Annotated in this window: 51 protein-coding genes; 23 read left to right on the top strand and 28 right to left on the bottom strand. The window is 73.5% G+C overall.

Annotated elements, in window-relative coordinates:
* Both WHI96_RS24875 and WHI96_RS24870 read right to left on the bottom strand, forming a co-directional pair.
* On the bottom strand, positions 1-183 hold a 183-nt coding region (locus WHI96_RS24875), incomplete at its 3' end, for a heavy-metal-associated domain-containing protein (protein WP_349302453.1).
* A gap of 22 nt (positions 184-205) precedes the next feature.
* A complete protein-coding gene (locus tag WHI96_RS24870; protein WP_073577472.1) occupies positions 206-487 on the bottom strand; it encodes a metal-sensitive transcriptional regulator in 282 nt (93 codons plus the stop codon).
* A 76-nt stretch (positions 488-563) separates the two neighbouring features.
* Between WHI96_RS24870 and WHI96_RS24865 the strand changes: the two genes are divergently transcribed.
* The 4 genes from WHI96_RS24865 to WHI96_RS24850 all read left to right on the top strand — a co-directional run bounded on the left by WHI96_RS24865 (position 564) and on the right by WHI96_RS24850 (position 3,727).
* Positions 564-950: a DUF6153 family protein gene (locus WHI96_RS24865; RefSeq protein WP_345643215.1), complete on the top strand. Its 387-nt coding sequence runs from the start codon at positions 564-566 to the stop codon at positions 948-950.
* A 63-nt stretch (positions 951-1,013) separates the two neighbouring features.
* Positions 1,014-1,571, top strand: coding sequence for a DUF305 domain-containing protein (locus WHI96_RS24860; RefSeq protein WP_345643212.1), 558 nt, complete (start codon positions 1,014-1,016; stop codon positions 1,569-1,571).
* A 213-nt stretch (positions 1,572-1,784) separates the two neighbouring features.
* Positions 1,785-3,053 carry an HNH endonuclease gene (locus WHI96_RS24855; protein ID WP_345643210.1) on the top strand — a complete coding sequence of 423 codons (1,269 nt, stop codon included), beginning with the start codon at positions 1,785-1,787 and terminating at the stop codon, positions 3,051-3,053.
* Positions 3,054-3,094: 41 nt separating this feature from the next.
* Positions 3,095-3,727 (top strand): MerR family transcriptional regulator, encoded by a 633-nt coding sequence (locus WHI96_RS24850; protein WP_345643207.1) that lies wholly within the window; start codon positions 3,095-3,097, stop codon positions 3,725-3,727.
* Between the two features lies 1 nt (position 3,728).
* On the opposite strand, the gene WHI96_RS24845 is transcribed toward WHI96_RS24850, so the two are convergent.
* The 14 genes from WHI96_RS24845 to WHI96_RS24780 form a co-directional block, all read right to left on the bottom strand.
* Positions 3,729-4,616: a VldE C-terminal domain-containing protein gene (locus WHI96_RS24845; protein ID WP_345643204.1), complete on the bottom strand. Its 888-nt coding sequence runs from the start codon at positions 4,614-4,616 to the stop codon at positions 3,729-3,731.
* Positions 4,617-4,837: 221 nt separating this feature from the next.
* Positions 4,838-6,028: an alpha-amylase family glycosyl hydrolase gene (locus WHI96_RS24840; protein ID WP_345643201.1), complete on the bottom strand. Its 1,191-nt coding sequence runs from the start codon at positions 6,026-6,028 to the stop codon at positions 4,838-4,840.
* Between the two features lie 10 nt (positions 6,029-6,038).
* Positions 6,039-6,680, bottom strand: coding sequence for a GntR family transcriptional regulator (locus WHI96_RS24835; RefSeq protein WP_345643198.1), 642 nt, complete (start codon positions 6,678-6,680; stop codon positions 6,039-6,041).
* Entirely contained in the window at positions 6,677-7,819 is a 1,143-nt protein-coding gene (locus tag WHI96_RS24830) for a CaiB/BaiF CoA transferase family protein (protein WP_345643196.1), read from the bottom strand. Before WHI96_RS24830 ends, WHI96_RS24835 begins: the two co-directional genes overlap by 4 nt.
* Positions 7,819-8,142 (bottom strand): SDR family oxidoreductase, encoded by a 324-nt coding sequence (locus WHI96_RS24825; protein WP_345643193.1) that lies wholly within the window; start codon positions 8,140-8,142, stop codon positions 7,819-7,821. The genes WHI96_RS24830 and WHI96_RS24825 overlap by 1 nt, the downstream gene beginning before the upstream one ends.
* 113 nt (positions 8,143-8,255) lie before the next feature.
* The gene (locus WHI96_RS24820; protein WP_345643190.1) at positions 8,256-8,855 is read right to left on the bottom strand and encodes a phosphoribosylanthranilate isomerase; all 600 of its coding nucleotides are present in this window, start codon (positions 8,853-8,855) and stop codon (positions 8,256-8,258) included.
* A 477-nt stretch (positions 8,856-9,332) separates the two neighbouring features.
* A complete protein-coding gene (gene paaE, locus WHI96_RS24815; RefSeq protein ID WP_345643227.1) occupies positions 9,333-10,442 on the bottom strand; it encodes a 1,2-phenylacetyl-CoA epoxidase subunit PaaE in 1,110 nt (369 codons plus the stop codon).
* A gap of 140 nt (positions 10,443-10,582) precedes the next feature.
* Complete coding sequence (paaD, locus tag WHI96_RS24810) at positions 10,583-11,071, bottom strand: 1,2-phenylacetyl-CoA epoxidase subunit PaaD (protein ID WP_345643187.1); 489 nt, start codon at positions 11,069-11,071, stop codon at positions 10,583-10,585.
* Entirely contained in the window at positions 11,068-11,946 is an 879-nt protein-coding gene (paaC, locus tag WHI96_RS24805) for a 1,2-phenylacetyl-CoA epoxidase subunit PaaC (protein ID WP_345643185.1), read from the bottom strand. The genes paaD and paaC overlap by 4 nt, the downstream gene beginning before the upstream one ends.
* Entirely contained in the window at positions 11,943-12,326 is a 384-nt protein-coding gene (gene paaB, locus WHI96_RS24800; protein WP_345643182.1) for a 1,2-phenylacetyl-CoA epoxidase subunit PaaB, read from the bottom strand. The genes paaC and paaB overlap by 4 nt, the downstream gene beginning before the upstream one ends.
* The gene (gene paaA, locus WHI96_RS24795; protein ID WP_345643180.1) at positions 12,323-13,270 is read right to left on the bottom strand and encodes a 1,2-phenylacetyl-CoA epoxidase subunit PaaA; all 948 of its coding nucleotides are present in this window, start codon (positions 13,268-13,270) and stop codon (positions 12,323-12,325) included. The genes paaB and paaA overlap by 4 nt, the downstream gene beginning before the upstream one ends.
* A 232-nt stretch (positions 13,271-13,502) precedes the next feature.
* Positions 13,503-13,817 carry a GNAT family N-acetyltransferase gene (locus WHI96_RS24790; protein ID WP_345643177.1) on the bottom strand — a complete coding sequence of 105 codons (315 nt, stop codon included), beginning with the start codon at positions 13,815-13,817 and terminating at the stop codon, positions 13,503-13,505.
* The gene (locus WHI96_RS24785; RefSeq protein WP_345643174.1) at positions 13,814-14,410 is read right to left on the bottom strand and encodes a TetR/AcrR family transcriptional regulator; all 597 of its coding nucleotides are present in this window, start codon (positions 14,408-14,410) and stop codon (positions 13,814-13,816) included. The genes WHI96_RS24790 and WHI96_RS24785 overlap by 4 nt, the downstream gene beginning before the upstream one ends.
* Positions 14,407-15,225, bottom strand: a complete 819-nt coding sequence (locus tag WHI96_RS24780; RefSeq protein ID WP_345643172.1) for an enoyl-CoA hydratase/isomerase family protein — start codon at positions 15,223-15,225, stop codon at positions 14,407-14,409. The genes WHI96_RS24785 and WHI96_RS24780 overlap by 4 nt, the downstream gene beginning before the upstream one ends.
* A gap of 158 nt (positions 15,226-15,383) precedes the next feature.
* On the opposite strand from WHI96_RS24780, the gene paaZ reads away from it, so the two are divergent.
* Both paaZ and paaK read left to right on the top strand, forming a co-directional pair.
* On the top strand, positions 15,384-17,417 hold the full coding sequence (gene paaZ, locus WHI96_RS24775) for a phenylacetic acid degradation bifunctional protein PaaZ (protein WP_345643169.1): 2,034 nt from the start codon (positions 15,384-15,386) through the stop codon (positions 17,415-17,417).
* Entirely contained in the window at positions 17,414-18,745 is a 1,332-nt protein-coding gene (gene paaK, locus WHI96_RS24770) for a phenylacetate--CoA ligase PaaK (protein WP_345643166.1), read from the top strand. The genes paaZ and paaK overlap by 4 nt, the downstream gene beginning before the upstream one ends.
* A 4-nt stretch (positions 18,746-18,749) precedes the next feature.
* Here paaK and WHI96_RS24765 read toward each other — a convergent pair whose 3' ends face one another.
* Positions 18,750-19,178, bottom strand: coding sequence for an Lrp/AsnC family transcriptional regulator (locus WHI96_RS24765; RefSeq protein ID WP_345643163.1), 429 nt, complete (start codon positions 19,176-19,178; stop codon positions 18,750-18,752).
* A 171-nt stretch (positions 19,179-19,349) separates the two neighbouring features.
* On the opposite strand from WHI96_RS24765, the gene pdhA reads away from it, so the two are divergent.
* From pdhA to WHI96_RS24750, 3 genes are read left to right on the top strand one after another with little or no spacing between them, the layout of a single operon-like run.
* Complete coding sequence (pdhA, locus tag WHI96_RS24760; RefSeq protein ID WP_425571563.1) at positions 19,350-20,408, top strand: pyruvate dehydrogenase (acetyl-transferring) E1 component subunit alpha; 1,059 nt, start codon at positions 19,350-19,352, stop codon at positions 20,406-20,408.
* 23 nt (positions 20,409-20,431) lie between these two features.
* Entirely contained in the window at positions 20,432-21,400 is a 969-nt protein-coding gene (locus WHI96_RS24755; RefSeq protein ID WP_345643221.1) for an alpha-ketoacid dehydrogenase subunit beta, read from the top strand.
* Positions 21,397-22,824 (top strand): dihydrolipoamide acetyltransferase family protein, encoded by a 1,428-nt coding sequence (locus WHI96_RS24750; RefSeq protein ID WP_349302452.1) that lies wholly within the window; start codon positions 21,397-21,399, stop codon positions 22,822-22,824. The genes WHI96_RS24755 and WHI96_RS24750 overlap by 4 nt, the downstream gene beginning before the upstream one ends.
* Before the next feature lie 152 nt (positions 22,825-22,976).
* Here the strand turns inward: WHI96_RS24750 and WHI96_RS24745 are convergent, their stop codons facing one another.
* The gene (locus tag WHI96_RS24745; protein ID WP_226366482.1) at positions 22,977-23,729 is read right to left on the bottom strand and encodes an SGNH/GDSL hydrolase family protein; all 753 of its coding nucleotides are present in this window, start codon (positions 23,727-23,729) and stop codon (positions 22,977-22,979) included.
* Positions 23,730-23,916: 187 nt separating this feature from the next.
* On the opposite strand from WHI96_RS24745, the gene WHI96_RS24740 reads away from it, so the two are divergent.
* Positions 23,917-24,192, top strand: a complete 276-nt coding sequence (locus WHI96_RS24740) for an ACT domain-containing protein (RefSeq protein ID WP_226350651.1) — start codon at positions 23,917-23,919, stop codon at positions 24,190-24,192.
* A 137-nt stretch (positions 24,193-24,329) separates the two neighbouring features.
* Here WHI96_RS24740 and WHI96_RS24735 read toward each other — a convergent pair whose 3' ends face one another.
* The 5 genes from WHI96_RS24735 to WHI96_RS24715 form a co-directional block, all read right to left on the bottom strand.
* Positions 24,330-25,592, bottom strand: a complete 1,263-nt coding sequence (locus tag WHI96_RS24735; RefSeq protein ID WP_349302451.1) for an HNH endonuclease — start codon at positions 25,590-25,592, stop codon at positions 24,330-24,332.
* Between the two features lie 108 nt (positions 25,593-25,700).
* The gene (locus WHI96_RS24730) at positions 25,701-26,669 is read right to left on the bottom strand and encodes a pirin family protein (RefSeq protein WP_345651552.1); all 969 of its coding nucleotides are present in this window, start codon (positions 26,667-26,669) and stop codon (positions 25,701-25,703) included.
* Positions 26,666-27,004, bottom strand: a complete 339-nt coding sequence (locus WHI96_RS24725; RefSeq protein ID WP_179762151.1) for a GNAT family N-acetyltransferase — start codon at positions 27,002-27,004, stop codon at positions 26,666-26,668. Before WHI96_RS24725 ends, WHI96_RS24730 begins: the two co-directional genes overlap by 4 nt.
* A gap of 12 nt (positions 27,005-27,016) precedes the next feature.
* Positions 27,017-27,505 carry a carboxymuconolactone decarboxylase family protein gene (locus WHI96_RS24720; protein WP_100878385.1) on the bottom strand — a complete coding sequence of 163 codons (489 nt, stop codon included), beginning with the start codon at positions 27,503-27,505 and terminating at the stop codon, positions 27,017-27,019.
* Between the two features lie 16 nt (positions 27,506-27,521).
* Positions 27,522-28,676 carry a low temperature requirement protein A gene (locus WHI96_RS24715; RefSeq protein ID WP_345651548.1) on the bottom strand — a complete coding sequence of 385 codons (1,155 nt, stop codon included), beginning with the start codon at positions 28,674-28,676 and terminating at the stop codon, positions 27,522-27,524.
* Between the two features lie 53 nt (positions 28,677-28,729).
* Here WHI96_RS24715 and WHI96_RS24710 point away from each other — a divergent pair, with 53 nt between their 5' ends.
* A complete protein-coding gene (locus tag WHI96_RS24710) occupies positions 28,730-29,863 on the top strand; it encodes a low temperature requirement protein A (protein WP_345651545.1) in 1,134 nt (377 codons plus the stop codon).
* Here WHI96_RS24710 and WHI96_RS24705 read toward each other — a convergent pair.
* Positions 29,860-31,227 carry a mycothione reductase gene (locus WHI96_RS24705; protein WP_345651542.1) on the bottom strand — a complete coding sequence of 456 codons (1,368 nt, stop codon included), beginning with the start codon at positions 31,225-31,227 and terminating at the stop codon, positions 29,860-29,862. The two genes, WHI96_RS24710 and WHI96_RS24705, sit on opposite strands and share 4 nt — an antisense overlap.
* Before the next feature lie 136 nt (positions 31,228-31,363).
* Between WHI96_RS24705 and WHI96_RS24700 the strand changes: the two genes are divergently transcribed.
* On the top strand, positions 31,364-31,798 hold the full coding sequence (locus tag WHI96_RS24700; protein ID WP_345651539.1) for an STAS domain-containing protein: 435 nt from the start codon (positions 31,364-31,366) through the stop codon (positions 31,796-31,798).
* A gap of 9 nt (positions 31,799-31,807) precedes the next feature.
* Here WHI96_RS24700 and WHI96_RS24695 read toward each other — a convergent pair whose 3' ends face one another.
* Positions 31,808-32,767, bottom strand: a complete 960-nt coding sequence (locus WHI96_RS24695; RefSeq protein WP_345651536.1) for a LysR family transcriptional regulator — start codon at positions 32,765-32,767, stop codon at positions 31,808-31,810.
* 87 nt (positions 32,768-32,854) lie between these two features.
* Here WHI96_RS24695 and WHI96_RS24690 point away from each other — a divergent pair, with 87 nt between their 5' ends.
* From WHI96_RS24690 to WHI96_RS24665, 6 genes are all read left to right on the top strand, one after another.
* Positions 32,855-33,574, top strand: a complete 720-nt coding sequence (locus WHI96_RS24690) for a succinate dehydrogenase cytochrome b subunit (RefSeq protein WP_345651533.1) — start codon at positions 32,855-32,857, stop codon at positions 33,572-33,574.
* 4 nt (positions 33,575-33,578) lie between these two features.
* Positions 33,579-35,555, top strand: a complete 1,977-nt coding sequence (locus WHI96_RS24685; protein WP_345651530.1) for a fumarate reductase/succinate dehydrogenase flavoprotein subunit — start codon at positions 33,579-33,581, stop codon at positions 35,553-35,555.
* Between the two features lie 12 nt (positions 35,556-35,567).
* On the top strand, positions 35,568-36,317 hold the full coding sequence (locus WHI96_RS24680) for a succinate dehydrogenase/fumarate reductase iron-sulfur subunit (RefSeq protein WP_345651527.1): 750 nt from the start codon (positions 35,568-35,570) through the stop codon (positions 36,315-36,317).
* A 338-nt stretch (positions 36,318-36,655) separates the two neighbouring features.
* On the top strand, positions 36,656-37,456 hold the full coding sequence (sdhC, locus tag WHI96_RS24675) for a succinate dehydrogenase subunit SdhC (RefSeq protein WP_345651526.1): 801 nt from the start codon (positions 36,656-36,658) through the stop codon (positions 37,454-37,456).
* An 8-nt stretch (positions 37,457-37,464) separates the two neighbouring features.
* Positions 37,465-39,372, top strand: coding sequence for a fumarate reductase/succinate dehydrogenase flavoprotein subunit (locus WHI96_RS24670; protein ID WP_345651570.1), 1,908 nt, complete (start codon positions 37,465-37,467; stop codon positions 39,370-39,372).
* Positions 39,369-40,130 carry a succinate dehydrogenase/fumarate reductase iron-sulfur subunit gene (locus WHI96_RS24665; RefSeq protein ID WP_224401794.1) on the top strand — a complete coding sequence of 254 codons (762 nt, stop codon included), beginning with the start codon at positions 39,369-39,371 and terminating at the stop codon, positions 40,128-40,130. Before WHI96_RS24670 ends, WHI96_RS24665 begins: the two co-directional genes overlap by 4 nt.
* Before the next feature lie 80 nt (positions 40,131-40,210).
* On the opposite strand, the gene WHI96_RS24660 is transcribed toward WHI96_RS24665, so the two are convergent.
* Positions 40,211-40,495: a hypothetical protein gene (locus tag WHI96_RS24660; protein ID WP_224401795.1), complete on the bottom strand. Its 285-nt coding sequence runs from the start codon at positions 40,493-40,495 to the stop codon at positions 40,211-40,213.
* A gap of 68 nt (positions 40,496-40,563) precedes the next feature.
* Between WHI96_RS24660 and WHI96_RS24655 the strand changes: the two genes are divergently transcribed.
* From WHI96_RS24655 to WHI96_RS24635, 5 genes are all read left to right on the top strand, one after another.
* Complete coding sequence (locus tag WHI96_RS24655) at positions 40,564-41,232, top strand: alpha/beta fold hydrolase (RefSeq protein WP_208820956.1); 669 nt, start codon at positions 40,564-40,566, stop codon at positions 41,230-41,232.
* A gap of 20 nt (positions 41,233-41,252) precedes the next feature.
* Positions 41,253-41,582 (top strand): hypothetical protein, encoded by a 330-nt coding sequence (locus tag WHI96_RS24650; protein ID WP_345651515.1) that lies wholly within the window; start codon positions 41,253-41,255, stop codon positions 41,580-41,582.
* An 83-nt stretch (positions 41,583-41,665) separates the two neighbouring features.
* Positions 41,666-42,493, top strand: a complete 828-nt coding sequence (locus tag WHI96_RS24645; RefSeq protein ID WP_345651512.1) for an HpcH/HpaI aldolase/citrate lyase family protein — start codon at positions 41,666-41,668, stop codon at positions 42,491-42,493.
* Positions 42,494-42,584: 91 nt separating this feature from the next.
* The gene (locus WHI96_RS24640; RefSeq protein ID WP_345651509.1) at positions 42,585-44,597 is read left to right on the top strand and encodes a S9 family peptidase; all 2,013 of its coding nucleotides are present in this window, start codon (positions 42,585-42,587) and stop codon (positions 44,595-44,597) included.
* A 23-nt stretch (positions 44,598-44,620) separates the two neighbouring features.
* Positions 44,621-44,899, top strand: a complete 279-nt coding sequence (locus tag WHI96_RS24635) for a hypothetical protein (RefSeq protein WP_345651506.1) — start codon at positions 44,621-44,623, stop codon at positions 44,897-44,899.
* Positions 44,900-44,973: 74 nt separating this feature from the next.
* Here the strand turns inward: WHI96_RS24635 and WHI96_RS24630 are convergent, their stop codons facing one another.
* Together WHI96_RS24630 and WHI96_RS24625 are read right to left on the bottom strand one after the other, a co-directional pair.
* Positions 44,974-45,843: an amino acid ABC transporter permease gene (locus tag WHI96_RS24630; protein ID WP_345651503.1), complete on the bottom strand. Its 870-nt coding sequence runs from the start codon at positions 45,841-45,843 to the stop codon at positions 44,974-44,976.
* Entirely contained in the window at positions 45,840-46,487 is a 648-nt protein-coding gene (locus WHI96_RS24625; RefSeq protein WP_345651500.1) for an amino acid ABC transporter permease, read from the bottom strand. Before WHI96_RS24625 ends, WHI96_RS24630 begins: the two co-directional genes overlap by 4 nt.
* Between the last annotated feature and the right edge of the window lie 164 nt (positions 46,488-46,651).

Genomic DNA, 46,651 nt, shown 5'->3' with positions numbered 1-46,651 from the left:
CTCGTGCACGGCGTCACGGACGGCGTCGGGGGAGATCTCGTCGTCGCTGGTGACGGTGACGGCGCCGGTCGGCAGGTCGACGGCCACGTCGGTGACGCCGGCGATCTCGCTGATCTCCTCGGTGACCGAGGCGACGCAGTGCTGGCAGGTCATGCCGGTGACGGTGTAGCTGGCGGTGCTCATCGTGCTCTCTCCCGTTCGGATGTCAGGATCGGACCAGCCGGGCGATCGCCGCGCTGGCCTCCCGGATCTTCTCCTCGGCGACGGGGCCACCCTCGGTGGCGGCGTCGGCGACGCAGTGCTTCAGGTGCTCGTCGAGCAGGCCCAGCGCGACGGCCTCGAGGGCCTTGTTGACCGCGGCGACCTGGGTCAGCACGTCGATGCAGTACTTGTCGGACTCGATCATCTTGGTGATGCCGCGGACCTGGCCCTCGATCCGGCGCATCCGCTTGACGTGCGCGTCCTTGGTGTCGGCGTAGCCGGGCATCGCGTCCTCCTCGGGGTCCACCGTCACCATACCCCTAGGGGGTAACAGTATCCACCCGGGCTGTAGCGTCCGGGGTGTGACGGACCGGACCCGGCTGCTCGTGCTCGTGCTGCCGGTGCTGCTCGGACTGCTGGGGATGCACGCGCTCGCGGCGCCACCCGCGCCTTCCGGTGTACACCACGCTCCCGCGGTCGCCGCAGCCTCGGTCCCGCACGGGGTGGAGGGGTCGTCGCCTCCCGACTCGCACGGCATGCCCCACGACGGGGCGGCGCACCTGCTGCACCTGTGCCTGGCCGTGCTCGCGGCCGGGGTCGTCCTGGCCGCGGCGGTGCTGCTGTCGGGGTTCGCGCCGCTGCCGTCGTCGCGGCGGCCGGCCGGTCCGGGACGCCCGCGGACCGCACCGACGGCCCGCCCGCCCCCGGTCCCACGGCGGCTCGCGCTGCTCTGCGTGTCGCGGACGTGACCGGCCTCCGGCGCGGGAGAGCGCCGGAGCCGCCGAGCACCCACGACACGGGAGAACAGACACATGACACGCACGAACGTGGCGCTCGCCGCCACGGCACTGGCCGCTGCCCTCGTCCTGACCGGCTGTGCCGGCGGGGGCGCGTCCGCCCCGCCCACGGCCTCGTCGAGCAGCGCCGACGTCGCCTTCGCCCAGGGCATGATCCCGCACCACGAGCAGGCGGTCGCGATGGCGCGGCTCGCCGACGGCCGCGCCGGAGCCCGGGTACGCGACCTCGCCGCCCGGATCGAGGCGGCCCAGGGCCCGGAGATCGGCCGGCTCCAGGGGTTCCTGGCCGACTGGGGCGCCGCGCCCGCCGCGGACCACCACGGCGGTCACGGCGACATGGCCGGGATGACCGGGATGATGTCCGACGAGCAGATGGCAGGTCTGGGACGCGCGTCCGGCGCCGCGTTCGACCGGTCGTTCCTCGAGATGATGATCGCCCACCACGAGGGGGCGGTGACCATGGCCCGCGCGGAGCTCGACGCGGGGGTGGACCCGCGGGCCCGGGAGCTGGCGCAGCGGATCGTCGACGCGCAGCAGGCGGAGATCGCGGAGATGCGGGCGCTGCTGGGCTGAGGTGGGCCCGGTCGCCGCACGGCTCGGGCCGTGGGCGGCGCCGGCGGGGCGGGGTCGGTTCGGTCGACCGCGCCCCGCCGTCGCCCGGGCGGCGCGGCGCCGCGCCGCGCTCGCCGCGCCTCGTCCATGCGGCCCGCCGTTGTCGCAGCTCAGCAATTCGCGATAGCGAACGGAAACTAGCAATCGAACACACGTTCGAGTATCGTCGATGGTGTGACCGCCACCCAGGAACCACCCGCCCACGCCACCGGCGTGCACGTAGGTGGGTTCCCGTGCGGTGACCTCACCCTGCTCCGGTTCCATGTCGAACAGGCACTCGCCACTGACACCGAAGGGCTGTCCGAGGCCGAGCTGGTCGACCAGATCCAGGAGATCGAATCCCTCCAGGCCTCGCTCGCCGCCCTCCAGGCGAGCCGGATCCGCGCCTTCGCCCAGGCGCATGTCGACAGTCACCGCGTCGACGACCGGAGCGACTTCGACAAGATCCACCGCAGCGTCGTAGCCCAGATCCAGCTCGCCTGCCGGGTCTCCACCGCCGAGGCCCGCACCCGCGTCGCCAACGCCCGCGACCTGCACGCCGGGCTCGACGACGTCCGGCGTCTCCATGAGGCCGGGCAGCTCAGCGCCGCCAAGGTCACGGCGATCGCCGTCGAGTGCCGCGACCTGAACACCATCCAGCGCGCGCGGGTCGACGCCCGCCTCGCCGCCGTGCGCGACCTGACCCGGTACGGGATCGGGCGGCTGCGTGCGATGACGCGGCGTCTGGTCGCCGAGATCGCCCCCGACCGGTTCCGGGCACGGGTCCACGCCGCGAAAGCCGAGCGCCGGGTCACCCTGCGCCCGGCACCGGATGCGATGAGCTATCTGACCGCGTATGTGCCGGTCGAGCAGGGCGCCGCCTGTCTGGCCGCGCTGCAGAAGGCGTTCGTCGAGGTCCAGGTGAGTCCGGAGCCGCTGACCCGTACCCGCGGGCAGGTCCTCGCCGACACCCTGGTGGAGCGGGTGACCGGACAGGCCACCGCGACCGCGGTGAACCTGGAAGTCCAGGTCACCGTCCCGATCCAGGCGCTGCTCGACCCCACCTCCCCGCTGCCCGCCGAGATCCCCGGCTTCGGACCGGTCCCGGCCGACCTGCTCGCCACCCCCGAGGGGACGAAGTCCCTACGCAGACTGCTGACCGACCAGGGCATCGTCATCGGCGGCGACTCCCGCAGACGCACCTTCACCGGACTGCTCGCCACCCTCGTCAAAGCCCGCGCGCAGAACCGGTGCACCGAGCCCTACTGCGACGCACCCGTCCGCCACCTCGACCACATCCACCGCGACGCCGACGGCGGACGCACCGAACTCGACAACGGACGCGGAGTCTGCGAGTTCCACAACCACGTCCGCGAACAACCCGGATGGCACATCGCCCGGGCCCCCGACGGGACCGTGGTCACCAGGACCCCGACCGGGCACACCTACCGCGGACCGGACTGACACTTGCAGCTGACGCTACGTCAACTCCTACCGTCGCTCCCATGACGGACGAGGCCTGCTGGAGCACCGACGACGTGGTCCGCCTGGCCGGGGTGAGCTCACGCACCCTGCGCCACTACGACCACATCGGACTCGTGTCCCCGGCCGGGACCGGCCCGGGTGGACGGCGTCTCTACGGCCGGACGCAGCTGCGTCGGCTGCAGCACGTGCTGTTGCTACGGGAGCTCGGACTCGGCCTGCCGCAGATCGCCGCGGTGCTCGACACCGGGTCGGACGCCGCGGAGGTGGACGCCTTGCGTGTCCACCACGGGCGGCTCCTCGAGGAGATCGCGCGCCTGCGCCGGCTCGCCGACACCGTCGCACGATCCATCGGAGAACGAGAGGGGACAGGCGAGATGACCGCCGAGGAGATGTTCGAGGCGTTCCGGGACGACCCGCACGGGGCCGAGGCCCGGGACCGCTGGGGCGCCGACGCCGTCGCCGTCCAGGAACGCGTCGCCGACTGGACACGCGCCGACGCAACGGAGCTGACCGCGGACTGGGAGTCGGTCCTGCGCCGGCTCGCCACGGCACGCTCCGCCGGGGACCCGGTCGACGCGCACGGCGCCGGGCTGAGCGGCTACCTGCGCGACGCGATCGCCGTGTACGCGGCGGAGCGCCTGGAGCAGCCGTGACTCAGGTGAACGAGATGTGCACGTGGTCCATGTGGTTCGCCGTCGCCCCGCCCCGGTCCTCCTGGGCCTTCCAGCCGCTGCCGGTGTCGATGCGCTGCTGCCAGATGATGTAGGAGATCCCGAGGTCGTCCCAGTTCTGCTTGGCGTAGGCGGCGAGCCGGTCGCCGGTCGCCTTGTCGACCATGAAGTCCAGAGCCTTGCCGCTGGGGTGGTCGGAGGCGTTGCCGCGGCTGCCGATGCCCAGCACGGAGTCGACACCGAACAGGCAGCGCAGCTTCTCCCCGGCCGTCGCCACGTCCGCGGCGACGCCCTCCATGCCCGCGGTGCCCAGGGCGCACGTGGTGGACCCGGTCGGGCCGCCACCCGAGGGGGCGCCGGAGGTCCCGGCCGAGGACCGCGCGGAGTCGGCGGCGCGGGCGGCCGCCTCCCGTGCCTCGCGGGCGGCGGCACGGGCGCGCTCGCGCGCCTCGTCGCGGGCCTTCACCGCGGAGCCGACCGCACCGTCCGCAGCGCCGACGATCGCATCGACGTCGACCGGGGGCGGCGGCTCGGCCAGCGACCGGGCCGCGCCGGCGTGCGCCGACGGCGTGGCCGAGGCCGCCTCGGTGAGCGAGGCGTCCGCGGCGGGGGTGCTGAACGCCTGCAACGCGAGGTCGTCGACCCGGGGGAGCCCGCCGCCGGTCGCGGCGTGCGCGGCGACGAGGCCGCCACCGGCGAGCGCGGAGGTGAGTGTCTGCAGGGTGCGGGCCCGGCCCGCGCGGCGGTGCCTCCCGCCCCGCTCCGGGCCGACGTCACGGGTGACGACGGTCGTCGACGGCAGGGGTCGGCTCGGGTCGGTCCGGCTCGGGGAGCGCCGGGCCGCCACGGAGCCGGGGATGTTCCTCGGCACGCAGGGCGTCCTTCCTCGTCGGAGACGGCTGCGCCCGTGTGCCTGGGGAGCGGGGCGCGCGGTCCTGCTGGGGATCAGGGCCGTAACCGTTCCGTGATCGACGGTACGGATCGGGTTGTCCGCGTGGGACCGGTCCGCGACCACCGGCCGTCGCGGTGCTGCGAGTGGCGGGCCGCTCGGCCGGAAGGATCAACCGTGATCCACCTGTTGCCGAGGTGGGGTCAGGCGTCCTGGACGTCCCAGGTGCCCGCGGCGTAGTCGAGGGTGACCCGCAGCGCGCCTCCGTCGCCGTGGCTGACGTAGACGAGCCGGTCGTCGGTGGCCTCCTGCACCTCGGTCCGCGCGTCGTACAGCCACGGGTGACGGCGGCGCAGCCCGATCAGCTCCTGGTGCACGGCCAGGACGTGCGGGTCGGAGCCGGAGGGGAGGGACCCGTCGGCGGGGAACTCGGGGCGGACCGCGTCGTCGCCGCCGGCCCGCTCCTCCTTGACCCCCGTGAGGCCGAGCTCGTCGCCTGCGTACACCGAGGGGGTGCCGCCGACGGTGCAGAGCACGGCGACGGCCAGCTCGATGTGGCGGCGGTCGTGCAGCTGCGACGCGAGGCGGGTGACGTCGTGGTTGCCGACGAAGGTGTTCGGCACCGCGGCGGCGACGAACCGGTCGTGGCGCTGCAGCGCCCACGCCAGCTCGTGCGGGTTGCCGTCGTCGAGGCTCGACCAGATCGCCTTCCACAGCTCGTACTGGGTGAGCGAGTCGATCGTGGTGGCGGCGGTGACCGCGTCGTGCTCGCCGTGGATGACCTCGCCGAGGAACCAGGCATCCGGGTGGCGCTCGCGGACGCGGGGGAGCACGTCGGCCCAGAAGTCGTCGGGGACGGTGTAGGCGGCGTCGAGCCGCCACCCGTCGGCGCCGCGGTCGAGCCAGTGGCAGAGGATCTCGACGACGTGGTCGCGGACCGCGGGGTTGTCGTGGTCGAGGGTGTGCAGGCCGGGGTGGCCCTCGAAGACGGCGATGTCCCCGTCGTCGGTGTGCCGGAACCAGGCGTCGTCCGGCCCGCCGGGGTCGGCGCGGGCGGCGAGCAGCCGCGGGTGCTCGGGGCCGACGTGGTTGAACACGCCGTCGAGCAGGATCCGCAGGCCGCGCCCCTTCCCCTCGGCGACGAGCGCGTCGAAGTCGGCGTCCGAGCCCAGGCGCGGGTCGATCCGCAGGTGGTCGGTGGTGTCGTAGCCGTGGGTGGCCGAGGCGAACACCGGGCCGAGCAGCAGCCCGTTCGCCCCCAGCGCGACGGCGTGGTCGAGCCATCCGATGATCCGCCGCAGCGAGTGGTCCGCGCCGTCGCCGCGGTCGGGGTGGGCCCCGGTGAACCCCAGCGGGTACACGTGCCACCAGATCGCGTGCCGTACCCAGTCCATCCGCGCGACCCTAGTCGTCGAACGGGTCCCCGGCCCGCGCCCCGCCGAGCGCGCGGAGCAGCGAGGCGAACCCGCCCGCCACGTGCTCCTCGGTCGCGGCGGCGGCCCGGTCGGCGTCGCCGTCGGTCACCGCGTCGAGGATCGCCCGGTGCTCGGCGGCCGAGGCGGCGGCGCGGTCGTCGTCCTGCAGGGTCAGGTCCCACGGGAACGCCTGCCACAGCGCGGCGATCCGCTCCGGCAGCGCGGCCACGCCGCACCGGTCGTAGAGCAGGAAGTGGAACTCGCGGTTCCGCTCGCGGGCGGCGGCCGGGTCGTCGGCGGGGCGGTCGAGGACGGCGCGGGCCCGGGCGAGGTCGTGCCGCGAGACCCGCGGCGTCGCGCGGCGGACCGCGTAGGCCTCGGTGAGCCGGCGCACCACGTAGGTCGCGGTCACCCGGTCCACGTCGACGCCGGCGACCCGCACCCCGCGGTGGTGCTCGGCGACGACCAGCCCCTCCGCGGACAGCAGGCTCAGCGCCTCGCGGACCGGGGTGATGGAGGCGCCGAACCGGCGGGCCAGCTCGTCCTGGCGCAGCGGCGTCCCGCGGGCGAGGCCGCCGCCGAGGATGTCGCGGCGCAGCTCGGCGACGATCCGGTCCCGCTTGGTGCTCACCGCTCGTCGAGCCAGGCGAGGACGGCCCCGGTGTGCTCGCCGACGGCCGGGACCGGGTCCATCCGCGCGGTCCGCCCGGCGACGGTGATCGGCGGCTGCAGTGCGCGCAGCGGCCCGACCGGGCTGCCGACCTCGGTCCACCGGTCGCGCGCGGCGAGCTGCGGGTGCTCCAGCACCTCCCCGACCTCGCGCCGCCGGGCGTGCGCGATCCGCGCCTCCACCAGCCGCGCGACGAGCTCGTCGCCGGTCAGGCCCGTGAGCACGGTGTCGATCTCGGCGTGCAGGTCGGGACGGTTCTCCACCCGGGCCCGGCCGCTCGCGAACCGCGGGTCGGTCTCGACCTCCGGGCGGCGGAGCACGACCTCGCAGAACGTCGCCCACTCGCGTTCGTTCTGGATCGACAGGACGACGTCGGTGCCGTCGCCGGCGGAGAACGTGCCGTACGGGGCGATGGCGGCGTGGCTGGTGCCGGTCCGCTTCGGGGCGGTGCCGCCGTAGCCGGCGTAGTAGAGCGGGTAGCCCATCCACTCCACCAGCGAGTCGAACAGGCTGACCTCGAGGTCGGTGCCCCGTCCGGTGCGTTCCCGCTCGTAGAGCGCGGACAGGATGCCGGAGAAGGCGTACATGCCGGCACCGATGTCGGCGGCCGGGATCCCGCTCTTCGCGGGCGCGTCCTCGGTGCCGGTGATCGAGACGAGCCCGGCCTCGGACTGGATGAGCAGGTCGTAGGCCTTGGCGTCGCGGTACGGGCCGGACGAGCCGTAGCCGGAGATCGAGCAGGTCACCAGCCGCGGGTACCGCTCGCGCAGCGCCGCGGCACCGAGCCCGAGCCGTTCGGCGGCGCCCGGGGCGAAGTTCTGCACGAACACGTCGGCCCGTTCCAGCAGCCGCAGCATCGTGGCGCGGCCGTCGTCGGACTTGAGGTCGAGGGTGACCGACTCCTTGGACCGGTTCAGCCACACGAAGTGGCTGGACATGCCGCGGACGGTCTCGTCGTAGTCGCGGGCGAAGTCGCCCGAGCCCTCGCGTTCGATCTTGACGACGCGGGCGCCGAGGTCGGCGAGGTGCCGGGTCGCCAGCGGTGCGGCGACGGCCTGCTCGCAGGACACGACGAGCAGTCCCTCCAGGGGGAGTGCCATCAGATGCTCCGTCCGCCGTCGACGGGCAGGACGACGCCGGTCAGGAACGACGCGGCGTCGGAGGCGAGGAACACCGCGGCGTCGGCGACGTCGCCCGTCTCCGCGAGCCGGGTCTGCGGGATGCCGGCGACGAAGCGCTCGCGAGCGGCCTCGGGGTCGTCGTCGAGCGCGGTGGCGGGGAAGCCGGTGAGCCCGGCGTCGCACGACGGCAGGTCCAGGCGCCCGAACGCCTCCTCGACGAACCGACCGGCCCCCGCCCGGCCGATGCCGGACGCGCCCCCGGTGACGATCGCGACCTTGCCCTGCAGTGCGCCCGCGGCCATGACGGCTCCTCGACGTCGAGACGATGCCTGATCCCACAGATCATGCATCAGTCGCCCGGATCATGCATCGCCGGACGCGATCGTCCCGCCGTCCCGCTCCCGTCGACTCCGGGTCAGGGGTGCCGGGCTGCGGCGACGAAGTCGCGGATGCGGGCGTGGTCCTTCACGCCGCGGGACGACTCGACGCCGCTGGAGACGTCGACGCCCCAGGGACGGACGCGGCGCACCGCGGTGGCGACGGTGTCCGGGTCCAGCCCGCCCGCGAGCAGCCACCTCCCGGCCGGTCGCGGGTCGAGCGCCTCGGCGTCCCAGCGCTCACCGGACCCGGCGACGGGGGAGTCGAGCAGCAGCACGTCCTCGCCGTACAGACCCACGGTGAGGTCGGGGTCGTGGGCCAGTGAGGTCGCCCGCCACAGGGTGATCGGCGCGCGGGCGGCCGCGGTGAAGTCGTCCCGGGTGTAGCGGCCGTGCAGCTGCAGCACGTCGGCGCCTGCGTCGCCGGTCACCGCCGCGGCCCGGTCGGCGGGCAGGTCGGCGACGACGACCACCGACCGCACCCCGTCCGGCACCCGGTCGACGAGCGCGCCCAGGTCGGCCGGGTCGACGTGGCGGGGGCTCGGCGGGTACACGACGAACCCGACCGCGTCGGCGCCGGCGGCCACCGCCGCGTCGACGTCACCGGGGGTCCGCAGCCCGCACACCTTGACGAACACTCGTCCGACCCTACGGGGCGCCCGGCCTCGGAGTTCGAGCACGCCTGCTCCTCCTCGGTGAGCAGCGAGTCCCGGTGGTCCGGCTCCCGGCGAGGACCCGGTCTCGCGGTGGCAGGCAGGTACCCGGCCGGCACGTGCTGCGGCGGGAACCGAGCGGCGGGCACGTCGAGCGAGCCGGACGGGCCCGCCACGACCGGCACGTCGAGTCCGTGGAGGACGTCGAGCAGGACGCGCCCCACCGGCGGCGGGTCGTCGGTGCGTCGTCGAGCAGGCGGCGGACGGTGTCCGCCGCGGAGGTGGGCGTTTCCAGCGCGCCCCGGGCCGCCAGGTCGGCGACGAGCCGGTGCGCGGTCGGCAGGGGGACGTCGGCGGGCCGGTCGGGGCCGAACGCGTCGAGCAGGCCGAGCGCGCGCACCACGACCGACCCGGTCGGTCCCACCGGGTGGCCGCGGCGCGACGTGGTCATGCCCGCCGGCATCAGGTGTCGTAGTCGACCGTGACGGTGTCGGTCACCGGGCGGGACTGGCAGGTGAGGACGAACCCGGCGGCGACCTCGTCGTCCTCCAGTGCGTAGTTGCGCCGCATCGTCACCTCGCCGTCGGTCACCTTCGCCCGGCACGTCCCGCACACCCCGCCCTTGCAGGCGAACGGCAGGTCGCCACGGACCTTCTGGGCGGCGTCGAGGACGTACCCGCCGGCCGGGACGGCCAGCGTCGTCGACCGTCCGTTGAGGACGACCGTGACCTGCGCGCCGTCGCCGTCCGGCCCGGGCTCGTGGCGGTCGACCTCGGGTGGCGGCTCGTCGACGTAGAACAGCTCGCGGTGTACCCGGCGCCGCTCGACGCCCAGCTCGCCGAGCACCGCGACCGCGGCCTCGGTCATGCCCAGCGGGCCGCACAGCCACCAGTCGTCGACGTCGCCGGTGTCGACCAGCGCGGTGAACAGCAGTCGCAGCCGGTCGGCGTCCAGCCGGCCGTTGACGATCTCGGACTCGGTGGGTTCGCGCGAGAGCACGTGCAGCAGGTGCAGCCGCGGGCCGTAGCGGTTCTTCAGGTCGGCGATCTCCTCGGTGAACATCACCGTGTCGGTCCGCCGGTTGCCGTAGACGAGGGTGACGCGGGTGTCGTCGTGCGCGGCCAGCAGCGACGCCGCGATCGACAGCACCGGGGTGATCCCGGACCCGGCGGCGACGAGGCCGTGGTGCGTTCCCGCGGTCAGCTCCGGGGTGAACGACCCGGCGGGCGGGCCGACCTCGACGACGTCGCCCGGGGCCACCTCGTCGACCAGCCAGGCGGAGAACAGGCCGCCGTCGACCCGGCGTACCCCCACCCGCGGCGCGGTCCCGGCGGCGGAGCAGATCGAGTACGACCGGCGCTCCTCGCCGTCGGCGGTGTCCTTCCGCAGGGTCAGGTACTGGCCGGGCCGGAAGTCGTAGTGCCCGCGCAGGTCCTCGGGGACGTCGAAGGTGACGGCGACGGCGTCGTCGCACAGCCGGTCGACCTCGGTCACCACGAGCCGGTGGAAGCCGGCGGGCAGCGCGTCGTCCCCGGCCAGCAGGGCCTCGATCTCGTCGTCCAGGGCGAGCATCGTCCGGCCGTACGCCCGGTTGGCCCGGGCCTGCCACGCCGCCGCGCGCCGCTCGCTCATCAGATCTCCTCGCCGGTCTGGTCGATCACCGGGCGCGCTCCGCTCCTCGCTCGCCAGGGCTCGCTGCGATGGTCACACACTCAGATCTCCTTCATGTGCTCGAACGGCTCACGGCAGGTGGTGCACCGTCGCAGCGCGGTGCACGCGGTCGGGCCGAAGCGTGACAGCTCCTCGGTCGCCCGGGACCCGCACTGCGGGCAGGGCACGACCGTCGACGGCGCGTCCAGCGTCAGCGGGATCGGTCCGCCCGTCCGCGGGGCGCTCCCGGGCGGCGCGACGCCGGCCTCGGCGAGCTTGCGCCGCCCGGCCTCGCTGATCCAGTCCGTGCTCCAGGCGGGGGAGAGCACCGTCCGCACCTCGACGCGCGCGTACCCGGCCGCGGTGAGCGCGCCGCGGATGTCCGCGCGCATCTCCTCGATCGCCGGGCAGCCGGAGTAGGTGGGGGTGATCGTGACCGTCACGCGATCGTCCTGTTCGGACACCGAGCGGATCACGCCGAGGTCGTCGAGGGTGAGCATCGGCATCTCGGGGTCGACGACCTGCGCGACGACCCCGCCCGCCCCGCTCACCAGGACGCCCCGGGGTGACGGCGCGCGAGGCTCTGCAGCACGACCAGTGCGGGCTCCAGCTTCTCGGTGTGCACGCCCTGGCGGCCGCCGCGGCCCCCGATCGTGCCGGTCGGCCGGACCTGCGGCACGGTCAGCGTGGCGCGCCCGATCACCTGCGCCAGGACGGCGTCGACCTCCTCGCGGGTGTCCGCCGGATCGACGGCGACACCGGCGGTGACCAGGCGTCGCTCGGTGTCGGTGGTGCGGAACAGCTCGCCGAGGTGCGGCCACACCCACTCCAGCGCGTCCTGCATGCGCCGGTGCGACTCCGGCGTGCCGTCGCCGAGGCGCAGCGTCCAGCGCGCGGCGTGGTCACGGTGGTAGGTGACCTCCTTGACCCCCTTCGCGGCGACGGCGGCGACCACCGGGTCGGCGGAGTCCGTGAGCCGGTGCAGCAGCGCGAGCCGCCAGGTGGCGAACACCAGCAGCCGGGCGACGGCGCGCGCGAAGTCCAGGTCGTCGGACGGCTCGACAAGCCCGACGCAGCGGAACTCCGACACCTCGCGCCAGTAGGCCAGCGCGTCCTCGTCGCGGCCGGTCAGGTGCCCGGCGCGCGACAGCAGCACCCGGGCCTGGCCGAGCAGGTCGAGCGCGGTGTTGGCGATCGCGACCTCCTCCTCCAGCTCCGGGGCGTTCGAGACCCATTCTGTCAGCCGGTGGGACAGCACCAGTGCGTCGTCGCCGAGCATCAGGCAGTACTCCGCGAGGTCCGCCGGTTCGGTGCCCGCGGGAACCGGCGCGACGATGTCCGCCGCGCGGTCCTCGAACCCCGACCCGAACGCCCAGCGCGGGTCGTCGCCCCCCTCGCTGAGGCCGTCGTAGACGGAGCCGCTCACAGGTGCGGCACCTCCTCCGGGATCGCGTAGAACGTCGGGTGCCGGTAGACCTTGTCCCCGCTCGGGGCGAAGAACGGGTCCTTCTCGTCCGGGCTGGACGCGGTGATCGCGTCGGCGCGGACCACCCAGATGCTCACGCCCTCGTTGCGACGGGTGTAGACGTCGCGGGCGTTGTGCAGGGCCATCTCGTCGTCCGCGGCGTGCAGCGACCCGACGTGGACGTGGTTGAGCCCGCGCTTGCCGCGGACGAACACCTCGTAGAGCGGCCAGGCGCGGCGGCTCGGCCGCTCGCCCTGCCCGGTCTCGACACCCGTCGTCGGGACGGCGCCGTGGCCGCCCTCGGCGGTGACCTCGGTCGGGTCCACCTGCTCCCCGCTCACGCCCGGGCCTCCTGCTTCTCCGCGTACGCCCGTGCCGCCTCGCGTACCCATGCCCCGTTCTCGTGCGCGCGACGCCGGTGGTCCAGGCGCTGCCGGTTCGCCGGCCCCGCCCCGGAGACGACGGCGGAGAACTCCGACCAGTCCGGCTCGCCGAAGTCGTGCGCCTGCCGCTCGTCGTTCCAGCGCAGGTCCGGGTCGGGCAGCGTGACGCCCAGCACCGCCGCCTGCGGGACGGTCATGTCGACGAAGCGCTGGCGCAGCTCGTCGTTGGTGTGGCGCTTGATGCCCCAGGCCATCGACCGGTGGGTGTTGGGGGAGTCGCCGTCGGCCGGGCCGAACATCATCAGCGACGGCCACCACCAGCGGTCCACCGACTCCTGGACCATGCGCTTCTGCGCCTCGGTCCCCGCGGTCAGGGCGAGCAGCGACTCGTAGCCCTGGCGCTGGTGGAACGACTCCTCCTTGCAGATGCGGATCATCGCCCGGGCGTAGGGCCCGTAGGAGCAGCGGCACAGTGGGACCTGGTTCGCGATCGCCGCGCCGTCGACCAGCCACCCGATGACCCCGATGTCCGCCCAGGACAGCGTCGGGTAGTTGAAGATCGAGCTGTACTTCTGCTTGGAGTCGATCAGCTTCTCGGTGAGCTCCTCGCGGTCGACCCCAAGGGTCTCGGCGGCCGCGTAGAGGTACATGCCGTGGCCGGCCTCGTCCTGCACCTTGGCCAGCAGGATCGCCCGGCGCCGCAGCGAGGGCGCGCGCAGCAGCCAGTTGCCCTCCGGCTGCATCCCGATGATCTCCGAGTGCGCGTGCTGGGCGATCTGCCGGATCAGGGTCCTGCGGTAGGCCTCGGGCATCCAGTCCCGCGGCTCGATCCGCTGGTCCGCCGCGATCGTCGCGTCGAACCGCTCCGCCAGCTCCGCCGGGGATGGCGCGGTGCTCGTCACTGGACACCTCCGTACCGAATGTTCGTTCGGCGCCGAGTGTGGCGGACGAGCGGAGGATCCCGCAACCCCGGCTCCCGCGCGGTGGTCGGTGCCGCCCATCCCGACCTGCGCTTCGGTATCGAGTACGACGGGGAGCGCCGTCTGGACCGCGGTCGTGCCCGGCGGACCTGCGGCGGCAGGCGTTCCGGACCGCGCAGGGCTGGGAGGTCCTGCGTCCCGAGACGGTCACTCCTCAGCGGTGCAGGCGCAGGAGTCCGGCGTCGGTGGGGGTGAGCCCGCAGGAGCGGTGGAAGGGGGTCAGGTGGGGGGCGAAGTCGGCGTGCAGCCAGGTGCAGCCCGCCGCGGTGGCCTGCTCCACTGCTCCGGCGAGGTTGACGAACCCGGCGAGCGCGTCGCCGTCGCGGGCGTCGAGCCAGCTCAGGCTGTGTGCGGCGAGCTGGGCGGACCAGCGTCGCAGGCGTGGGGTCTCGTCGAACCCGGCGGCGTGCAGCGCGGAGAGCGCGACGTCGTCGACGTCCGGGCGGACCCGGACCCGGATGTCGGTCACGGCGCCGGGACGATGCCGGCGAACGCGGCGCGGACGACGTCCTCGGGCAGGGTGGCGGTCCCGGGGCGGCCGGGGCGGTACCACTCGACGATCGAGTTGATCGTGCCGGACAGCAGCCGTGCGGCCAGGGCGGGGTCGACGTCGGAGCGGACCTCGCCGGCGTCGACGGCGTCGCGGACCAGGGCGCGCACGGCGGCGTCGAACGCACGGCGGCGTTCCAGCGCCCAGCGCTCGGTCTCGGTGTTGCCGCGCACCCGGAGCAACAGGGTGACGTAGGGCAGCTCGGACATCAGCACCCTGACCTGCGCGGCGACGATCACCCGCAGCCGGTCGGCGGGGGAGCCGGCGCGGGCCTCGGGCAGGTCGAGCACGCCGAACAGCCCGTCGACGGCGCGTTCCAGCGCCGCGCGCAGCAGCGCCTCCTTGCCCGCGAAGTGGTGGTAGAACGACGACTTCGTGATCCCGGCGGCCCGCGAGAGGTCCTCCATCGACGTCGCGTCGTAGCCGCGGTCGATGAACTCCCCGACCGCGGTCTCGAGCAGCGCGTCGCGGCCGCCGCTGGGTCGCCGGGCCCGCTTGACCGGCGAGCTCATCGGCCCTCGAAGACGGGCTTCTTCTTCGCGAGGAAGTCGCTCACGGCCTGCTGGTGGTCGCGCGTGGTCGACAGCCGGACCTGGGCGTCGGCCTCGTACTCCAGGACGGCGGGGAGCTCGTTGACCGCGCCGAAGCGCAGCGCGCCCTTCACCTCGGCGTAGGCGCGGGTGGGTCCGGCGGCCAGCCGGCGCGCGAGCTCCAGCGCGGTGCCGAGGACCTGGTCGGCCGGGACGACGTCGCGCACCAGGCCCCAGTTGCGGGCGTCCTCGGCGGTGAACTGCTCATTCAGCAGCACCAGCTCGGTCGCCCGGGAGACGCCGACGGCGTGCGCGAGCGACGCCGCGAGGCCGCTGTCGGTGGACAGCCCGATCCCGGTGAACGCGGTCGCGAACTTCAGCCCCTCCGCGGCGATCCGCAGGTCGGTGGCCAGCGCGATGCCGAGCCCGGCGCCCACGCAGGGCCCGTTGATCGCGGCGACCACCGGCTTCGGTGCCTCGTTGAGCGCGCGGATCAGCGGGTTGTAGTGCCGGCGCACGGTGCCCAGGGCGTCGACCGGGTCGACGCCCAGCGCCGCGGCGTGCTCGCCCAGGTCCTGCCCGACGCAGAACGCCTTCCCCGCGCCGGTCAGCACGATCGCGCGTACGGACTCGTCCCCGGCGACCTCGACGACCGCGGGGAGCAGCGCCTCCTTGAGCTCGACGGTGAGCGCGTTGTACTTCGCGGGCCGGTTCAGCGTGACCACCGCGACCGACGGGTCGGTCTCGTCGCGGGTCACGAGGACGGCGGGATCGGTGCCGGTGGCGGGGGAGGTCATCCGACGAGCCTAGCGGCCGACCGAACGATCGGTCTCCCCGTCCTGCCGGCGTCCGGACGGACCCTGGTGCGGTTCCGTGGACCGGTGCTAGGTTCGCCCGAACGAACGGTCGGTTCAATCGCTGACCCGCGACGACGAAGCGCGACGGAGGCTCGCCGATGACCCTGCTCCGCAGTCACCTCTCCGGTACCTGGCAGACCGGGAGCGGCGAGGGCCGCCCGCTGTACGACGCGGTGACCGGCGAGGAGGTCGCCCGCATCTGTTCCGACGGCCTCGACCTCGCCGGGGCGCTGGAGTACGGGCGGCGGACCGGCGGGCCCGCGCTGCGCGAGCTCACCTTCCACCAGCGTGCCGCCCTGCTGAAGGCGCTCGGGCAGCACCTGCGCGAGCACCGCGAGCAGCTCTACGCCGTCTCCGCGCGGACCGGCGCCACCCTCGGCGACTCGAAGTTCGACGTCGACGGCGGCATCGGCGTCCTGCTCGCCTACGCCTCCAAGGCGAAGCGCGAGCTGCCCAACGACACGATCCACGTCGAGGGCGACGTCGAGCCGCTCGGCCGGGGCGGGACGTTCCTCGGCCAGCACGTGCTCACCCCGTTGCACGGGGTCGCGGTGCAGGTCAACGCGTTCAACTTTCCCGTCTGGGGCCCGCTGGAGAAGCTCGCCCCGGCCTTCCTCGCGGGCGTCCCGACGCTGATCAAGCCCGCGTCGCCGACGGCCTTCCTCACCGCGGAGCTCGCCGAGCTGATCATCGGCTCCGGCCTGCTGCCCGAGGGGTCGGTGCAGTTCGTCGCCGGCTCGCTCGGCGACACCTTCGACCACCTCACCGGGCAGGACCTGGTGAGCTTCACCGGCTCGGCGTCGACCGCGCAGACCCTGCGCAGCCACCCCGGCATCGTCCGGAACTCCGTGCGGTTCTCCGCCGAGGCCGACTCGCTCAACCTGGCCGCGCTCGGCCCGGACGCCGCGCCCGGGACGGCCGAGTTCGACCTGTTCGTGACGACCCTGACCACCGAGATGACGGTCAAGGCCGGGCAGAAGTGCACCGCGATCCGGCGCGCGTTCGTGCCGCGCGCCCACGTCGACGTCGTCGTCGAGGCGGTGACCGCGCGGCTGGCGCGGGTCGTCGTCGGGGCGCCCGGCGCCGAGGGGGTCGGGATGGGCGCGCTCGCGAGCCTGAACCAGCGCGAGGAGGTCCGCCGCAGCGTGAAGGCCCTGCGCGACGCCGGCCGGATCGTGTTCGGCGACCCCGACCGCGTCGAGGTGACCGGCGCCGACGCCGACCGGGGCGCGTTCGTGTCCCCGCTGCTGCTCGTCGGCGATCCGGACCGGGCCGAGCCGCACGAGGTCGAGGCGTTCGGTCCGGTGGCGACGGTCCTGCCCTACGACACCACCGGGCAGCTGGTCGACCTCGCCGCGCGGGGCCGGGGCTCGCTCGCGGGGTCGGTCGTGTCGGCCGACCCGGCCTTCGTCCGCGAGGTCGTGCTCGGCGTCGCGCCGTTCCACGGGCGCGTCCACGTGCTCAACGCCCGCGACGCCGGGGAGTCCACCGGGCACGGGTCGCCGCTGCCCCAGCTCGTCCACGGTGGACCCGGCCGGGCCGGCGGTGGCGAGGAGATGGGCGGTGTGCGCGGGGTCTTCCACCACATGCAGCGCACCGCGGTCCAGGCCGATCCCGACTCGCTCGCCGCGATCACCGGCCGCTGGGTCGCCGGCGCGCAGCGCCACACCTCCGACGTGCACCCGTTCCGCAAGCACCTGGAGGAGCTGCGGCCGGGCGACTGCCTGGTCGCGGGCCCGCGCCGGGTGATGCAGGCCGACGTGGAGCACTTCGCCGAGTTCACCGGGGACACGTTCTACGCGCACATGGACGAGGCCGCCGCCGCGGCGAACCCGCTGTTCGGGCAGCGCGTCGCGCACGGCTACCTGGTCGTCTCGCTCGCCGCGGGGCTCTTCGTGGACCCCGATCCGGGCCCGGTGCTCGCGAACTTCGGCGTCGACGGGCTGCGGTTCCTCACCCCCGTCCGCTTCGACGACGAGCTCACCGTGACGCTGACCTGCAAGCAGCTCACCCCGCGCGAGTCCGCAGGGTACGGCGAGGTGCGCTGGGACGCCGACGTCACGCGGCAGGACGGCGAATCCGTCGCCCGCTACGACGTGCTCACCCTCGTCGCGAAGAGGGACGCCCGATGACCGCCGTCACGACGCGCCGGGGCCAGGCACCCCCGGCCGAGCTGCTGGACCCGGCCGAGCGGATGTCGGTCGACGAGCTGCGCGCGCTGCAGCTGGAGCGTCTGCAGTGGACCCTGCGGCACGCCTGGGAGAACGTCCCGCACTACCGGCGGACGTTCGAGGAGCACGGCGTGCACCCCGACGACTGCCGCGAGCTCGCCGACATCGCGCGGTTCCCGACGACGACCAAGGCCGACCTGCGCGAGACCTACCCGTTCGGGATGTTCGCCGTGCCGCGGGAGCGGATCGCGCGGATCCACGCGTCGTCGGGCACCACCGGCAAGCCGACGGTCGTCGGCTACACCGCGGGCGACATCGACCGGTGGGCCGGGCTCGTGGCCCGCTCCATCCGGGCCGCGGGCGGGCGCCCGGGGCACCGCGTGCACGTCGCCTACGGGTACGGCCTGTTCACCGGCGGGCTCGGTGCGCACTACGGCGCGGAGAAGCTGGGCGCGACCGTCATCCCCGTCTCCGGCGGGATGACCCCGCGCCAGGTGCAGCTCATCGGTGACTTCGAGCCCGAGGTCATCATGCTGACCCCGAGCTACATGCTGACCCTGCTCGACGAGTTCGAGCGCCAGGGTGTCGACCCGCGTGCGACGAGTCTGCAGGTCGGGATCTTCGGAGCCGAGCCGTGGACCGAGCAGATGCGCGCCGAGATCGAGGAGCGCACCGGCATCCACGCCGTCGACATCTACGGGCTGTCCGAGGTCATGGGGCCGGGCGTCTCGCAGGAGTGCGTGGAGACCAAGGACGGCCTGCACATCTGGGAGGACCACTTCCTGCCCGAGGTCGTCGACCCGCTCGACGGCACCCCGCTGCCCGACGGCGCCGAGGGCGAGCTGCTGTTCACCAGCCTCACCAAGGAGGGGCTGCCGATCATCCGCTACCGCACCCGTGACCTCACGACGCTGCTCCCGGGCACCGCGCGGCCGCAGATGCGGCGGATGGCCAAGATCACCGGCCGGTCCGACGACATGATCATCCTGCGCGGGGTGAACGTCTTCCCGACCCAGATCGAGGAGATCGTGCTCCGCACGCCCGGGCTCGCGCCGCACTTCCAGCTGGAGCTGACGACCCAGGGCAGGCTCGACGCGATGACCGTGCGCGTGGAGGCCCGCGTCGACACGCCCGCCGGGCGCCGTGACCCGGCCGCCGCGGAGCTCGTGCGCGCGGTGAAGGAGACCGTCGGCATCTCCGTGACCTGCGACGTCGTCGACCCCGACACCCTGGAGCGCTCGGTCGGGAAGCTGCAGCGGCTCAAGGACCGCCGGGAGCCGAGGGCCTGACCCGTCAGCGCGACTCGTCCTCGAAGATCAGGATCGTCCGCGTCGACACGACCGCCGGCAGCGCCTGCAGGCGTTCGAGCACGACGCTGCGCAGCGCGTCGTTGCCGGTGGTGCGCACCAGCAGCAGCACGTCGAAGTCCCCGCCGACCAGCGCCGTGTGCCGGACCTCGGGGATCGCGCGCAGCTGTTCGCGCAGCTCGCGCCAGCTGTTCTGGCGCACCGTCAGCGTCACGTACGCCGAGGTGTGCAGCCCCACCTTGTCCGGGTCGACGAGCGCGGTGAACCCGGTGACCACGCGATCGTCGACGAGCCGGGCGAGGCGGGCGTAGGCGTTCGCCCGCGAGATCGTCAGGCGCTCGGCCAGTGCGCGCCCGGTCAGCCTGCCGTCGCGCTGCAGTTCCGCGACCATCCGCCGGTCGATGTCGTCGAGCACCCATGCCCTCCGTTCGTCTCGCCGGACCCTGCCGGGCACCGGTGACCCGGACCACTCGTCCGGGCCGGTGCCGCGATGCGGGTCGATCGTCTCGTCATCTCCCCAGTGAGGGCCGATCGTACCGATCATGCGCCATTCTCGAGGCACTGTGTCCGCACGGAGGGAGTCATCGTGGACGACCGGCGCGAGACCGTCCGCCTGCTGGAGCCGGACGGCACCACCGTGCCCGGCGCGCAGCTCCCGCCGCCGGACCGGCTGCTCACCGGCTACCGCGGCCTGGTGCACGCCCGGCGGCTCAACGAGCAGGCCGGCGCGCTGGTCCGGCAGGGACGCCTGGCCGTGTACCCGTCCTCGCGCGGCCAGGAGGCCTGCCAGGTGGCCGCGGCGATGGTGCTCGCCGAGGGCGACTGGCTCTTCCCGACCTACCGCGACACCGCCGCGATCGTCGCCCGCGGCGTCGACCCGGTCGAGGCGCTCACGATGCTGCGCGGGGACCGGCACTGCGGCTACGACGTCGCCGCCCACCGCGTCGCCCCGCAGGCCACCCCGCTGGCGACGCAGCTGCTGCACGCCGTCGGCGTCGCCCACGCGGCGCGGCTCAAGGGCGAGCCCGACGCCGTCCTGGCGCTCTGCGGCGACGGCGCCACCAGCGAGGGCGACTTCCACGAGGCGCTGAACTTCGCCGCGGTCTTCCGCGCGCCGGTGGTGTTCCTCGTGCAGAACAACAAGTACGCGATCTCGGTGCCGCTGCACCGGCAGAGCGCCGCCGCCAGCCTCGCGGACAAGGCGGTCGGCTACGGCATGCCCGGAGTGCGGGTCGACGGCAACGACCTCCCCGCGCTGCTCACCGTGCTCGACGACGCCGTCGCACTGGCCCGCTCCGGTGGCGGCCCCACCCTGGTCGAGGCCGACACCTACCGCATGGAGGCCCACACCAACGCCGACGACGCGGGCCGCTACCGCGACGAGAGCGAGGTCGCCTCCTGGGCCGGCCGCGACCCGTTGGTGCGCCTGCGCACCCGGCTGCGCGCCGACCACCTGCTCGACGACGACGCCGAGCGCGCCCTCACCGACGACGCCGAGCGGATGGCCGCCGACCTGCGCACCGGCATCGCGGCCGAGTCCCCGGTGGACCCCGAGGACCTGTTCGCGCACGTCTACGCCCACCCCACCCCGCAGCTGCGCGAGCAGCGCGACCAGCTGCGCGCCGAGCTGGAGGTCACGCCGTGAACACCGGTCCCGTGAAGCTCACCATGGCGCAGTCGATCAACACGGCGCTGCGCGAGGCGATGGCCGCCGACCCGACCGTCGTCGTGTTCGGGGAGGACGTCGGCCCGCTCGGCGGGGTCTTCCGGGTCACCGACGGGCTCACCGCCGAGTTCGGCGAGCACCGCTGCTTCGACACCCCGCTCGCCGAGTCCGGCATCGTCGGCACCGCGGTGGGGATGGCGATGAACGGGCTGCGGCCCGTCGTCGAGATGCAGTTCGACGCGTTCGCCTACCCGGCGTTCGAGCAGATCGCCAGCCACGTCGCGAAGTTCGGCAACCGCACCTCGGGCCGGATGCGGCTGCCGATGGTCATCCGGGTGCCCTACGCCGGCGGGATCGGCGGCGTCGAGCACCACTGCGACTCCTCCGAGGCGTACTACGCCCACACCGCCGGGCTGACCGTGCTCGCCCCGGCCACGAACGCCGACGCCCACGGCCTGCTCCGCGCGGCGATCGAGTACCCGGACCCGGTGGTCTTCCTGGAGCCGAAGAAGCACTACTTCACCAAGGAGGAGGTGGACACGACCGTCCCGGTGCCGCCGATCGGACGTGCCGTCGTCCGCCGCCCCGGGGTCGACGCGACGCTCATCGCCTACGGCCCGACGGTCCCGGTCGCGCTCGCCGCCGCCGAGGAGGCCGCCCGCGAGGGCCGTGACCTGGGCGTGGTCGACCTGCGGTCGATCGTCCCGTTCGACGACGAGACCGTCTGCGCGCAGGTCCGCCGGACCGGGCGGGCGGTCGTCGTCGCGGAGGCCCCGGGGTTCGCCTCGGTCGCCTCGGAGATCGCCGCCCGGGTCTCCGAGCGGTGCTTCCACCACCTCGAGGCGCCGGTGCGCCGGGTGACCGGGTTCGACGTGCCCTACCCGCCGTCGAAGCTGGAGCAGCACCACCTGCCCGGGGTGGACCGGGTGCTCGACGCCGTCGACTCGCTCGGCTGGGAGGACGCGGCGTGAGCGCGCAGGTGTTCACCCTGCCCGACCTGGGGGAGGGGCTGACCGAGGCCGAGCTGGTCCGCTGGCTCGTGGCCGACGGGGACACCGTCGGCGTCGACCAGCCCGTGGTCGAGGTGGAGACGGCGAAGGCCGTGGTCGAGGTGCCGTCGCCGTACGCGGGCACGGTGCTGACCCGGCACGGCGCGGAGGGCGAGACGCTGCGGGTCGGGGAGCCGTTGGTGTCGGTCGGGGACGCCGCCGACCCCGCCGCCGCTTCCGCCGCCGGGGAAGCCGGATCGGGGAACGTCCTGATCGGGTACGGCACGTCCGGCGGGCACGAGGGGGCCCGCCGGCGTCGCCGGGCCGCGAAGCGCGCCGCCGCGCCCGCGCCCGCCATCGCGCCCGCGCCCGCCGCTTCGCCCGAGCCCGAGCCCGCTGCCGCGCCCGCGATCCTGGCGGCGTCCGTCGCCGACCGCGCGCCGGGGGAGCGTCGGCCGGTGCAGTCGCCGGTGGTGCGGCGGCTGGCCCGCGACCACGGCATCGACCTCGCGACGGTCGAGGGGACCGGGCCCGGCGGGATGGTGCTGCGTCACGACGTGGCGCTCGCCGCCGCCCGCGCCGCGGAGCCTGCCGCCGCCGAGCCCGCTGCCGCGCCGCCCGCTGCTGCGCCGCCTGCTGCTGCGCCGCCTGCTGCTGCGCCGCCCGCTGCGACGACCGCCACCGCGCCGGACCGCGACCCCCGCACCGGGCTCGCGGTGCGCGAGATCGTGCCGCTCCGCGGGGTCCGCCGCGCCGTCGCCGAGACCCTGACCCGCAGCCGCGCCGAGATCCCCGAGGCCACGACCTGGGTCGACGTCGACGCCACCGATCTGCTCGCCCTGCGCCCGCAGCTCACCGGCGCCGACGGTCGCCCGGTCGGGCTGCTCGCGATCCTGGCCCGGTTCGTCGTCGCCGGTCTCGCGCGGTTCCCCGAGCTCAACGCCCGGGTCGACACGCAGGCGGGGGAGATCGTGCACCTCGACGGGGTGCACCTCGGCATCGCCGCGCAGACCGACCGTGGCCTGGTCGTCCCCTCGGTGGCCGACGCCCACCGCCTCGGGATGCGCGGTCTCGACACCGAGATCCGCCGGCTCACCGCGGCCGCCCGGGACGGCTCGGTCACCGTCGCGGAGCTGACCCGCGGCTCGTTCACCCTGAACAACTACGGGGTGCTCGGCGTCGACGGCAGCGCCGCGATCATCAACCATCCCGAGGTCGCGATGCTGGGCGTCGGACGGGTGCTGCCGCGGCCGTGGGTCGTCGACGGCGCGGTCGTCCCGCGGTCGATCACCCAGCTGTCACTGGTGTTCGACCACCGCGTCTGCGACGGCGGCACCGCGGGCGGGTTCCTGCGGTTCGTCGCCGACGCCGTCGAGTCCCCGCTGTCCGCGCTGGCCGATCTGTGACGGCTGCGCGCCGCCGCGTGATCACCACCGGCTCGACGCGCTGCGGGACCCGCCGACATCGCTGCCGGTCGCATCGGCAGGGCGGACGGTGATCCGCCGGGATGATCACTCCCAGCGGCTTCCCTGATCGTGGTGTCGCGGGTCGCCGCAGCTCAGCGCGCCGGGACGACGGTCCAGGCCGGGGCCTTCGCCGGGCGGCCGTCCCCGGAGGACCGGCCCCGCAGGCGTCGTCCGACCCAGGGCAGGACGTGGGCGCGGTAGTAGGCGAGCCCCGCGGCCGGCCCGGTCGGCGGGGTCGTGGCGACGGTCGTCGCGGGCGTCGCGCCGCGCACCCCGAGTGCCTCCAGCACCAGCCCGGCGGCGCGCAGGTGTCCGGGCGTACCCAGGTGCAGGCGGTCGTCCGACCAGTAGCCGGGCCTGCGGATCTCGGCGTCGCCGAACACGTCGACGAAGGTGAGCCCGCGGGCGGTGGCGAGGGTGCGCACCGTCGCCGACAGCTCGGCGCCGCGGCGGTGGACGACCCGTCCCAACGGGAGGCGGTCCGACGGGTCGGCGCCGCTGAGCAGCACCAGCCTGACCCCCGCCGCCGCGCAGCGGTCGACGGCGCGGGCGGTCAGCGCGGCGAGCCCGTCGACGTCGGTGCGGGGGCGCAGCATGTCGTTCCCGCCACCGTTGAGCGTGATCAGCGTCGGTGCGGGGTCCAGCGCCAGCGCGGCGTCGAGCTGCGGCCCGACGACGTCGGCCAGCAGCCGGCCCCGCACGGCCAGGTTGGCGTAGTGCACCGGTTCGCCGGAGGCGCCGGCCAGCCCGGCGGCGACCCGGTCGGCCCAGCCGCGGGGGACCCCGGCCGCGTCCTCGTCGCCCACGCCCTCGGTGAAGCTGTCCCCGATCGCCACGTACCGCACGGGGTCAGCATCCGCGTCGCGATCGCCACGGCTCTGCCCGGGGGTGGTGACGGCTGTTACCCTCGACCCGTGCGCGGTCGGATCATCACCCGGCGCGCCGGCTGAAGCCAGGGAGCCGGCGCGTGGCACGTCGTGCCCGCCGGACCTGGCCGGATCCTGACGTTCGCCCTCGAACACCGGAGATCCGATGAACGCCCTCACCGCCGAGCGCACCAGCACCGACAGCGATCCCGCCGAGCACGGTCACGTCGTCTCGCTGCTGCTGACCGATGCCGACGACGGCCTGTACAAGGTCCTCACCATGCTGCGGTCCCGACGCTGGAAGGTCCGCTCGCTGCGGGTCGACATGTCCGGCGAGATCGGCCGGGTCGACCTCGTCGTCACCCGCGACGGCCGGGACGCCGACCTGTTGCTCGAGCAGCTGCGCCGGGTCGTCCCGGTGGTGCGCGCCGACCTGGGCTGAACCGGGTACCACGTCCCTGGTCGGGGACCCCGGGGCGGCTCAGCCGTCGACGGTGCATGTCGGTGTGACGTCGATGCGATGTGGGTGGCGTCTGCGAGCAGCATCGGGCCACCACGGGCGGACCGTGGTCCAGGTCGTCAGTCCGGTCCGCGGTAGGTGTGTCCGGTCGGGGTGGTGGTGACGACGGTCCCGTCGGGGGCTCGGGCGATGTGCCAGCCGGGTTGTTCGCGGACGTGGTTGTGGAACTCGCAGACTCCGCGTCCGTTGTCGAGTTCGGTGCGTCCGCCGTCGGCGTCGCGGTGGATGTGGTCGAGGTGGCGGACGGGTGCGTCGCAGTAGGGCTCGGTGCACCGGTTCTGCGCTCGGGCTTTGACGAGGGTGGCGAGCAGTCCGGTGAAGGTGCGTCTGCGGGAGTCGCCGCCGATGACCAGGCCGTTGCGGGTGATCAGCCTGCGCAGGGACTTCGTCCCTCCGCTGGTGGCGAGCAGGTCGGCCGGAACGGGACCGAAGCCGGGAATCTCCGCGGGGAGCGGGGACTGCGGGTCGAGCAGGGCCTGCACGGGCACGGTGACCTGCACGTCGAGGTTCACCGCGGTCGCGCATGCCTGTCCGGTCACCCGCTCCACGAGGGTGTCGGCGAGGACCTGCCCGCGGGTGCGGGTCAGCGGTTCCGGGTCGACCTGGACCTCGACGAACGCCTTCTGCAGCGCGGCCAGGCAGGCGGCGCCCTGTTCGACCGGGACGTAGGCGGTCAGGTAGCTCATCGCATCCGGTGCCGGGCGCAGGGTGACCCTTCGTTCGGTCTTGGCGGCGTGGACGCGGGCGCGGAAGCGGTCGGGGGCGATCTCGGCGACCAGACGGCGGGTCATCGCACGCAGCCGGCCGATGCCGTATCGGGTGAGGTCCCGGTTGGTGGCGAGGCGGGCGTCGACCTGCGCGCGTTGGGTGGTGTCGAGGTCGCGGCATTCGACGGCGATCGCGGAGACCTTGGCGGCGCTGAGCTCGCCAGCTCGGTGCAGGCCACGGATCCCGTCGAGCCCGGAATGCAGGTCGCGGGCGTTCGCCACCCGCGTGCGGGCCTCGATGGTGGAGACCCGGCAGGCGAGCTGGATCTGGGCGACCACGCTGCGGTGGAGCTTCTCGGGATCCAAGTCGGTCGAGCCGTTCTCCACGTGGCTGCGGGCAAAAGCCCGGATCCGGCTCGCCTGGAGGGCGGCGAGCGAGGCCTGAAGCGACTCGATCTCCTGGATCTGATCGACCAACTCCGACTCGGACAACGCGCAGGTGTCGGCGCTGAGGGCCTGTTCGACGAGGAACCGGAGCAGGGTGAGGTCACCGGAGGGAAACCCGCCGCCGTGCACGCCGGTGGCGTGGGCGGGTGGCTCCTTGGTCGCGGTCACACCACCCATAGTACTCGAACTGGCGTTCGAACACCAAGTTTTCGTTCACTATTGCGAATCCCTGACCTGCGGAGACGCCACCACACCTCGCGATCCGCGAACCCCGCCCTACCCCCGGGGTGTCAGCCGCGCGTTCGGCAGATCCGGCGCCGGCAACGTCGACTCCCAGGCGTCCGGGAACACCCCGAAGCGCCCGCCCTCCCGCCCCCCGGCGGCACGCTCGTCCTGCCACTGCTCCCGGAAGGCCGCGACCTCGTCGTGGGTGGAACCGACGAAGTTCCACCACATCACGATCTGCTCGCCCAACGGCTCCCCGCCGAGCAGCACCAGGCGCGCGCCGTCGTCGCCGGCGTGCAGGTCCAGGGTCGTACGGCCCGGCGGCAGGTAGGCGAGCTCGGCGGCCGCGGCCGCCGTCCCGCACACCCGCGCCGAACCGGTGTCGACCAGCACTCCGTGCTCGAAGCCGGCGTCGACGTCGAGCGTCACCGCCGCCCCGGCGGGCAGCACGACCTCGGCGCCCAGCAGCGGGGTGAACGTCTCCACCGGCGACGACGACCCGGCCAGCGAGCCGAGGAACACCCGCAGCGCGGCGTCCCCGGCCCGCACCCGGGGCGGCGCGTAGTGCTCGAAGCGCGGGGCGGTGTCCCGGTGCGCGGCGGGCAGCGCCAGCCACAGCTGCACCCCGTGCAGCACCTCGGTACCGGGCGTGGAGAACTCCGAGTGCGCGATGCCCGATCCCGCGGTCATCAGGTTCAGCTCGCCCGGGCGCACGACCGCGTGCGCGCCGGTGGTGTCGCGGTGCTCGACCTCCCCGGTGAACAGCCACGACACCGTCGCCAGCCCGGTGTGCGGATGCCCCGGCACGGCCATCCCGCCGGTGTCGGCGACCCGGTCCGGGCCGTAGTGGTCCAGGAAGCACCAGGCCCCGATCAGCGACCGGGTGCGACGGGGCAGCGTGCGGCGCACCGTCATCGCACGCGGCCCGCCCAACGGCACGTCGCGCGGGGTCACCAGCTCCGCGGCGGCGGTGTCGCCCCCGCAGACGACCTCCTCCGGCACGGTCTCGACGTTGCTCACCGCGCCCTCCGCCGGACGGTGGCGACGGCGTCGGGCGTCACCAGGTCGAGGATGTCGGCGTAGCCCTGGTGGGTCGACACCCAGCGCCGCACGTACGGGCAGACCGGCACGATCCGCTTCCCGGCGGCGCGGGTGTCGTCCAGCGCGAAGCGGACCAGGGTGCTCGCGAGCCCGCGCCCGGACAGCTCCGGGTCGACCTCGGTGTGGTGGAAGATCCGCTGCTCGTGGTCGTCGACGTACTCGGCCCGGCCGACCACGGTGCCGTCGAGCAGGATCTCGTAGCGGTGGTGGCCCGTGTCGTGGGTGACCACGGTGTCGTCGGTGTCGCCGGACATGTGCTCAGCCTCTCAGGACGCCCGGCGGCGCACCACGCGGCCGTCGGCGTCGCGCTCGGGGACGGGGTGCGCCGACAGGATCGAGACCCGGTTGAACGCGTTGATGGTGATCGCCGCCCACACCAGCACCGACACCTCGTCGTCGGTGAGGTCACCGCGGACGGCGGCGTAGGCGTCGTCGTCGAGGTGGGTCCCGGCGGTCCGGGTGACGGCCTCGGCGAGACCGAGTGCGGCGCGCTCGCGGTCGTCGTAGAGGGCGCTGTCGCGCCAGGCCGGGAGCAGCGCCATCCGCTGCGGGGTCAGCCCGGCCGCCAGCCCCGACCGCCAGTGCGTGTCCAGGCAGGTCTCGCAGCCGTTGATCTGGGAGACCCGCAGGTTCACCAGCTCCAGCAGGTCCCGGTCCACCCCGGCCGCGGCGGCGCGCTCGCGCACGACCGCGACGACGTCGGTCATCGCCCGGAACACCTCGGGGGTCTGCTTGTCGATCCACACCCGGCCCATGTCACCTCCGAACCCGTCACGCGGCGACGGTGTTCCGGGCGGGTGCCGTCTCGACGGTCACGACCACCGCCACCATCACCACCGCGGCGACGACCGGGGTGAACGGCGCGAACGCCGACAGCCCCAGCAGCCCCGCCAGCACGACGACGGCGGCGTTGCGCCCGGCGGCGAGCGTCGGGCGCAGCGCGAGCGCCCACACCCCGAGGACGAACAGCGCGACCGGCACGGTCAGGGTCGCCCCGGCCGCGGCGGCGGACAGCCCGGTCGCGGTGGTGTCGACGTCGACGGCCACCTCGATGCCCGCCGAGAACGCCCCGGCCGCGGCGAAGACGAGGTAGTGGCCGTAGCCGTGCACCAGCGCCCGTGGCATGGCCCGCAGGTGCTCGTGCTGGTCGCGGGCGAAGTAGACCCACCACATGCCCGCCGCCAGCACGAGCCCGCACGCCGAGAGCAGCAGCAGCGGGCCCAGGTGCTCGGCGGAGGACAGCGCGTCGACCACGGCCGTCGTCGAGGCCAGGACCGACTCGCCCAGCAGGATCAGGGTGAACAGGCTGTAGCGCTCGGCGATGTGGTGCGGGTGCCACGGCGTCGTCCGCGCCCGCTCGGCGACCACCGGGACCGCCAGCTCGGCCAGCGCCAGCACGACGAACCCCACCGGGTGCGGGTCCACGAGGACCCAGGCGATCCAGAGCAGCTGGACGACGACGATGCCGGCGGCGTAGCGCAGCGCCGTGACCCGCAGCTGCGGGTGCGAGCGTGCCGCCCGCAGCCACTGCGTGACCATCGCCAGGCGCATCACGACGTACCCGGCGACGACGACGCCGTAGCCGTCGCCCGCCATCGCCGCCGGGGTGCCCGCGGCCAGCACCAGCGCCCCGGCCATCTGCACCAGGGTGGTGACGCGGTAGAGCCAGTCGTCGACGTCGAAGGCCGAGGCGAACCAGGTGAAGTTCATCCAGGCCCACCAGATGCCGAAGAACACCAGCAGGTACGACCCGACCCCGGCGCCGACGTGCCCGCCGGACTCGGAGTGGTGCAGCGCCGCCGACGACAGCGACACCGCCACCACGAAGACCAGGTCGAAGAACAGCTCCAGCGGACTGGCCGCCCGGTGGGGCTCGTCCGGGTCGCGGGGGCGCATCGCGCGCAGGCCGAGGTTCACGCCGGCCATCGTTGCGCGCCGCACTACCCTTCGGCTGCGCCGACACGGGGAAGGACCCACCGATGACCACACCGGACACCCGGCCGCGGGTGCTGCGCCGGACGGGCGACTCCGAGGTCGCCCCGATCGAGCTGTTCTTCGACCTCGTCTACGTGTTCGCGATCGTCCAGGTCTCGCACACGCTGCTGTACCACCTGACCCCGGTCGGGGCGCTGGAGACGGCGGTGCTGTTCGCCGCGGTCTGGTGGCTGTGGAACTACTCGGCCTGGGCTATGAACTACCTGGACCCGGCGCGCCCGTCGGTCCGGATGCTCAACGCCGGGCTGATGCTGGCGGCGCTGGGGATGGCGCTGGCCCTGCCGGGCGCGTTCGGCGACTCCGGGCTGCTGTTCGCGCTGTGCTTCGCCGCCGCCCAGATCGGGCGCCCGCTGTTCCTCGTCGTGAGCGCGCGCGGGCACGTCATGGCCCGCAACTACCGCCACCTGCTGGTGTGGAGCACGGCCGCGTCGGTGCTGGTCGTCGTCGGCTCGTTCCTCCCGCCGGCGGCGCGGCTGGTCGTCTGGGCGCTGGCCGTCGCCGTCGACATGGCGGGTCCGCGGTGCGAGTTCCGGGTGCCGGGGCTCGGCCGCACCCCGATGGAGGAGTGGCCGACCGACGTGGAGCACCTCGCCGAGCGCAACCGGCTGGTGTTCATCATCGCGCTCGGCGAGTCGATCCTGATCATGGGCTTCACGCTGTCGGAGATGGAGGTCGTGACCCCCTACGCGGTGGTGATCACCCTGCTCGGCTTCGCCGGCCTGGTCGCACTGTGGTGGTCCTACTTCGCGCTCGCCGGGCACGGCACCCGGGCGAGCTCCGGTGACGGGTCGACCCGCGCGGCACGGGCCGCGTTCGCCTACGCGCACGGCCTGATGGTGGCCGGCGCGGTGCTGTTCGCGGTCGCGATCGACCTGCACCTCACGCACCCGGAGAACACCCCGTCGCTGGTGCTGACCTCGGTCGGCGGGCCGCTGCTCTACCTCGCGGGCAACAAGCTCTACCTGCAGGGCCGCACCGGGACGGTCGGGCGGTCGCGCTACGTCGCCGCCGCGGTGCTGGTCCTGGCCGCGGCGGTCGCGCTGGTCGCCGGGCACGCCCTGCCCGCGATCGTGATCGGGCTGGCCGTGGCCACCGAGCTGGCCGAGCGGCGCGCCTAGTCGTCCTCGACGGCGTCGCGCAGCGCGTTCTCCAGCACCTCGGTCAGCGCGGGGTGGATCCAGTACTGGACGTCGGCGAGACGTTGCGCATTCACGCCCAGCACCATCGCCTGCACCAGCTGCTGGACCATCGTCGACGCCTGCGGGCCGAGCAGGTGCGCCCCCAGCAGCGTGCCGTCCGGGGCCACGAGGACCTTGCAGAACCCGCGCTGCTCCTCCATCGCCCAGCCGAAGGCGACGTCCGCGTACTCGTGGAACCCGACGCGGAACTCCAGGCCCTCGTCGCGGCACTGCTGCTCGGTGCGCCCCACGGTGCCGATCTGCGGGGTGGTGAACACCGCGGCCGGCACGAACCCGTGGTCGACCTCGCGCAGCTCGTCGGGGTGGGCGAGGTTGTGCCCGACGACCTCGGCCTCGTGGTTCGCGACGTGCTTGACCGGGTGCGGGGTCGAGATGTCGCCCAGCGCCCACACCCCGTCGGCGGTGGTGCGGCCGTGGACGTCGACGACGACGCGGCCGGCGTCGTCGGTGTCGACCCCGGCGTGGTCCAGGTCGAGCCGGTCGGAGTTCGGCCGGCGCCCGGCCGCGACGAGCAGCCGGTCGGCCCGGACCTCGGTGCCGTCGTCGAGGTGCAGCCGCACGTCGCCCCCGCCGCCGGTGACCTTCTCCACCGTCCGGCCGGTGTGGACGGTGAAGCGCTCGCGGGCGGCGTCGGTGAACCGCTCCACGACGGTCTCGTCCATCCCGCCGAGCAGGGTGTCGGCGCTCTCGACGATCGTGACCTCGCAGCCCAGCCCGCCGAACACGTGCGCGAACTCGGCCGCGATGTAGCCGCCGCCGATGATCGCCAGATGGTCGGGCAGCTCGTCGATCCGCATGATCGTGTCCGAGGTGTGGAACGGGACACCCGAGTCCGCGACCGGCGGCGGGACCACCGGCCGCCCCCCGACGGCGAGCACGATCCGGTCCGCGGTGAACTCCGCGGTGCCGCCGTCGGCCAGGTCCACCGTCATCGCCCGCGGCCCGGTGAAGCGGGCCGTGCCGTCGTAGACGGTGCCGTGGTCGCGGCGGTAGTCGCGGCCCTCGTCGCCGATCGGGTCGAGCCGGGCGAAGACCCGGTCGCGGATGTCGCTCCAGCGGATCCGCTCGATCCGGGCGTCCACGCCGTAGGACGACGCCGCGCGCACGGTCTCGGCGACCTCGGCGGTGTAGGCGAGCATCTTGGTCGGGATGCAGCCGACGTTGAGGCAGGTCCCGCCGAACCGGGTCGCCTCGACGTGGGCGACGTCGAGACCGTCGAAGCGGTCGTCGACGATCATGTTCCCGGATCCGGTGCCGACGATTGCGAGATCGTGATGGGCCACCCGCCGAGCCTAGGAAGACCGGCGGCATCGCGCGCGTCGACCGAGGCGACGACGCCGCCGCCATCGGGCGGTCGGCGTGCGGTACTGGCACTCTGGCCCCGGCGGTGGCGCGGCGCCCCGCGGGAGGCGGCCGGTGATGACCGATCCGACGGACGGCCCGGGAGGAGTGCCCGGCCTGTCCGCCGCGACCGCGGAGGGCGGCGGCCTGGCGCTGGAGGCGGTGCCGCACCCGTCGGGGCCGGTGGCGCTGCACGCCGTCGGCGACGTCGACGTCGCGACCGCACCGTTCCTGGCCGAGCAGGTGGGCGTCTGGTTCGCCGCGGCCCCGCGGATCGTGCTGGACCTGTCCGCGGTCGGCTTCCTCGGCTCGGCCGGGATCGCGGCGCTGCTGGATTGCCACCGCAACGCGGCCGCGGCCGGGGTGGTGCTGGAGCTGTACTGCGGCGCGGCGCGGCAGGTCCGCCGGGTCCTGCAGGTCACCGGCACGTGCGAGCACCTGCGGGTGCTCGACCCGCACCCGCCGCCGGAGACCCCCGAGGGCCGCGCCCCGCTGTTCCCGGTGCCCGACTGACCTCGGCCCTCAGCCGAGCAGCTCCCGGCCGGTCCGGTGCCGGTGCAGCACCTGGACGTCGGTCGTGCCCTCCCGCAGCGACGCCGACGTGTCGGACATGTGCTCCAGCAGCGTGTCCGCGAAGGCGATGACGGCCGGGGTGGGGGCGATGTCGGCCCGCCGCGCCAGCGCCACCGTGCGGTGGATCGCCGGGTTGAGCACCGTGCGCCGCAGCCGCGGCCGCCCGATGAACGTCAGGTCCGGCACCACCGCCACCCCGGTGCCGGCCTCGACCATGCGCAGCACCGCGTCCATCTGGCCGCCCTCGACGGCGATCCGCGGCGTGACCCCGGCGACGGCGTAGGCCCGCAGGGTCACCTCCCGCAGGTCGTAGCCCCGACGCACCATCACCAGGTCGTGCCGGGCCAGCTCGGCGACGGTCATCGACCCGCGCGGGGTCAGCGGCCTGCGCGCCCGCGGCGAGGCGACCGAGAGCCGTTCGCGCAGCAGGGGAGCGGTGTGCAGGGTCGGGTCCACCCCGTCGGGCGGCACGATCACCAGCGCGACGTCCAGCTCGCCCTGGACCAGCGCCGCCTCCAGCGGCTGTGAGCCGTCCTCGGCGAGCTCGACGGCGATCTCGGGGTGCCGGGCGTGGAAGACCCGCAGCACGTCGGACAGCACGCCGATGCACAGCGACGGCGTCGCCCCGACCCGTACCCGGCCGCTGCGCAGGCCGACCATCTCGGCCACCGTCGTGCGGACCATGTCGGAATCGGCGAGCATCCTGCGTGCCAGTGGCAGCACCGCCTCACCGGCCGGGGTCAGCGTGACGGCCGACCCACGGTTGATCAGCGGGGCGCCCAGCTCGTCCTCCAGGGCCCGCAGCGCGCGGCTCAGGGTGGGCTGGGCGACCCCCACCTGGTCGGCCGCCCGAGTGAAGCTGCGCACGTTTGCCACAGCCACGAAGTACATGAGCTGCTGAAGTGTCACGTGCATAGCCTACAGCTATAGGTGGAGACCGTTTCATGCATTGGACTGCCTCACCCGTTGGTATGTCCACTGGAGGACGTGGTCACGATGTCCGAGAAGTCCCGGGCCGGCGGCGGAGCCAAGCCCGCCGCACCCCGGCGCCCACGCACGCCCAGTGCGCTGCTGAAGTTCGTGATGGCGGTGAGCGGCGTCGTGCTGCTCGGCTACGTCACGCTGCACATGATCGGGAACCTGAAGATCTTCTTCGGCCCCGAGGCGATCGATCACTACGCGGCCTGGCTGCGCACCATCCTGGAGCCGGCGCTGCCCTACTCGGGCATGCTCTGGATCGTCCGCGTGGTGCTGTTCGTCGCGGTGGTCGCCCACATCTGGTCGGCGACGATGCTCGCCCTCCGCGCGCGCCGGGCCCGCCCGATCAAGTACGCGGGTGGCTCCTACCAGGTCAAGGGCAGCTACGCGGCCCGCACCATGCGCTGGGGTGGCGTGATCATCGCGCTGTTCGTGGTCTACCACCTGCTCGACCTCACCGCGGGCACGCTGAACCCGAACGGCGTGCACCTCGCGGTGGCCGACAACCTCGCGGCCGACTTCACCCTCGCCCGCTGGTACGTCACCCTGTTCTACGTCCTCGCGGTGGTCGCGCTGGGCTTCCACGTCCAGCACGGCATCTTCTCGGGCATCCAGACGCTCGGGTGGTCGTCGAACAGCCGTGAGCGCACCATCAAGGTGGTGTCGACGGTCTTCGCCGCCGTGCTGACCCTCGGCTTCATCTCGGTGCCCCTCGCCGTCACGTTCGGAGTGGTCTGATCCCATGACTGACAGCACTGACGCCTCGACCCACCACGTTTCCTACGCCGACTACGCGACCGGTGAGCCGGTCGTCGACAAGGCCGTCCCCTCCGGTGCCATCGAGACCCGCTGGGAGCGCCGCCGGTTCGGCGTCAAGCTGGTCAACCCGGCGAACAAGCGCTCGAAGAAGATCATCGTCGTGGGTTCCGGCCTGGCCGGCGGCTCCGCGAGCGCGACGCTCGGCGAAGCCGGCTACCACGTCAAGACGTTCTGCTACCAGGACAGCCCGCGGCGCGCGCACTCGATCGCCGCGCAGGGCGGCATCAACGCGGCGAAGAACTACCGCAACGACGGCGACAGCGTGTACCGGCTGTTCTACGACACCGTGAAGGGCGGCGACTTCCGTGCGCGGGAGTCCAACGTCCACCGGCTCGCCGAGATCTCCCGCCAGATCATCGACCAGTGCGTCGCCCAGGGTGTCCCGTTCGCCCGCGACTACGCCGGTCTGCTCGACAACCGCTCGTTCGGCGGCGTGCAGGTCTCCCGCACCTTCTACGCCCGCGGCCAGACCGGCCAGCAGCTGCTGATCGGCGCCTACCAGGCGCTGGAGCGCCAGGTGAAGGCCGGCACCGTCGAGATGTACGCCCGGCACGAGATGCTCGAGCTGATCGTGGTCGAGGGGCGCGCCCGCGGCATCGTCGCGCGCGACATGGTCTCCGGCGAGATCGAGGTGCACACCGCCGACGCGGTCGTGCTCGCCTCCGGCGGCTACGGCAACGTCTTCTACCTGTCGACGAACGCCAAGGGCTGCAACGTGACCGCCGGGTGGCGGGCGCACCGCAAGGGCGCGCTGTTCGCGAACCCCTGCTTCACCCAGATCCACCCGACCTGCATCCCGGTCTCCGGCGACCACCAGTCGAAGCTGACCCTGATGTCGGAGTCGCTGCGCAACGACGGCCGCGTCTGGGTCCCGAAGAAGCTCGGCGACGACCGCGGGCCGAACGAGATCCCGCACGACGAGCGCGATTACTTCCTCGAGCGCAAGTACCCGGCGTTCGGCAACCTGGTGCCCCGCGACATCGCGTCCCGGGCCGCCAAGGAGGTCTGCGACGAGAAGCGCGGCGTCGGACCGTCGGGTCTGGGCGTGTACCTGGACTTCGACGACGCCATCCAGCGGCTCGGCCGCAAGGCCGTCGAGAACAAGTACGGCAACCTGTTCGAGATGTACGAGCGGATCACGGGTGAGAACCCGTACGAGGTCCCGATGCGGATCTTCCCCGCCGTGCACTACACGATGGGTGGCCTCTGGGTCGACTACGACCTGCAGTCGACCGTCCCGGGTCTCTACGTGGCGGGCGAGGCCAACTTCTCCGACCACGGCGCGAACCGGCTCGGCGCCTCCGCGCTGATGCAGGGCCTGGCCGACGGCTACTTCGTCCTCCCGGTCACGATCGGCGACTACCTGGCCAAGAACGAGCTCGACGCCGTCCCGGACGACGCGCCCGAGGTCGTCGAGGCCGTGCAGTCGGTCACCGACCGGATCGACCAGTTCCTGTCGATCAACGGCACCCGCACGGTGGACTCGTTCCACCGCGAGCTGGGCCAGATCATGTGGGACTACTGCGGGATGGAGCGCACCGAGGAGGGTCTGCGCAAGGCGCTGGATCGCATCCCCGAGCTCCGTCGCGAGTTCTGGAACAACGTCAAGGTGCCGGGTACCGGCGCGGAGCTCAACCAGAGCCTGGAGAAGGCCGGCCGGGTGGCCGACTTCCTCGAGCTCGGCGAGCTCATGTGTCTCGACGCGCTCGTGCGTCGCGAGTCCTGCGGCGGTCACTTCCGCGGGGAGAGCCAGACCGAGGACGGCGAGGCGCAGCGCGACGACGAGAACTTCTCCTTCACCTCGGCCTGGGAGTACACCGGCCGCGGGCAGGCTCCGGTCCTGCACAAGGAGGAGCTCACGTTCGAGTACGTGCACCCGACCCAGCGCAGCTACAAGTAACGCGAGGACCCCGTGAAGCTCAATCTGAAGGTCTGGCGCCAGCGCGACGCGGTCGACAAGGGTCGCCTGGTGAACTACACCGTCGACGCCGACGAGGACATGTCGTTCCTCGAGATGCTCGACGTGCTCAACGAGAAGCTGATCCTCTCCGGCGACGAGCCGGTCGCGTTCGACCACGACTGCCGCGAGGGCATCTGCGGCTCGTGCAGCATGGTCATCGACGGCCGGCCGCACGGCCCGCAGCGGGCGACCACCACCTGCCAGCTGCACATGCGGCACTACTCCGACGGCGACACCATCGTCATCGAGCCGTTCCGTTCGGGCTCCTTCCCGGTCATCAAGGACCTCGTCGTCGACCGCGCCGCGTTCGACAAGATGATCCAGGCCGGCGGCTACGTCTCGGTGAACACCGGGTCGGCGCCGGAGGCCAACTCCAACGCCGTGCCGAAGGTCGCCGCGGACCGCTCGTTCGCCGCGGCGAACTGCATCGGCTGCGGTGCCTGCGTCGCGGCCTGCCCGAACGGGTCGGCGTCGCTGTTCCTGGGCGCGAAGCTGACCCACCTGGGTGAGCTGCCGCAGGGCCAGCCGGAGCGCTACGAGCGCGTCGTCAGCATGGTGGAGGAGCACGAGGCCGCCGGCTTCGGCGGCTGCACCAACACCGGCGCCTGCGCCACCGCCTGCCCGAAGGAGATCCCGCTCGACGTGATCTCCCAGCTCAACCGCGACTACCTCGCGGCCACGGTGGGCGGCAAGAAGAAGTAACCCCCGGGTGGGTGCACTCATGGAGCTTCAGCCCGGTGTCACGAGGCTTTCGCTCCATGAGTGCACCCGGTCCCGGCGGACACGGGCACGGACGGTGCTCGGCGGGGCGAGCCGGTTGCCCCGGCTGAACGTCACGCTGCGCGAGTGGGGTCTCGACAGGCCGTGACGTGTGAGCCACGTCTCGATCCAGCCGCCAATCGTCGTCCCGACGTAGATCACATGTGATCTGAGTCGTACTCTCTGGCGACCACCGCACCATGTGTGCGGCGGGTGTTCACGAGGACACGACGTCGTGTCAGGTCTCTTCGGCGTCGTCGAGACGACAGGAGCTCCCGTACGTGTCATCCACCACTGACGCGTCCACCGGCCGAGCCACCATCGCCGCGCGCACGCTGCGCACGGACCGATGGTGGCTCCCCCCGCTGGCGACCTTCGTGGCGTTCGTCGCCTGGGTCGCGTACGCGACCGTGCGGGCGTTCATGCAGAACCACTACTTCGTCCCCGAGTACGGCTATCTGACGCCGTTCTACTCGCCGTGCGTCTCGACGGGCTGCGTCGAGGAGGCGTCGCACTTCGGCCGGTTCCTGCCCGACGTCTGGTGGCTGCCCTACGCGGCGGTCTCCCTGCCGTTCCTGCTGCTGTTCCGGCTGACCTGCTACTACTACCGCAAGGCCTACTACCGGGCGTTCTGGCTCTCCCCGCCGGCCTGCGCGGTCGCCGAGCCGCACCGGAGCTACAGCGGTGAGACGCGCTTCCCGCTGATCCTGCAGAACGCGCACCGCTACTTCTTCTACATCGCCGGGATCATCACGCTGATCAACGCCTACGACGCGGTGCTGGCCTTCGCCAAGCCCGGCGGCGGGTTCGGCCTGGGGCTGGGCAACATCATCCTGGTCGTGAACGTGGTGCTCCTGTTCGGCTACACGCTCTCGTGCCACTCGTGCCGCAGCGCCGTCGGCGGGCGGCTCAACCACTTCTCGAAGCACCCGGTCCGCTACAAGCTCTGGACCCAGGTGTCGAAGCTGAACACACGGCACAACCAGTTCGCGTGGGCGACGCTGGTGAGCCTCGCCGTCACCGACTTCTACGTCATGGCCGTCTCCGCCGGCTGGATCAGCGACCTGCGGATCGTGGGGTGAGCACCGAGATGGACGAACAGATCGAGCGGCACGACTACGACGTCGTCGTCATCGGGGCCGGCGGTGCCGGCCTGCGGGCGGCGATCGAGGCGCGGCTGCAGGGCAAGCGGACGGCGATCATCTCCAAGTCGCTGTTCGGCAAGGCGCACACCGTGATGGCCGAGGGCGGCTGCGCGGCGTCGATGGGCAACGCCAACCCGAACGACAACTGGCAGGTCCACTACCGCGACACCATGCGCGGCGGGAAGTTCCTCAACAACTGGCGGATGGCCGAGCTGCACGCCAAGGAGGCCCCGGACCGGGTCTGGGAGCTGGAGACCTACGGTGCGCTGTTCGACCGCACCACGGACGGCAAGATCAGCCAGCGCAACTTCGGCGGGCACACCTACCCGCGGCTGGCGCACGTCGGCGACCGGACCGGCCTGGAGCTGATCCGCACCCTGCAGCAGAAGGTCGTCTCGCTGCAGCAGGAGGACCTCGCCGAGACCGGCGACGCCGAGTCCCGCATCCGGGTCTTCCACGAGTGCACGATCACCGAGCTGTTCACCACCGACGGCGCGATCTCGGGCTGCTTCGGCTACTTCCGCGGCGACGGCCGGTTCGTGCGTTTCGACGCCCCGGCGATCGTGCTCGCCACCGGCGGGGTCGGGAAGAGCTACTCGGTCACGTCGAACTCCTGGGAGTACACCGGCGACGGCCACGCGCTGGCCCTGCGCGCCGGCGCGACGCTGATCAACATGGAGTTCCTGCAGTTCCACCCGACGGGCATGGTGTGGCCGCCCTCGGTGCGGGGCCTGCTGGTCACCGAGTCGGTCCGCGGCGACGGCGGCGTGCTGCGCAACACCGACGGCACGCGGTTCATGTTCGAGTACGTGCCGGACGTGTTCAAGGAGCAGTACGCCACCTCCGAGGAGGAGGGCGACCGCTGGTACACCGACCCGGACAACAACCGGCGCCCGCCGGAGCTGCTGCCCCGCGACGAGGTGGCCCGGGCGATCAACTCCGAGGTCAAGGCCGGGCGCGGGACCGAGCACGGCGGGGTGTTCCTCGACGTGTCGACCCGGCTGAAGCCCGAGGAGATCCTCAAGCGGCTGCCGTCGATGCACCACCAGTTCAAGGAGCTGGCCGACGTCGACATCACCAAGGAGCCGATGGAGGTCGGCCCGACCTGCCACTACGTGATGGGCGGGGTGGAGGTCGAGCCGGACACCGCGATGTCGAAGGTGCCGGGGCTGTTCGCCGCGGGCGAGGTCGCGGGCGGCATGCACGGCTCCAACCGGCTCGGCGGCAACTCGCTGTCGGACCTGCTGGTGTTCGGCCGTCGCGCCGGGCTGCACGCCGCGCAGCACGCCGACGCCGGCCGGCCCGCCGTGGCCGAGTCCGACGTCGCCGCCGCGCTGGAGCGGGCGATGCTGCCGTTCTCCAGCGCCACCGAGGGCGGGGAGAACCCGTTCGTGGTGCAGCAGGAACTGCAGAAGACGATGCACGAGCTCGTCGGGATCATCCGCAAGGGCGACGAGATGGAGCTCGCCCTCAAGAAGCTCGAGGACATCGCGACCCGTACCCGCACCGTCTCGGTCGAGGGGCACCGCCGGTTCAACCCCGGCTGGCACCTGGCCCTGGACCTGCGGAACATGCTGCTGGTCGCGCTGTGCACCGGTAAGGCCGCGCTGGAGCGCCAGGAGTCCCGGGGCGGGCACACCCGCGACGACTTCCCGGTCATGGACTCGGACTGGCGGCACCTGCTGCTCGTGTGCCGGGCGATCGGCGAGGACGACGTCGAGCTGACCCGTCAGGAGCAGCTCCCGATGCGGTCGGACCTGTTCGATCTGTTCGAGATGGACGAGCTGAAGAAGTACTACACCGGAGACGAGTTGGGCGGTCACCGCGCCGACTCCGCGGAGGGGAACCAGTGAGCAGTCACCTGCACCACTTCCGCGTCTGGCGCGGCGACGACACCAAGGGCGAGCTGGTCGACTACCCGGTGGAGGTGAACGAGGGCGAGGTCGTCCTCGACGTCATCCACCGGCTGCAGGCCACCGAGGCCGGCGACCTGGCCGTGCGGTGGAACTGCAAGGCGGGCAAGTGCGGCTCGTGCTCGGCGGAGATCAACGGCCGGCCACGGCTGATGTGCATGACGCGGATGAACACCTTCGACGACGCGGAGGTCGTCACCGTCACGCCGCTGCGCAGCTTCCCGGTGATCCGCGACCTCGTGACCGACGTGTCGTTCAACTACACCAAGGCCCGCGAGATCCCCAGCTTCACCCCGCCCGAGGGCGTGGCTCCGGGTGAGTACCGGATGGCGCAGGTCGACGTCGAGCGGAGCCAGGAGTTCCGCAAGTGCATCGAGTGCTACCTGTGTCAGAACACCTGCCACGTGGTCCGCGACCACGAGGAGAACAAGGAGGCGTTCGCCGGGCCGCGCTACCTGATGCGGATGGCGGAGCTGGACATGCACCCGCTCGACGCGCACGGCAACCGCGCCGTCGAGGCCCAGGAGGAGCACGGGCTGGGGTTCTGCAACATCACCAAGTGCTGCACCGAGGTGTGCCCCGAGCACATCAAGATCACCGACAACGCGCTCATCCCGCTCAAGGAGCGCGCGGTGGACCGCAAGTACGACCCGCTGGTGTGGCTGGGGGACAAGATCTTCCGGCGCTCCGGGAGCTGAGCGTGCCCCCGCACCCCGGCGGCGGGCGTCGCACCCGCCGCACGGGGTGCGGGGACCGCGCCGGGGGTGCGACGGGTCGCTCAGCGCTCCATCGACCGGCGGATCTCGGCGAGCCGGTCGGCGGCCTTGCGCTCGCGCTCGGCGAACGCGTCCTCCGCCTCCGCGGCGCGCGCGTCGCCGCCCGCGAGCTCCTCGGCGGCCGCCGCGGTGGCGGCGCGGCCCTCGATGCGGTCGCGCACGTAGGAGAACGTGGGGACGCCGTCGTCGGTGTAGTCGGTGACGGGCTCGACCGGGTCGGGGACGGCAGGGTCGGGCACGACCGGCTCCGGGTCGGGGACGGCGGGCAGGTGGGTCGGGTCGGTCATCGGGCCTCCTCGGTTCCGCCCTCGACGGTAGGCGATGAGAACGCCCCCGGTGGGCGGTCGTCACCGGTATGACGACCTTCGCGCTGGTCCCCGGGGCGGGGACCGACACCTGGTACTGGGGTCCGCTGGAACGGGAGCTGACCCGGCGCGGCCACCGCGCGGTGCCGGTCGAGCTGCCCTGCGACGACGACACCGCCGGGCTGGAGACCTACGCCGACGCCGTCGTGGCCGCGGTCGGCGGTGCCGACGACCTCGTGGTCGTCGCGCACTCCTTCGGCGGGTTCAGCGCACCGCTGGTGTGCGACCGGATCGCGGTGCGTGGGCTCGTCCTGGTGACGGCGATGGTGCCGCTGCCGGGTGAGTCCGCGGCGCAGTGGGGCGACGCGACCGGCGCCGGGGTGGCGCTCGCCGAGCAGGACGCCCGCGACGGGCGCGACCCCGACGACGTCGTCGGGCTCTTCTACCACGACGTCGAGGAGTCGGTGGCGAACGAGGCACTGCGTCACGAGCGCGACCAGTCCGCGACGCCGTGGACCCAGCCGTGGCCGCGTGCGGCCTGGCCGGACGTGCCGACCCGGTACCTGCTGTGCCGCGAGGACAAGCTGTTCCCGGCCGCGTTCGTCCGGACGATGCTCGCCCGGCGGCTGCGCGGCGTCGTGCCCGAGATGGTCCCCGGCGGGCACCACCCGATGCTGTCGCACCCCGGCGCGCTGGCCGCGGCGGTGCTCGGTCGCTGAGGGCAGGCGATGATGGCGCCGTGGCGCGCACGCGGATCCGGGAGCTGGTGGTGGTGCACGACGCGGCCTGCGCGCCGTGCTCGGGGATCGCACGGGAGCTGCCGGGCTGCGTGACCGTCCGGGTCCGTGCGCGGTCCTGCCACGAGCCACGGCTGGCCGAGATCTACCCGAACCTGCCGGCCGCCGTCGCCGGGTGCCGGGCGCCCGCGGTCGGTGTGCTCCGCACCGACGGGCAGGTGCGCTGGTGGACCGGGATGCGCGGGATCGTCGGCCTCGCGCCGGTGCTGCGGCCCGGTGCGCTACCGGTCGCGGCGCGGCTGTTGCGGGAGGCGGCGTCGGTGCGGCGCTGACCCGCCCCGCGTGCGTCGATCCCGGCGCGACGGGAGATCCTGCACCCGACGACCGTCGCCGTCCCCTCCGGAGGAACGCCACCGTGGACACCACCGCCCGCCCCCTCGACCACGGGCCGGCCCTGCTGTTCTGCCCCGGAAACCGGCCCGACCGGTTCGCCAAGGCACTCGCCGCCGCCGACGCGGTCATCCTCGACCTGGAGGACGCGGTCGGTCCGGACGACAAGGACTCCGCCCGGGACGCCGTCGTCGCCGCGCTGGCGGAGCTGGACCGCACCCGCGTGGTCGTGCGGGTCAACGCACCCGGCAGCCCCGCCCACGACGGCGACGTCGCCGCGCTGGCCACCCACCCCGACCTCACGCTGATGCTGCCGATGGCGACGAGCGCCGCCGCGGTGGAGGCGCTGGCCCCGCACCCGGTGATCGCGCTGTGCGAGACCGCGCACGGGGTGCTGGAGGCGCCGTCGATCGCCCGGGCGTCGAACTGCGCCGGCCTGATGTGGGGCAGCGAGGACCTGCTCGCCGACCTGGGCGGGCGCACCGGGCGCGCGGCCGGCGGCGGCTACGGCCCGGCCCTGACCGAGGCCCGCACCCGGATCCTCTACGCCGCCCGCGCCGCGGGCCCGGCCCCGGTCGACACCGTGCTCACCGACATCGCCGACACCGACACCCTGCTCGCCGACACCGTCGACGCGGCGAACGCGGGGTTCGCCGCGAAGGTGTGCATCCACCCGTCGCAGGTGGAGGTCGTGCGCCGCGGGTTCCGGCCCACCGAGGCCGAGACCGAGCACGCCCGCGCCCTGCTCGCCGAGGCGGAGCGGCACCCCGGGGTGTTCCGGTTCGGCGGGGAGATGGTCGACGCACCGGTGCTCGCCCGGGCCCGGGCGACCCTGCGGCTGGCCGAGGCATAGCCGGCGCCCGTCGCCGCATTCCGGCGCACGCGGTGTCGGCACGGCGACGACCCACGGGCACGGCGGCCCGGCGATGACTAGCGTGGGCGCCGTGACGATCTCCGGGTACGGGTCGTGGCCGACACCGGTCACGTCCGAAGTGGTGGTGACGGCGGCGGTGCGGCTCGGGGAGGTCCGCCCCGACGGTGCACCCGGCACCGAGGACACCGGGGTGGTGTGGGCGGAGGGCCGCGCCGCGGAGGGCGGCCGGACCCAGCTGGTGCGCCGGACCGGCGGCGACGCCGCGGGCTCGCGCACCGACCTGCTGCCCGAGGGCGCGAACGCCCGCTCGGCGGTCCACGAGTACGGCGGCGGCGCGTGGTGGCTGCACGCCGGCAGCCCCGGCGTCGTCTGGTACGTCGAGTGGGCCGACCAGCGTCTGTACCGGCTCGACCGCGGCGCCGCCCCGGTCGCGCTCACCCCGGAGCCCGCGGTGCCCCGCGGCGACCGGCACGCCGACGGCGACGTCGCCCCCGACGGCACCTGGCTGGTCGTGGTCCGCGAGCGCCACCACGCCGGGCACACCCCGGCCGCCGAGGTCGTCAACGAGATCGTGCGGCTCGACGCCCGCGCCCCGTCGGAGCCGGAGGTGCTGGTCGGCGGCCCGGACTTCGTCGCCGCGCCGCGGATCTCCCCGGACGGCGGCACGCTGGCCTGGCTGTCGTGGAACCACCCGTCGATGCCGTGGGACGACGTCGAGCTCACCGTCCGCGACCTGGCGTCCGGGGTGGACACCGTCGTCGCGGGCGGGCCGGGGGAGTCGGTCACCGAGCCGCAGTGGCAGCCCGACGGGTCCCTGACCTTCATCAGCGACCGCACCGGCTGGTGGAACCTCTACCGCTGGCTGCCCGGCCACGACATCGAGGCGCTCGTGCGCATCGACGCCGAGATCGGCGTGCCCGGCTGGGTGCTGGGCGGGTCGCGCTACGCCGTCCTGGAGGACGGCCGCGTCGTGTTCGCCCGCTCCTCGCGGGGCTTCGACGCGCTGGTCGTGCGGGAGGTCGACGGCCGGATCATCGAGCTCGACACCCCGTTCACCGCGATCGGCTCGGTGCGCGCCGACGGGCCCTACGCCGTCGTGTGCGTCGCCGGGACGCCCACCGCCGAGCCGGGCGTGCACCGCGTCGTGCCCGCCCCGGACGGCGCGGGGGAGCCCGGCGCGGCCGGGGTGCAGACCCTGCGCGCCCCGCGCGACCTCGGCCTGCACCCGGAGACCGTGTCGGTGCCCGAGCCGATCACGTTCCTGTCCTCGGACGCCGCGGGCAGCCCGCGCACCGGCTACGCGCTGTTCTACCCGCCGCTGGGCGGCCACGACGCCCCCGAGGGCGAGCTGCCGCCGCTGCTCGTCGTCATCCACGGCGGACCGACCGGCTCCGCGACCCCGGTCCTCTCGGTCTCCGTGCAGTACTGGACCAGCCGCGGGTTCGGCGTCGTCGACGTCGACTACGGCGGCTCCACCGGCTACGGCCGCGCCTACCGCGAGCAGCTGAAGGGCGCCTGGGGGATCGTCGACGTCGCCGACTGCCTCGCCGCGGCCCGCACGCTCGCCGACACCGGCCGCGTCGACCCGGCCCGGATGGCGATCCGCGGCGGCTCCGCGGGCGGGTTCACCACCCTGGCCGCCCTCGCCCGCGACGACACCCCGTTCTCCGCCGGGGCCGACCACTTCGGCGTCGCCGACCTGGCCGCGCTCGCCCGGGACACCCACAAGTTCGAGTCCCGCTACCTCGACGGCCTGGTCGGGCCGTGGCCCGCGGCCGAGGCGGTGTACACCGAGCGCTCCCCGCTCACCCACGTGGGGCGCTTCCGCACCCCGCTGATCGTGCTCCAGGGCGACGAGGACGCCATCGTCCCGCCCAACCAGTCGGAGATGATCGTCGACGCGCTGCGCGGGCGCGGGGTGCCGGTCGCCTACCTGCTGTTCGCCGGGGAGCAGCACGGCTTCCGGCAGGCCGCGAACATCCGCCGGGCCCTCGACGCCGAGCTCGCGTTCTACTCCCGGGTGTTCGGGTTCGCGCTGCCCGCGGAGGAGTGCATCGAGCCGGTGGAGATCGAGAACCTGTGAGTGCGGGGCACGTCGTCGCCCGCATGTCCCTCGATCCCGCCGCCCCGTCCACCGGCCACCCGTTCGAGCTCCCCGTGGTCCGGTGTCTGCGCGAGCACGGCCGGCTCGCGCTCTACCCGGGCGTGACGTTCCCGGTGGGGGAGAACGGGTCCGGGAAGTCGACGCCGGTGGAGGCCGTCGCCGTCGCGGTGGGGCTGAACCCCGAGGGCGGGTCGCGGTCGTTCCGGTTCGCGACCCCGGCAGCGAGTCGACGGCGCGGTCCGCCGCGTCGGGTACGACGAGGCGCTCCCCGGTCGTCCTGACCGGGAGCTTCCTCGCCGACCCCGACGCGTTCCTGCGGCACCTGAAGGGCGACGACGGGCCCGGGTGACGCGGGTCAGACCGCCTCGCCGCCGCCGGTGGGCACGGGCTCCGGGGCCGGCTGCGCGGTGGCCTTGCGCGGGCCCTGCGACAGCCGCTTCTCCACCAGCCGGGACAGCCCGGTCAGGATCAGGCACAGCCCGATGTAGATGACCGCGACGACGAGTGCGACCTGCAGGATCGGCGAGCCGAGCTGCACCTGGCTGCCCAGCTGGCGGGCCACGAGCAGCAGCTCCTCGTAGAGGATCAGGAAGCCGAGCGCGGTGTCCTTCAGGACCACCACCAGCTGCGACAGGATCGTCGGCAGCATCGAGCGGACCGCCTGCGGGAGCAGCACCGAGGACATCACCTGGGTCTTGCGCAGCCCCAGGGCGTAGGCGGCCTCGCTCTGCCCGCGCGGGACCGCGTTGATCCCGGCGCGGAACACCTCGGCGAGCACCGAGCCGTTGTAGAGCATCAGGCCGAGCACGACGGCCCAGAACGCGGTGATCTCGATGCCCGCGCCCTGCGACATGCCGTAGTACATGATGAAGATCAGGACGAGCAGCGGGACGGCGCGGAAGAACTCCACGATCACGGTGCACGGGACCCGGATCCACGCGTGGTCCGACAGCCGCCCGGCGGCGAACACGGCCCCGAACAGCAGGGACAGGACCGCCGCGACGGCGAACGCGCGGATGGTGTTCCACAGCGCCTCGAGGATCCGGATCTGGATCGCCTCGTAGGTGATCCAGTCCCACATCCGGCCGCTGAACTGGCCGGTGGCCCAGAAGCGGTAGACGACGAACCCGAGGATCGCCACGATCACCGCGACGCCGACGACGCCGATCGTGCGGTTGCGGGCGCGGGCGGCGGGGCCCGGGATGTCGTAGAGGACCGAGCTCATCGGGCCACCCCCCAGCGGGCGTCGAGGCGGCGCTGCAGCCAGGTCAGCGGGGCCACCAGGATCACGAAGATCAGCGCCACCCACAGCAGCCCGACGAGCACGTTGTAGCCGCGCTCGGAGAGGTTCTGGTAGATGCCGCCGGCCTGGAACACCGAGAAGCCGGACGCGATCGTGGTGTTCTTCAGCAGCGCGATCTGGATGTTCGTCATCGGCGGGACGGTGGCGCGCACCGCCTGCGGGAGCACCACCTGACCGAGGGTCTGGGTGAAGGTGAAGCCCAGCGCCCGCGAGGCCTCGGCCTGCCCGACCGGGACCGTGTTGACGCCCGACCGCACGACCTCGCACACGAACGCGGCGGTGTAGAGGATCAGGCCGACGCTCGCCAGCGCGAAGAAGCTGAGCTGGACGAGCTCGAGGCGGGGATAGGCGAACGCGAAGAAGAACAGCACCAGCGTCAGCGGGGTGTTCCGCAGGATCGTCACGTAGCCGGTGCCGAAGGCACGCAGCGCGGGCACGGGGCTGACCCGCATGCCCGCCACCAGCGTGCCGAGCAGCAGCGACCCGATCGCGGCGACGACGAAGAGGCCGATCGTGCCGGCGAACCCGCCGACGTAGAGGTCGAGGTTGTCCAGCAGGACATCCACCGGGCGGCTCTCCTTTCTCTGGTCCCGACGTGTCTGGACCCGACGCGGCCCGGCGGGGCGGTGACCCCGTCACCCCCCCCCCGGGCCGCGGGCGGCCGGGCCGTCGTCGGTGGGGCTACCGGCCGGCGACGGCGTCGAGCGCCGCGTTGAACGTGGCGCTCGGC

It is taken from the genome of Pseudonocardia tropica (assembly GCF_040105315.1).
GTDB lineage: Bacteria > Actinomycetota > Actinomycetes > Mycobacteriales > Pseudonocardiaceae > Pseudonocardia > Pseudonocardia alni.
Note: the sequence above shows the minus strand (reverse complement) of the source record. Positions and strands in the feature narration are given on the sequence as shown.

Coding starts and splice junctions, on each gene's coding strand:
- WHI96_RS24690 (WP_345651533.1), top strand. CDS start 32,855: ATGTCCGAGAAGTCCCGGGCCGGCGGCGGAGCCAAGCCCGCCGCACCC.
- paaZ (WP_345643169.1), top strand. CDS start 15,384: ATGACCCTGCTCCGCAGTCACCTCTCCGGTACCTGGCAGACCGGGAGC.
- WHI96_RS24870 (WP_073577472.1), bottom strand. CDS start 487: ATGCCCGGCTACGCCGACACCAAGGACGCGCACGTCAAGCGGATGCGC.
- WHI96_RS24660 (WP_224401795.1), bottom strand. CDS start 40,495: ATGACCGACCCGACCCACCTGCCCGCCGTCCCCGACCCGGAGCCGGTC.
- WHI96_RS24830 (WP_345643196.1), bottom strand. CDS start 7,819: ATGGCACTCCCCCTGGAGGGACTGCTCGTCGTGTCCTGCGAGCAGGCC.
- WHI96_RS24685 (WP_345651530.1), top strand. CDS start 33,579: ATGACTGACAGCACTGACGCCTCGACCCACCACGTTTCCTACGCCGAC.
- WHI96_RS24755 (WP_345643221.1), top strand. CDS start 20,432: ATGGCGCAGTCGATCAACACGGCGCTGCGCGAGGCGATGGCCGCCGAC.
- WHI96_RS24715 (WP_345651548.1), bottom strand. CDS start 28,676: ATGGCCGGCGTGAACCTCGGCCTGCGCGCGATGCGCCCCCGCGACCCG.
- WHI96_RS24635 (WP_345651506.1), top strand. CDS start 44,621: ATGTCCCTCGATCCCGCCGCCCCGTCCACCGGCCACCCGTTCGAGCTC.
- WHI96_RS24780 (WP_345643172.1), bottom strand. CDS start 15,225: ATGACCTCCCCCGCCACCGGCACCGATCCCGCCGTCCTCGTGACCCGC.
- WHI96_RS24670 (WP_345651570.1), top strand. CDS start 37,465: ATGGACGAACAGATCGAGCGGCACGACTACGACGTCGTCGTCATCGGG.
- WHI96_RS24860 (WP_345643212.1), top strand. CDS start 1,014: ATGACACGCACGAACGTGGCGCTCGCCGCCACGGCACTGGCCGCTGCC.
- paaK (WP_345643166.1), top strand. CDS start 17,414: ATGACCGCCGTCACGACGCGCCGGGGCCAGGCACCCCCGGCCGAGCTG.
- WHI96_RS24725 (WP_179762151.1), bottom strand. CDS start 27,004: ATGTCCGGCGACACCGACGACACCGTGGTCACCCACGACACGGGCCAC.
- paaE (WP_345643227.1), bottom strand. CDS start 10,442: ATGCTCGCCCTGGACGACGAGATCGAGGCCCTGCTGGCCGGGGACGAC.
- WHI96_RS24740 (WP_226350651.1), top strand. CDS start 23,917: ATGAACGCCCTCACCGCCGAGCGCACCAGCACCGACAGCGATCCCGCC.
- WHI96_RS24825 (WP_345643193.1), bottom strand. CDS start 8,142: ATGGCCGCGGGCGCACTGCAGGGCAAGGTCGCGATCGTCACCGGGGGC.
- WHI96_RS24785 (WP_345643174.1), bottom strand. CDS start 14,410: ATGAGCTCGCCGGTCAAGCGGGCCCGGCGACCCAGCGGCGGCCGCGAC.
- WHI96_RS24710 (WP_345651545.1), top strand. CDS start 28,730: ATGACCACACCGGACACCCGGCCGCGGGTGCTGCGCCGGACGGGCGAC.
- WHI96_RS24700 (WP_345651539.1), top strand. CDS start 31,364: ATGACCGATCCGACGGACGGCCCGGGAGGAGTGCCCGGCCTGTCCGCC.
- WHI96_RS24655 (WP_208820956.1), top strand. CDS start 40,564: ATGACGACCTTCGCGCTGGTCCCCGGGGCGGGGACCGACACCTGGTAC.
- WHI96_RS24840 (WP_345643201.1), bottom strand. CDS start 6,028: ATGGACTGGGTACGGCACGCGATCTGGTGGCACGTGTACCCGCTGGGG.
- WHI96_RS24630 (WP_345651503.1), bottom strand. CDS start 45,843: ATGAGCTCGGTCCTCTACGACATCCCGGGCCCCGCCGCCCGCGCCCGC.
- WHI96_RS24720 (WP_100878385.1), bottom strand. CDS start 27,505: ATGGGCCGGGTGTGGATCGACAAGCAGACCCCCGAGGTGTTCCGGGCG.
- WHI96_RS24850 (WP_345643207.1), top strand. CDS start 3,095: ATGACGGACGAGGCCTGCTGGAGCACCGACGACGTGGTCCGCCTGGCC.